The organism is Nonomuraea sp. NPDC049695 (assembly GCF_040674955.1).
Lineage (GTDB): Bacteria > Actinomycetota > Actinomycetes > Streptosporangiales > Streptosporangiaceae > Nonomuraea > Nonomuraea helvata.
In genome coordinates, this window is sequence record NZ_JBFANV010000079.1 from 1 (window position 1) to 47,303 (window position 47,303).

General features: G+C 70.7%; 41 protein-coding genes. 23 read left to right on the plus strand and 18 right to left on the minus strand.

The features are described 5' to 3' along the window. Positions 1–386: ATP-binding protein (locus AB0J64_RS43445; RefSeq protein WP_364041368.1), on the minus strand; the 386-nt coding region annotated here is incomplete at its 3' end. A gap of 138 nt (positions 387–524) precedes the next feature. On the opposite strand from AB0J64_RS43445, the gene AB0J64_RS43450 reads away from it, so the two are divergent. The 4 genes from AB0J64_RS43450 (at position 525) to AB0J64_RS43465 (ending at position 4,931) form a co-directional block, all read left to right on the plus strand. Continuing rightward, positions 525–614 carry an XdhC family protein gene (locus tag AB0J64_RS43450; RefSeq protein WP_364041370.1) on the plus strand — a complete coding sequence of 30 codons (90 nt, stop codon included), beginning with the start codon at positions 525–527 and terminating at the stop codon, positions 612–614. A gap of 84 nt (positions 615–698) precedes the next feature. Beyond that, on the plus strand, positions 699–1,484 hold the full coding sequence (locus AB0J64_RS43455; RefSeq protein ID WP_364041372.1) for an IclR family transcriptional regulator: 786 nt from the start codon (positions 699–701) through the stop codon (positions 1,482–1,484). A 248-nt stretch (positions 1,485–1,732) separates the two neighbouring features. After that, positions 1,733–2,875, plus strand: coding sequence for a cytochrome P450 (locus AB0J64_RS43460; RefSeq protein ID WP_364041374.1), 1,143 nt, complete (start codon positions 1,733–1,735; stop codon positions 2,873–2,875). Positions 2,876–3,014: 139 nt separating this feature from the next. Further along, the gene (locus AB0J64_RS43465; protein WP_364041376.1) at positions 3,015–4,931 is read left to right on the plus strand and encodes a protein kinase; all 1,917 of its coding nucleotides are present in this window, start codon (positions 3,015–3,017) and stop codon (positions 4,929–4,931) included. 108 nt (positions 4,932–5,039) lie between these two features. Here AB0J64_RS43465 and AB0J64_RS43470 read toward each other — a convergent pair whose 3' ends face one another. Continuing rightward, positions 5,040–5,945, minus strand: a complete 906-nt coding sequence (locus AB0J64_RS43470) for a D-isomer specific 2-hydroxyacid dehydrogenase family protein (protein WP_364041378.1) — start codon at positions 5,943–5,945, stop codon at positions 5,040–5,042. Between the two features lie 105 nt (positions 5,946–6,050). Here AB0J64_RS43470 and AB0J64_RS43475 point away from each other — a divergent pair, with 105 nt between their 5' ends. From AB0J64_RS43475 to AB0J64_RS43485, 3 genes are all read left to right on the plus strand, one after another. Next, on the plus strand, positions 6,051–7,361 hold the full coding sequence (locus AB0J64_RS43475; protein WP_364041380.1) for an acyltransferase: 1,311 nt from the start codon (positions 6,051–6,053) through the stop codon (positions 7,359–7,361). Positions 7,362–7,786: 425 nt separating this feature from the next. After that, the gene (locus tag AB0J64_RS43480; RefSeq protein ID WP_364041381.1) at positions 7,787–8,974 is read left to right on the plus strand and encodes a hypothetical protein; all 1,188 of its coding nucleotides are present in this window, start codon (positions 7,787–7,789) and stop codon (positions 8,972–8,974) included. A gap of 161 nt (positions 8,975–9,135) precedes the next feature. Continuing rightward, the gene (locus tag AB0J64_RS43485; protein WP_364041382.1) at positions 9,136–9,540 is read left to right on the plus strand and encodes a Uma2 family endonuclease; all 405 of its coding nucleotides are present in this window, start codon (positions 9,136–9,138) and stop codon (positions 9,538–9,540) included. A 10-nt stretch (positions 9,541–9,550) separates the two neighbouring features. Here the strand turns inward: AB0J64_RS43485 and AB0J64_RS43490 are convergent, their stop codons facing one another. Together AB0J64_RS43490 and AB0J64_RS43495 are read right to left on the minus strand one after the other, a co-directional pair. Next, a complete protein-coding gene (locus AB0J64_RS43490; RefSeq protein ID WP_364041383.1) occupies positions 9,551–10,174 on the minus strand; it encodes an NAD(P)H-dependent oxidoreductase in 624 nt (207 codons plus the stop codon). 132 nt (positions 10,175–10,306) lie between these two features. Then, complete coding sequence (locus AB0J64_RS43495) at positions 10,307–11,593, minus strand: ATP-binding cassette domain-containing protein (protein WP_364041384.1); 1,287 nt, start codon at positions 11,591–11,593, stop codon at positions 10,307–10,309. Positions 11,594–11,821: 228 nt separating this feature from the next. Between AB0J64_RS43495 and AB0J64_RS43500 the strand changes: the two genes are divergently transcribed. The 3 genes from AB0J64_RS43500 to AB0J64_RS43510 are packed head-to-tail and all read left to right on the plus strand — an operon-like array spanning position 11,822 to position 15,202. Further along, positions 11,822–13,291, plus strand: coding sequence for a glycoside hydrolase family 13 protein (locus AB0J64_RS43500; protein WP_364041386.1), 1,470 nt, complete (start codon positions 11,822–11,824; stop codon positions 13,289–13,291). Next, a complete protein-coding gene (locus AB0J64_RS43505; RefSeq protein WP_364041388.1) occupies positions 13,288–14,313 on the plus strand; it encodes a LacI family DNA-binding transcriptional regulator in 1,026 nt (341 codons plus the stop codon). Before AB0J64_RS43500 ends, AB0J64_RS43505 begins: the two co-directional genes overlap by 4 nt. 13 nt (positions 14,314–14,326) lie before the next feature. Then, positions 14,327–15,202, plus strand: coding sequence for a PfkB family carbohydrate kinase (locus AB0J64_RS43510; RefSeq protein WP_364041390.1), 876 nt, complete (start codon positions 14,327–14,329; stop codon positions 15,200–15,202). Here the strand turns inward: AB0J64_RS43510 and AB0J64_RS43515 are convergent. Both AB0J64_RS43515 and AB0J64_RS43520 read right to left on the minus strand, forming a co-directional pair. Continuing rightward, the gene (locus AB0J64_RS43515; protein WP_364041392.1) at positions 15,186–16,397 is read right to left on the minus strand and encodes an MFS transporter; all 1,212 of its coding nucleotides are present in this window, start codon (positions 16,395–16,397) and stop codon (positions 15,186–15,188) included. The two genes, AB0J64_RS43510 and AB0J64_RS43515, sit on opposite strands and share 17 nt — an antisense overlap. Positions 16,398–16,534: 137 nt before the next feature. Beyond that, positions 16,535–17,596, minus strand: a complete 1,062-nt coding sequence (locus AB0J64_RS43520) for a cation diffusion facilitator family transporter (RefSeq protein ID WP_364041394.1) — start codon at positions 17,594–17,596, stop codon at positions 16,535–16,537. Between the two features lie 49 nt (positions 17,597–17,645). Here AB0J64_RS43520 and AB0J64_RS43525 point away from each other — a divergent pair, with 49 nt between their 5' ends. Then, positions 17,646–18,002: a metalloregulator ArsR/SmtB family transcription factor gene (locus AB0J64_RS43525; protein ID WP_364041396.1), complete on the plus strand. Its 357-nt coding sequence runs from the start codon at positions 17,646–17,648 to the stop codon at positions 18,000–18,002. Positions 18,003–18,033: 31 nt separating this feature from the next. On the opposite strand, the gene AB0J64_RS43530 is transcribed toward AB0J64_RS43525, so the two are convergent. Both AB0J64_RS43530 and AB0J64_RS43535 read right to left on the minus strand, forming a co-directional pair. Continuing rightward, on the minus strand, positions 18,034–18,651 hold the full coding sequence (locus AB0J64_RS43530; RefSeq protein WP_364041398.1) for an ACT domain-containing protein: 618 nt from the start codon (positions 18,649–18,651) through the stop codon (positions 18,034–18,036). Positions 18,652–18,845: 194 nt separating this feature from the next. Beyond that, the gene (locus AB0J64_RS43535; protein WP_364041400.1) at positions 18,846–21,944 is read right to left on the minus strand and encodes a cytochrome P450; all 3,099 of its coding nucleotides are present in this window, start codon (positions 21,942–21,944) and stop codon (positions 18,846–18,848) included. A 61-nt stretch (positions 21,945–22,005) separates the two neighbouring features. Here AB0J64_RS43535 and AB0J64_RS43540 point away from each other — a divergent pair, with 61 nt between their 5' ends. The 3 genes from AB0J64_RS43540 (at position 22,006) to AB0J64_RS43550 (ending at position 24,517) form a co-directional block, all read left to right on the plus strand. Beyond that, positions 22,006–22,563, plus strand: coding sequence for a TetR/AcrR family transcriptional regulator (locus tag AB0J64_RS43540; protein WP_364041402.1), 558 nt, complete (start codon positions 22,006–22,008; stop codon positions 22,561–22,563). A gap of 75 nt (positions 22,564–22,638) precedes the next feature. Next, a complete protein-coding gene (locus AB0J64_RS43545) occupies positions 22,639–23,796 on the plus strand; it encodes a thiolase family protein (protein WP_364041404.1) in 1,158 nt (385 codons plus the stop codon). A gap of 19 nt (positions 23,797–23,815) precedes the next feature. After that, positions 23,816–24,517, plus strand: coding sequence for an SDR family oxidoreductase (locus tag AB0J64_RS43550; RefSeq protein WP_364041406.1), 702 nt, complete (start codon positions 23,816–23,818; stop codon positions 24,515–24,517). Between the two features lie 7 nt (positions 24,518–24,524). Here the strand turns inward: AB0J64_RS43550 and AB0J64_RS43555 are convergent, their stop codons facing one another. From AB0J64_RS43555 to AB0J64_RS43580, 6 genes are read right to left on the minus strand one after another with little or no spacing between them, the layout of a single operon-like run. Further along, positions 24,525–24,830 carry a hypothetical protein gene (locus tag AB0J64_RS43555; protein ID WP_364041408.1) on the minus strand — a complete coding sequence of 102 codons (306 nt, stop codon included), beginning with the start codon at positions 24,828–24,830 and terminating at the stop codon, positions 24,525–24,527. A 9-nt stretch (positions 24,831–24,839) separates the two neighbouring features. Continuing rightward, a complete protein-coding gene (locus AB0J64_RS43560) occupies positions 24,840–25,451 on the minus strand; it encodes a TetR family transcriptional regulator (protein WP_364041410.1) in 612 nt (203 codons plus the stop codon). A gap of 51 nt (positions 25,452–25,502) precedes the next feature. After that, on the minus strand, positions 25,503–27,281 hold the full coding sequence (locus tag AB0J64_RS43565) for a glycoside hydrolase family 13 protein (RefSeq protein WP_364041412.1): 1,779 nt from the start codon (positions 27,279–27,281) through the stop codon (positions 25,503–25,505). Positions 27,282–27,286: 5 nt separating this feature from the next. Beyond that, positions 27,287–28,126 (minus strand): sugar ABC transporter permease, encoded by an 840-nt coding sequence (locus AB0J64_RS43570; RefSeq protein ID WP_364041414.1) that lies wholly within the window; start codon positions 28,124–28,126, stop codon positions 27,287–27,289. After that, positions 28,123–29,691: an ABC transporter permease subunit gene (locus AB0J64_RS43575; RefSeq protein WP_364041416.1), complete on the minus strand. Its 1,569-nt coding sequence runs from the start codon at positions 29,689–29,691 to the stop codon at positions 28,123–28,125. Before AB0J64_RS43575 ends, AB0J64_RS43570 begins: the two co-directional genes overlap by 4 nt. Before the next feature lie 2 nt (positions 29,692–29,693). Then, complete coding sequence (locus AB0J64_RS43580; protein WP_364041418.1) at positions 29,694–30,971, minus strand: maltose ABC transporter substrate-binding protein; 1,278 nt, start codon at positions 30,969–30,971, stop codon at positions 29,694–29,696. 296 nt (positions 30,972–31,267) lie between these two features. Between AB0J64_RS43580 and AB0J64_RS43585 the strand changes: the two genes are divergently transcribed. The 3 genes from AB0J64_RS43585 (at position 31,268) to AB0J64_RS43595 (ending at position 35,046) form a co-directional block, all read left to right on the plus strand. Next, entirely contained in the window at positions 31,268–32,761 is a 1,494-nt protein-coding gene (locus AB0J64_RS43585; protein ID WP_364041420.1) for a glycoside hydrolase family 13 protein, read from the plus strand. A gap of 67 nt (positions 32,762–32,828) precedes the next feature. Then, complete coding sequence (locus AB0J64_RS43590) at positions 32,829–34,172, plus strand: HAMP domain-containing sensor histidine kinase (RefSeq protein WP_364041422.1); 1,344 nt, start codon at positions 32,829–32,831, stop codon at positions 34,170–34,172. A gap of 46 nt (positions 34,173–34,218) precedes the next feature. Further along, positions 34,219–35,046: an SAM-dependent methyltransferase gene (locus AB0J64_RS43595; protein ID WP_364041424.1), complete on the plus strand. Its 828-nt coding sequence runs from the start codon at positions 34,219–34,221 to the stop codon at positions 35,044–35,046. Here AB0J64_RS43595 and AB0J64_RS43600 read toward each other — a convergent pair. Continuing rightward, complete coding sequence (locus AB0J64_RS43600; RefSeq protein WP_364041426.1) at positions 35,043–36,383, minus strand: cation:dicarboxylase symporter family transporter; 1,341 nt, start codon at positions 36,381–36,383, stop codon at positions 35,043–35,045. The two genes, AB0J64_RS43595 and AB0J64_RS43600, sit on opposite strands and share 4 nt — an antisense overlap. Before the next feature lie 108 nt (positions 36,384–36,491). Here AB0J64_RS43600 and AB0J64_RS43605 point away from each other — a divergent pair, with 108 nt between their 5' ends. The 5 genes from AB0J64_RS43605 to AB0J64_RS43625 all read left to right on the plus strand — a co-directional run bounded on the left by AB0J64_RS43605 (position 36,492) and on the right by AB0J64_RS43625 (position 43,025). Next, entirely contained in the window at positions 36,492–37,985 is a 1,494-nt protein-coding gene (locus tag AB0J64_RS43605) for a sensor histidine kinase (protein ID WP_364041428.1), read from the plus strand. Further along, positions 37,982–38,671 (plus strand): response regulator, encoded by a 690-nt coding sequence (locus tag AB0J64_RS43610; RefSeq protein WP_364041430.1) that lies wholly within the window; start codon positions 37,982–37,984, stop codon positions 38,669–38,671. The genes AB0J64_RS43605 and AB0J64_RS43610 overlap by 4 nt, the downstream gene beginning before the upstream one ends. Before the next feature lie 73 nt (positions 38,672–38,744). Next, positions 38,745–40,781: an N-acetylneuraminate synthase family protein gene (locus AB0J64_RS43615; protein WP_364041432.1), complete on the plus strand. Its 2,037-nt coding sequence runs from the start codon at positions 38,745–38,747 to the stop codon at positions 40,779–40,781. 28 nt (positions 40,782–40,809) lie between these two features. Beyond that, positions 40,810–41,790, plus strand: a complete 981-nt coding sequence (locus AB0J64_RS43620) for a glycosyltransferase family 2 protein (protein WP_364041434.1) — start codon at positions 40,810–40,812, stop codon at positions 41,788–41,790. Next, a complete protein-coding gene (locus AB0J64_RS43625; RefSeq protein ID WP_364041436.1) occupies positions 41,790–43,025 on the plus strand; it encodes an alpha-2,8-polysialyltransferase family protein in 1,236 nt (411 codons plus the stop codon). Before AB0J64_RS43620 ends, AB0J64_RS43625 begins: the two co-directional genes overlap by 1 nt. Here the strand turns inward: AB0J64_RS43625 and AB0J64_RS43630 are convergent. Beyond that, positions 42,932–44,224, minus strand: coding sequence for an IS5 family transposase (locus AB0J64_RS43630; RefSeq protein ID WP_364041438.1), 1,293 nt, complete (start codon positions 44,222–44,224; stop codon positions 42,932–42,934). The two genes, AB0J64_RS43625 and AB0J64_RS43630, sit on opposite strands and share 94 nt — an antisense overlap. Before the next feature lie 46 nt (positions 44,225–44,270). Here AB0J64_RS43630 and AB0J64_RS43635 point away from each other — a divergent pair, with 46 nt between their 5' ends. Then, the gene (locus AB0J64_RS43635) at positions 44,271–44,393 is read left to right on the plus strand and encodes a hypothetical protein (RefSeq protein WP_357962497.1); all 123 of its coding nucleotides are present in this window, start codon (positions 44,271–44,273) and stop codon (positions 44,391–44,393) included. Positions 44,394–44,417: 24 nt separating this feature from the next. Here AB0J64_RS43635 and AB0J64_RS43640 read toward each other — a convergent pair whose 3' ends face one another. Together AB0J64_RS43640 and AB0J64_RS43645 are read right to left on the minus strand one after the other, a co-directional pair. After that, complete coding sequence (locus tag AB0J64_RS43640; RefSeq protein WP_357962495.1) at positions 44,418–45,527, minus strand: serine hydrolase domain-containing protein; 1,110 nt, start codon at positions 45,525–45,527, stop codon at positions 44,418–44,420. Between the two features lie 397 nt (positions 45,528–45,924). Next, entirely contained in the window at positions 45,925–47,058 is a 1,134-nt protein-coding gene (locus tag AB0J64_RS43645; protein ID WP_364041441.1) for a serine hydrolase domain-containing protein, read from the minus strand. Positions 47,059–47,303 lie beyond the last annotated feature (245 nt).

A 47,303-nucleotide genomic window follows, 5' to 3' on the forward strand; every position in this document is an offset into this window, starting at 1 on the left:
CGCGCGGACCGGGTGGTCACCCGCACCTCGTCGGCCACCAGGAAGCACGAAAGCAGCCCGATGCCGAACTGGCCGAGGAACTCGTGCCGCGCCAGCCCCAGATCGTCCCGCTTGGAACTACGCCCGATCGTCGCGAGCAACTCGTGCACCTCGGACTCCGACAGCCCGATGCCGCTGTCGTGCACCCGCAGTGTCCCGTCGCCGGTCACCTCGGACGGCTCGATCGACACCACGGCCGGCGCGTCCCCATCGACCGCCCGGCGCGCGGTGATGGCATCGACCGCGTTCTGCAGCAGCTCACGTACATACACCCGCGGACTGGCGTAGAGATGCCGGCTGAGCAGGTCGACGACCCCCCGTAGGTCAACCTGAAACGCTCGCTCCACGCCCCTGCCTTTGCCCCTGCCGCTGAATACGATCACAAATGCTACTCGTCCAGTGCATTTCCGCTGCGCAGAGCCGGCAATTTCCGCTCCAGACCGGCACGTGGATCGGCGGGTGGAAGCGGCTGCGCGGGATGCAGGGTGCACGTTCCGGCAGGTCTGGACATAAGGGCCAGAACACCCGGTGAAGTGGCGGTTTCCGTCTACGCGGAGATCATCAGCCTGCGTTGAACGCGCGGCGGCCGGGTACAGCTCAGGGGAAACCGCAGCCCCCGGGAAGCCCCTTCCGCTCCTCGGAGAGCGAAAGGGAGATGAATGCCGACGGAAACGGCCAGCCAAGTAGTGACGGACGGCCGCCCCGTGGCGCAGCCCGGCAGCCTGGAGCGGGGCATCGACATCCTGCTCGCCCTGAGCGCCGCCGCTCACCCGGTCAGCCTGTCGCAGCTGTGCCGCGCCACGGGCCTGCCCAAATCGACCGCGCACCGCATCCTGGGCGTGCTGTGCTCCCGCGAGCTGGCCAGGCGGGTGGGCAACGGCTACCTGCCGGGCGAGCTGCTGGAGACGACGACCGGCATCACCCGCCTGCACGTGCCGGGCACCCGCAAGGTGGTGCTGCCCTATCTGCTCTACCTGTACGAGACCACCAGGCAGACGGTGAACCTGGCCGTCCCCTCCGGCCTGGAGGCCCGCTACGTCGAGCGCCTGTACGGCCACAACCGGGTCGACTCCCGATCCGACGGCATGGACCGCGCGCCGCTCCACTGCACGGCGACCGGCAAGGCGCTGCTGGCCTTCGACCCGGCACTGCGCCGCGAACTGATCGCCCGCGGCTCGTTCGAGCGGATGACGCGCCGCACGATCACCACCCTGACCGGGCTCGAACGCGAGCTGGATCAGGTCCGCAGGCAGGGCGTGGCGTACGCGCAGGAGGAGTTCACCGAGGGGGTGTCGTGCGTGGCCGCGCCGGTGTTCGGCCCGGGCGGCCGGATCTGCATGTCGCTCGGGGTGGCGGCCCCCGCCGGCGCGGCGCCGCTGGCCAGGCTCGGCATCTCCGTACGCGGCGCCGCCCAGGCCATCTCGGCCGCGCTCCTCAGCGCGTAGGCGTTCCGGTCACTCGGCTGCGCTCCTCAGCGCGTAGGCGTTCCGGTCATCGGAACACCTCATCGGTGCGTGACCGGAAGTGTTCCGTTGGCCGAAACCGCTCATTGCGGCGCGGCGGCCCCGGCGTTCACATCGGCATATGGACTTCCATCCCGCTCCGGCCACCCAGGAGGCGCCCGCGGTCCGGGAGGTCCGCACCCGCATGGCCCCGGACCCGCGGGCGCCGGTCGGAACGCGGGAGGCCGCGCGTGCCTAGGGGCCTCCCCAGGGCCACTGTGCTGGAGAGCCTGCGCCTGGCTGCCACCGTCGTCCCGCCCGGCGCGCCGCACGCGATGCCCGGACGCGACCTGCTTCGCTCCCGCGCGCTCCTGGCCGAACTGGAGGCCAGGTACGGCGGCCGCCCCGTCCTGGTGCGCGGGCTGCGCGGCCCGGCGCTGCTGGTCATGTCCAAGCGCGACGCCCTGCGCGTACTGTCAGAGGGGGGCGAGTACGCGCAGGGCGTCGAACAACGCCCCTTCGGCCTGCCGACGGACGTGCTGCGCCCGGCGTTCATCGAGATCGCCAGGGCGGAGGCCAAGGAGCTGACCTCGGGGGTGGTGGACCATGACCGCCTCGACGCCCGCTGGCAGCGCGTGGCCAGACGCTGTGTCTACGGCGACGGCGCGGCCGACGACGAGGAGCTCACCAGACTGCTGGCGGGCCTCACGTGGGCCGGCAGGTGGCGCGCCAGGCGGCGCCAGGAGATCCTCTCGGGCCGGTACGACGCCCGCATCCTCGACCACCTGCGCCGTGCCGAACCCGGCAGCCTGGCCGGCCTGATCGCGGAGAACGCCGGCGAGGCCGAGTCGCGCGGGCTCATGCAGGCGGCGTTCTGGCTGATGGGGTTCGGCGCGATCTCCGCCGGGCTGACGCAGACGCTGGCGCTGCTCGCCGCCCACCCCGCCCAGCGCAAATCGGCCCGCACTGACCCCGACTACCTGCGGGCCTGCCTGCGCGAAGGGCTGCGCCTGTGGCCGCCGGTGCCCGCGCTCTCCCGCGTCACGACCACGCCGACCGACTGGTACGGCACCACCCTGCCCGCGGGCACCACCGTGCTCGTGCCGATCGCGGCGCACCAGCGCAGCCCGCGCCTGCCGTACGCGAACACGTTCGCGCCCGAGATCTGGCTGGACGGCAGCGCGGCGAACGAGTGGTGGGCCCGGCCCGGCTGCGACGGCGTGCACCTGACGCTCGCGGTCGGCACGGCCTTCCTCGCCGGCATCGTCCGCGCGGCCCGGCCCAAGCCGGTCGGCCGGCTGCTGTCACCCCACCGCCCGCTCCCCTACGCGCTCAACGTCTCCCGCCTCCGCGTCGCGATGCGCCCCCTGCGCATTCACCGCCTCACTCAGTGATGGCACCGCCCCCAGTCGCATGGGCGGGACCGGGCGTGCTGATGCGCATGCCTGCTCAGAACCAGTGGCCAACGGGTGCCCCCTTCCTCCGTTAGAGTCTTGGGTACAAAAGGCGTGCCTGGCGGAGGAACGGTTCGGGTTGAGACGGGATGACGACGGCGAGAGGACGGCGACGTTGGGGCGCTCCGCAGGCACTCCGCTGGAGCCGGAAGATCCGCCGGCGATCGGCCCCTACGAGCTGATCAGCCGTCTCGGCTCCGGTGGCATGGGTGTGGTCTACCTCGCCAAGGCGGCCGACGGGTCGCGGGTGGCACTCAAGGCGATCCGGCGCGACTACACGGCCGACCCGGTCTACCGGGCGCGTTTCCACGAAGAGGTGTCCAACGCGCGCAAGGTGGCCTCGTTCTGCACGGCGCGCGTGCTCGACCACGGCGAGGACCGCGGCGTCCTCTACCTCGTCACCGAGTACATCGACGGCATCTCGCTCGAGGACCACCTGATCGAGCACGGCGCCCTCTCGCCGTCCGTGCTGCACTCCGCGGCCGTCGGCGTGGCCGCCGCACTGACCGCCATCCACGCGGCGGGGCTGGTGCACCGCGACCTCAAGCCGGCCAACGTGATGCTGACGCTGGCCGGGCCCCGGGTGATCGACTTCGGGCTGGCGCGGTCGACGCACGTGGACTCCCGGCACACGAACGCCGGCATGGTGATGGGCACGCCCGGCTGGATCGCTCCGGAGCAGGTCTTCGAGGGGCGTACGAGCCCGGCGGGCGACGTGTTCGCGTGGGGGTCGCTCATCGCGTACGCGGGGCTGGGCGGGCATCCGTTCGGCGAGGGGGACGCGTACGTGATGGCGGCCCGGGCCCGTACGGCGCCGCCCGACCTGCGAGGGCTGCCCGCGCCGCTGGACCGGCTGGTGGCCGCGGCCATCCACCCCGACCCGACGCGCCGGCCCGCGGCCAGGCAACTGCTGCTGGAGCTGGTGGGCGCGGCCGACGAGCCCGCGGCGCAGCTGGCCGCCACCAAGCACCTGACCAACACGTGGAACCCATCGGACTTCCCGCTGATGCCGCAGCCGCCGCACCGGATGCCGCCCGACCGCACGGGCGCGGTGCCGGGCACCGGCCGGCCGCACCCGTCGCACGGCCCGTCCCAGAGTCCATCGCACGGTCCGTCCCACGGCCCGTCGCGCACTTCTTCGCAGCAGGGCCGCGGCGCGCACCCCGAGGCACCCGCGCGCGGCCCGCAGCCTCCGCCACCCGCGGAGCGCACCGGTCCCACGCCGGGAGCGGGCCCGGTCCCGCCTGCCGAGCGCACCGGACCCACACCGGGGACGGCCCGGGGGCCACAGCAGCCACCGCCTGCCGAACGCACCGGGCCCACGCCTGGAATGGGTCGCGGGCCGCAGCAGCCGCCACCCGCCGAACGCACCGGGCCCGTCCCTCCTGCTCCCCATCCGGAGCGCACCGGCCCCGTGCCGAGCACCGGCCGGGGGCCGCTGGGGCCGCTCCCCCACCAGCAGAGTCCGCTGCCCCACCACTCGACCACCGGTCAGGGGCCGCTGCCGGGCTACCCGCCCGCCAAGCGCAAGCGGGGCGTGCTGACGGGCTGCCTGACCGCCCTGGTCGTCGCGGTCGTGCTGCTGGTGGCGCTGATCGTGCTGCTGGCGTGGGTGTTCCGCTCCCCGGCGGTCGGCGAGGACGGGCCGGTGCAGGACGGCAAGCTGCGCTTCGCCGTGACGAGCACGAAGTGCCCCAAGCCGACGAGATCGGCGGCCAAGCGCACGTGCCAGGTCGGGGTGACGGTCAGCAACGTCGGGCAGGAGGCCAGGGTGCTCTACCCGGGCCAGCAGAAGCTGATCGACGAGAACGACGAGCTGCACGGTGGCACCAAGCTGCTCGACCAGGACGGCAAGGAGATCACGCCGATCCGCATCGAGGCCGGTCGGTCGTTCACCGGCGCGCTGGTGTTCGAGCTGCCGAAGGGCCTCGACCCGGCCGGGCTCGAGGTGCACGACTCGGGGCTGAGCAACGGAGCCCGGCTCAACCTGGGCTGACCCGTACCGCGCGACCGGGAGCAGGGCCGCCCCACGGGCCCCGCACCCACTCAGCCGCAGCGGCGGGGTTGCACCGCACCATGGCCCCGTCGTACGGGCGGGCGCGCCTCAGAAGCCCCGGGACGGCGAGACCACGCCCTCCAGCGGAGCCCCGTCCTTGAAGCGCCGCACGTTGGAGGTGACGCGCTCGGCCAGGCCGCGCCAGTAGGAGGAGCGCGGGTTCGCGCAGTGCGGCGTGATGAGCGCGTTGTCCAGGCTCCACAGCGGGTGGCCGTCGGGCAGAGGCTCGGGGTCGGTCACGTCGATGGCCGCGCCGCCGATGCGACCCGCGCGCAGCGCGTCCACCAGCTCGTCGGTGTCGACGAGAGAGCCCCTGGCGACGTTCACCAGCCAGGCGTCCTCGCGCATGAGCTCGAACTCCCGCTTCCCGAACATCCCCCTCGTCTCCGGCGTGGCCGGCGCCGAGACGACGACGTAATCGGCCTCGGGCAGCGTCTCGCGGTAGCGGGCGCGCGGGAGCACGAGGTCGGCGCCGGGCGCCTCGCCGCTGTCGGTGACCGCCAGGACGCGGCAGCCGAACGGCTCCAGCATCCGGATGAGCGCCCGTCCGATGCCGCCGAAGCCGACGATCGCGACCGTGGAGCCGGCGAACTCCCTGGACTCGTTGCGTCCCCACTTCGTGGCCCTGGCCGCCCGGTGCAGGCCGCGCGCGGCCGCCAGCATCAGGCCCAGCGCGTGCTCCGCCACCGGCACGCCGTAGGAGCCGGTGGCGGCGGTGAAGACCGGGTGCTCGGAGACGACTCCGGCGTCCGCGAACCGCTCGATGCCCGCGCTGGGCAGCTGCACCCAGCGGATGCCGTCGTGGAGCATCGACCGCAGCTCCTCGGGGCCGCCGCTGCCGTAGTAGACGATCGCCTCCGCGTCCTCCAGCGGCACGACCTCACCGCCCGCCCGGCGTACGGCATCGATGAGCACGGGCACCGGCTCAGGTCCGACGTGGACGGCGACGGTCATGCTGCGTCTCCTTCTCGCATGGGGCCACCAGCGTACCGATGGCGTATGAGCACGGCGTTTCCGGGTGCCAGCATCTCTTCAGGGAGCGTGGGTATGTTGTGCCGGGTGTCCGCCGCCATCGCCCTGCCTGACTCCTCCGGGCCCAGCCCCTCCAGATTGGCGTGGCTGGACGCGCTGCGCGGGATCGGCGCGGTGGCCGTGGTGGCCGAGCACCTCCTGCCGTGGTTCCTCCCCCAGCTCAGGCCGTACTGGTTCAACCTCGGCATTTACGGCATCCTGGTGTTCTTCCTGGTCAGCGGCTACATCATCCCCACTTCGCTGGAGCGCCACGGCGATGTGCGCGCGTTCTGGATCAGCCGGATCTTCCGCCTCTACCCGCTCTACCTCAGCGTGATCGTCGTCATGCTGGCTCTGGCCTGGTGGGTGCCGCTGCGCGCGGAGGTGCCGCGGGACGGGAGCGCGGTGGCGGCGCACGCGACCATGCTGCTCGACGTCGTGAGCGTGGGCGGCGTGGCCGACACGATGTGGACGCTTTCGTACGAGATGGTGTTCTACCTCCTGGTCACGGCGCTGTTCCTGGTCAGAGGGCATGGCCGCAGCGGACTGCTGTCGATGGTGTTCGCGGCGGGCGCCGTGGCGGTAGGGCTCGTGGTGTCGGGAGCACTGGTGGCGGGCGGATGGCCCGCCTACGTCTCCGCCGCGGTGTTCCTGGTGGGGCTGGCGTGCGTGATGTCGGGGCGCCTCCGCACGGCCTCGGCCTGCGTGCTCGGCCTGATGGCGCTGGCGCTGCTGCTGCTGAGCAGCCGGGTGCCGTGGCTGGGGACGGCGGTGCTCGCGGTGATGTTCGCGGGCACGGCCATCCACCGGTGGGAGCGGGGCGGCGGGCGGCTGTGGCCGGTGGCGGTCACGGCGGCCCTGGTGGCGCTCGCGCCCCTGTGGGCGATCGAGGGCGGATGGTGGTGGGTGCGGGCGGACGTGTGGCTGACGACGATCGCGCTCGCCGGTGCCACCTTCGCGGCGGGGATGGCGCTGCGCGGGCGGCGGCTGCCCAGGGTGCTCACCTGGCTCGGCCTGATCAGCTACTCGCTCTACCTGGTGCATCATCCGCTGCTGAAGTACTTCGTGGAGATCACCGGTGACCTGCGGCGGGCGGAGCTGCCGTACCAGCTCATGATGACGGCGCTGGCCGTGGCCGTCGTGCTGGCCGTGAGCGCGCTGTCCTTCAGATACGTCGAACGGCCCATGCAGGCGCTGGGCCGCCGCCTGTCACGCCGGAGCGCCCGCCGGCTCCAGCGCGCGGGCGATCTCCGGATGCCCGGACAGGGCACGCGCCACGACGGGGTCCTCGGCCATGAGGAACGCCAGGTGCCTGACCGCGTGCGCGACCACGTTGGCCAGGGCGACGCGGTCGGGTGACGGCGTCGCGGGAGTCTCGCCCCTGGCGATCTCCAGCGCGGGCACCTCGACCGCGGGCAGCCACGGCGCCGGATCCGGGCAGACCGCATATGTCAGCACGATCCCGCCGTCCGGCTCATGGCGCCAGCTCGTGGAGTGCACGACGGTGCCGGGATCTCCCGCCGCGACCCCGCTGAGCCGGCGCGCGCACTCGTCCGGGCTTTCGCCGGGCGCGGGCTGGGTGATGGCATGGCGGTAGGACCAGCGACTGTCGGTGCCCATCCGTAGCATGAGCGTCTCAACCGAGACCACGTGTCTTCCCGTCACCGTCAACAACTTACTGCCAATGATATGCAAGTACGTCCTATGCGCATGATGTTCTCGCTCTTGAACACGGCGGCGGGCCCGGCTGTAGTCGATGGCGTGCGAGAGAGAGGCCGACAGCGATGCCCGGTTTGCTGGTGCTGATGGGGTCGGGCGAGACGAGCCCGACCATGGTCGAGATCCACCGCGCGGCGGCGCGGACGCTGCGCGCGGGCGCGCGGGCCGTGCTGCTCGACACCCCCTACGCCTTCCAGGAGAACGCCGCCGACATCTCCGCCCGCGCCCGCCGCTATTTCGCCCACAGCGTCGGCCTGGATGTCGAGGTGGCGGCCGGGATCACGGGAGCCGACTGGGTCTTCTCCGGTCCCGGCAGCCCCACCTACGCGCTCGACCGGTGGACCGGCTCGGGCATCGCCGGCGACCTGCGTGCCCGGATCCGCGCGCGCGAGGGGGTGACGGTGCTGGCCTCGGCGGCCGCCTGCACGGCGGGCCTGGCCACGGTGCCGGTCTACGAGATCTACAAGGTGGGCGCGGAGCCCCATTGGCGCGAGGGCATCGACCTGCTGGAGCCGCTGGGCCTGCAGGCCGTGCTGATCCCCCACTTCGACAACGCCGAGGGCGGCACCCACGACACGCGATACTGCTACCTCGGCGAGCGCCGGCTGTCGCGCATGGAGCGCGAGCTGCCGCCCGGCACCGCCGTCCTCGGCCTCGACGAGCACACGGCGCTGGTGATCGATCTGCAGGCCGAGTCCGTACGGGTGACGGGCCGCGGCGGCCTCACCGTCCGCCGCCCCGGCTCCCAGACCGTCCTGCCCACCGGCACCCGCACCGACCTCGCCGAGCTCCGCCGCCTGGCCGAGGGCGCCACCGGTTCGGCCACGATCCCGCCGCCCCCGGCTGAGCCCGCTCCCGCGGAGGTCACGCTGGAGGAGACCGTCCACACGTGCGAGGAGCTGTTCAAGGCGGCGGTGGGCAAGCCCGACCTGGTGGCGGCGGCCCAGACCGTCCTCGACCTCGAGGCGGAGATCGTCAAATGGGCCGCCGACACGGAGGAGGACTCCGGCGGGGTCGAGCAGGCCAGGGAGCTGATGCGGCTGCTGATCGCCCGGCTCGGCGAGCTCGCCTCGGCCGCCGCCGTCGGCTCCCGTGGCCTGCGCTCGCTGGTCGAGTCCCTGCTGGCGCTCCGGGGTCGGTTGCGTGAGGAGGGACAGTACGACGTGGCGGATGCGCTGCGCACGGCGATGCTGGAGGGCGGCATTGCGGTGGAGGACACACCTGACGGGCCCCGCTGGACCTACACTCCTTGACGTGACGGACGACTGTCGCCACGGAAGCCACACCGTCGAAGACCGGCTCGAGCTGCCCGAGACCGGCGAGCGGATCGAGCTGATCGACGGGAGCCTCATTGCGAGCCCCATACCCGCATATGTCCACGCCATCGCGACGAGCCGGCTGATCCGCGCGTTGGATGACGATCTCCCCCCGAAGCCTCGAAATGGTGGCGGCGGGAAATGTCATCGTCGGAGATGACGGGCTCATTCCCGACGTCGTCGTAGGGCACGCCAAGGCCATACTCAAAGGCCCTGTCGCGCTCGCCGCCTCCGACGTCCTGTGCGTGGCTGAAGTCGTCAGCCCTGGCAAGGTGAATCGAGACCGCGACTACACGATCAAACCGCCCAAATACGCCGCAGCAGGCATCCCGGTTTTCATCAGGGTCGAGCTCCAGGGCGTGCCTCGTGTCGAGGTCTTCCATCTGGGCGAGCAGGGCTACGAGCTGGTCGCGGAGGCGGAGGCGGGCACCATGCTCACGCTCGACCAGCCCTTCCCCGTCTCCTTCGATCCAGCGGCGTTGACCGGGCCGCGATCTCGATGAGACCTCGCCGCTAGAAGGTCCTGGCGATCTGGCGCGCGCGTTCGTCGGCCTGCTTGCGTTCGTCCTCGTACGAGCCCGTGAGCGTCGGATGGTGGCGGATCTCCTGGATGTCGCTGATGCCGGTCCAGCGCAGCCAGCCGTTGAAGAACGTCGACTGGAAGTCGCTCCCGAACGCCGGCCCCAGCTCCGGACCCCAGACCGCGCTGGTGTAGACGACGGCGGCGCGCTTGCCGGCCAGGAGCGAGCGGTAGCCGGTCTCCGGGTGCACGTCGAAGATCATCGCGGGCTGGCTGACGACGTCGATGAACTGCTTCAGCTTGTACGGCACGCCCGAGTTCCACATCGGCACGCTGAAGAGATAACGGTCGTAGGAGTCGAAGCGCTCGAACGTGCGCACGGCGGCCGCCCACGCCTCCGCCTGCTCGCCCTCGGGAGTGCCGCCCCCGAACACGGTCATCTTCGCCCCAGCGGCGGCGGGCCCGAACTCGGGCAGCGTCCCGTCCCACAGGTCGAAGTGGTCGACCGTCGCGCCTGGACGGGCCGCCAGGTACTCCTCGACGAAGGCCTGCGCGATCCCCAGCGAGATCGACTCCCCGCCCCGAGGAGAGGCGGAAATGTGCAGCAGTCTGCTCATGAGTTCATGTCCTTTCCGGACTTCGGTCCGATTAGCACTCATGAAAATACGGACTGAGGTCCGGTTAGTCAACATGCAGATGCGCGCAGACGATCGATCGTGCGGATGGCGCGTTCGGCAGGCGGAGAGAAACTACCGGCGGGGAGGGTCGATCCGGGCGCCGTCCAGGGTGAAGATCATCAACCGGGAGAGATCCACGGCCACCTTGGCCGCGTCGCCGGCGCGCCAGACGGGGCGGTTGCCCAGGCGGACGATGATGTCGGAGCGGCGGTGGATGCCGCTGTTCGGGTGCTGGCCCACCCTCTCCTGCTCCTGGTGCTCCTCCTCGCGCGACGACGAGAACATCCGCCGCACCAGCCCCGACAGCTTCCCGGACCCGTTCTTCTGACCGTTGATCCGCTGGCGCGGGTCCGGCGGCTCGGGCACCGGCACGGCGGGCATCCCGCACTCGATGTAGGCCAGCCACTCGTGCCCGTGGTACTCCAGCGCTCGCACCCGCCCGAAGAAGGACGGCCCCTCGTACGACTCCGGCACCGGGGCCAGCCCGTCGGGCCGCAGGCCCACGAGCACCTGCCCGCCCGTGTGCTGGGAGATCGCGTACGCCCTCGGATCGCTCCACGGCAGCGTGAGCCGGTGCGGACCGAAGTCGAGCATGACGTACTGGTTCTGCGGCGTCCTGACGCCCGCCGCCAACAGGTTCAGCTGCTGGGAGTTGAGGAACGCGGCGACGAAGGCGGTGGCTGGATCGTTGTAAATCTGGGCCGGTGTGCCGACGTCCTGCAGGACTCCCCTGTTCATTATGGCGATCCTGTCGGCGAGCGTCAGGGCCTCCACCTGGTCGTGCGTGACGTAGATCGTGGTCACGCCGAGCGACCTGACCAGCGCCGAGATCTCCATGCGCAGCTCGGTACGCATGCCGGCGTCCAGGTTCGACAGCGGCTCGTCCATCAGGAACAGCTTGGGCTGCCGGACGATCGCCCGGCCCATCGCCACGCGCTGCCGCTGACCGCCCGAGAGCGTGCCGGGGCGGCGGTCCAGGGTCTCGTCGATGTGCAGAGCCTTCGACAGCTCCGTCACGCGCTCCCGCACCATCGCCGGGTCCGACTTGGCGATCTCCAGTGGGAAGGCGATGTTCCCGCGCACGGTCCTGTGCGGATAGAGGGCGCCGTTCTGGAACACCATGGCCACGTCCCGATCGCGCGGAGCCAGGTGGTTGGCGATCTGCCCGTCCAGCCAGAGGTCGCCCTCCGTGATCTCCTCCAGTCCCGCGATCATGCGGAGCAGCGTGGACTTGCCACATCCGGAGGGACCGAGGAGGACGAGGAACTCGCCGGCCTCCGCCCGAAGGCTCAGCCGGTCGACTGCGAGGTAGTCGCCCGGATACACCTTGGTCACTTTGTCGAGAACGACCGAGCTCATGGGCCTACACCTTGCGCGCGTGTCACCTGTGACGAGGCTGATTGAAGAGGTAGTACATCGCGCCTTAACGGTACATGTCCACCCTTGACATAAAGAATCTGCTTCAAAGGGGTTTCGGTCGCGCGTTTTGGGGAGCCATAAGCCTTAATTTCCGTATTCGAGTGGTATGTAAGGACTTGCGTAAACTTGCGGCAAGGGATTTCATAGTCGGGACCTTCAGGGGGGACTATGACGGCATGGTGGCGGGACGCCGCGATCTACCAGGTGTACGTGCGTAGCTTCGCGGACGGCGACGGCGACGGGATCGGCGACCTGATCGGCGTTCGCGATCGCCTCCCGTACCTGGCAGGTCTGGGCGTGGACGCCGTCTGGCTGACGCCGTTCTACCCCTCCCCCATGGCCGATTTCGGGTACGACGTCGCCGACCACAGGGACGTCGACCCGCTCTTCGGCACACTCGCCGACGCCAAGGCCCTCATCGAGGACGCGCACGCCCTCGGGCTGCGGGTGATCGTGGACATCGTCCCCAACCACACCTCCTCGGCCCACCCCTGGTTCCAGCAGGCGTTACGCGGCGAGCAGCGCGATCGCTACATCTTCCGCGACCAGCCGAACGACTGGGAGTCGATCTTCGGCGGGCCGGCGTGGACGCAGGTGGAGGACGGGCAGTGGTACCTGCACCTGTTCGACCCCGCGCAGCCCGACCTCAACTGGGACAACGACGAGGTGCGCGGCGAGTTCGAGTCGATCCTGCGATTCTGGCTCGACCTGGGCGTCGACGGCTTCCGCGTGGACGTGGCGCACGGCATGGTCAAGCCGCGCGGCCTGCCGGACATCGGCCGCCCGGACCAGGCCAGGCTGGTCGGCAAGGAGCCGGTGCCGTACTTCGACAACGACGGCGTGCACGACATCCACCGCTCGTGGCGGCGCCTGCTCGACTCCTACCCCGGTGAGCGCATCGGCGTGGCCGAGGCGTGGGCGCCCACGGCCGAGCGGCTGGCGATGTACGTCCGCCCGGACGAGTTGCACCAGGCGTTCAACTTCCACTACCTGTTCGCCCCGTGGGACGCGGCCGAGCTGAGGACGGCGATCGACTCCTCGCTCGCCACCGCCGCCTCGGTGGGCGCCCCGACCACCTGGGTGCTGTCGAACCACGACGTCAAGCGGCACGTCACCCGCTACGGCAGCCTGGCCAGAGCCCGCGCCGCCGCGCTGCTGACACTCGCGCTGCCCGGCTCGGTCTACGTCTACCAGGGCGAGGAGCTGGGCCTGCCGGAGGTGCTCGACCTGCCGGCCGAGGTGTGCCAGGACCCGCAGCGCCTGCGCGACGCCGACAGCGGCCGCGACGGCTGCCGCGTGCCGCTGCCCTGGACCCGTGAGCACGGCTGGCGGAACCCGTGGCTGCCGATCCCGGCGGACTGGGCCGAGCTGAGCGTCGAGGCCCAGGAAGGGGTGACCGGCTCGACGCTGGAGCTGTATCGGGCGGCGCTGCGGCTCCGGAGCGCGTTCAGCGGAGACCTGACCTGGCACGAGTCGCCGGAGGGCACGCTCGTGTTCTCCAGGGGCAGCGTGGTCTGTGCCGTCAACCTCACCGGGACACCCGTGGACTTCGGGGTCGACGGGGAGCTCCTGCTGGCCTCGGATGTCCCTGGAGCAGGGGATTCGGCCGCGTGGTGGAAAGTAAAGTGTCAGGCATGAACGGTCACGCTCGCCTAGCCGACATCGCCGCCCAGGCCGGGGTGAGTGAGGCCACGGTCAGCAGGGTGCTCAACGGCAAGCCCGGCGTCTCGGCCGCCACCCGCCAGTCGGTGATGGCCGCGCTCGACCTCATGGGCTACGAGCGCCCGCCCCGGCTGCGGCAGCGCAGCAACGGGCTGGTCGGCCTGGTGACGCCGGAGCTGGACAACCCGATCTTCCCCGCGTTCGCGCAGGCCATCGAGAAGGCGCTGACCCAGCACGGCTACACGCCCGTGCTCTGCACCCAGCTGCCGGGCGGCGCGCCGGAGGACGAGTTCACGGAGCTGCTGGTCGATCGCGGCGTGAGCGGCATCGTGTTCGTCTCGGGCCTGCACGCCGACACGACCGCGCGCATGGACCGCTACACCCGGCTGACCGACCGCGGGCTGCCGATCGTGCTCGTCGACGGCTACAGCGAGCACATCGACGCGCCGTTCATCTCGCCCGACGACCGCCTGGCCGCCCGGCTGTCCGTGCAGCACCTGGTCGATCTCGGCCATGAGCGCATCGGGCTCGCGCAGGGGCCGCGCAGGTTCGTGCCGGTGATCAGGAAGATCGAGGGCTACAAGCAGGCCATGGCGCAGCTGCTCGGCGCCACCGACGTCGACGAGCTGATCGCCCACTCGCTGTTCTCCGTCGAGGGCGGGCAGGCGGCCGCCGCGCAGCTGCTGGCCCGGGGCTGCACCGGCATCGTGTGCGCGAGCGACCTGATGGCGCTGGGCGCGATCCGCGCCTGCAGGGAGAAGGGGCTGTCCGTGCCGGGAGACGTGTCCGTGGTCGGTTTCGACGACTCGCCGCTGATCGCGTTCACCGACCCGCCGCTGACCACCGTACGCAAGCCGATCGGCGCCATGGCCTCGGCGGCCGTGCAGACGCTGCTCGAAGAGGTGAACGGCGCCCCCGCCAAGCACGTCGAGCTGATCTTCCAGCCGGAGCTGGTCGTCCGCGGCTCCACCGGCTCCGGCCCCCTGGTCAACCGGTGAAGGGGTGGAGGCCATGAACACGCTCGACGTCCTGGTCCTCGGCGGTTCTGGGGTGGACACGACGGTGTACGTGCCGGAGCTGCCGCTGCCGTACCAGGACACCTACCACGTGCCGCCGGTCGTCGACCGGATCGGCAACACCGGCGCGGGCGTCGCGCTGGGCTGCCACGCCCTCGGGCTGGGCGTCGCCTTCGCCGACCTGATCGGCGACGACCCGCAGGGCGCGCTCGTCCGCCACGCACTGCGCGAGATCGACTGCTCCTGGGGGCCGGCCGCGGCGGGCACCCGGCGCAGCGTCCTGCTCGTCGGCCCCGACGGCCGCCGCACCTCGCTCCACGACCCGAAGGACACGCCCGGCGAGCGCATGCCGCGCGAGCTGTACGCGAACGTGCGCGCCAGGCACGTCCACGTGTCGATCATGGATTTCTGCCGCCACGTCTTCCCCGACCTCGACGGCATCCCGGTCTCCACCGACCTGCACGACTGGGACGGCCTCAACGACTACCACAAGGACTTCGCGTACCAGTCGGACGTGGTGTTCCTGTCGGCGACCGCCCTCGCGGACCCCGAGGCGACGATGAGCGACATCCTCGCGCGCGGCCGGGCCCACACGGTCGTGTGCATGCGCGGGGCCGACGGCTGTATCGTCCTGACGCGCGACTCCGAGCCGCGCGCGTTCCCGGCCGTGCCGCTGCCCGGCCCGGTGGCCGACAGCAACGGCGCGGGCGACGCGTTCGTCTCCGGCTTCCTGTACGGCACGGTGCGGGGCCGATCGCTGGAGGAGTGCGTACGGCTGGGGTCCATCGCGGGGGCGCACGCGTGCACGGTCGCCGGCACCCACGAGTCCCCGATCACCGAGTCGCTGCTGCTGGCTAGGTTTTCGCGGTAGACGGCTGGTCCAGCTCCCGCCAGGCCCGGCAGACGAACGGCGGGATGGACGCGATCAGATAGACGCTGGTGAAGGCGTACAGGGTGGTCGTGAGGCCGGTCAGTTCGGTGAGCGAGCCGGCCAGCAGGCCGCCGAGCGGCATGGCCGCGTAGGCGGCGGCCGTCATGGCGCTGAGCGCCCGTGCCCTCAGGCGCGCGGGGATGCGGTCGAACTGGATCACGCCGAGAATGGGGTTGATCGCGCCGGCCGCGAATCCGGAGAGAGCGGCCACGCCGAGCGCCACGGGGAACGGCGCGCCGAGGGCCAGCACCAGCACGCGCGGCACGCCGGCAATGAGGAAGCACCAGCCGTAGGTCAGCCGCGTGGGTAATCGGCCGCCGGCCGCGCCGTAGACGATGGTCCCGGCCACCGCCCCCGCCCCGAGCCCGCCGGTGAGCAGGCCGAACGCGCGGGGGTCGCCTGCCACGTCGCGGGCGTACAGCGCCAGCAGCACCTGCGTCACGCCCGTGTCGAGCATGTTGACGACCACGATCATCCCGGTGGCGCTCAGCTGCAGCCGGTCGCGCCAGAGGAATGTCAGCCCGTCGCGCAGGTCGCGCAGGTAGCCGCCGGATTCGCGTTCTCCCGTGTCGATGTGCGGGACCCCGGCGGAGATGAGCAGCGCGGACAGGAGGAAGGTGACGCCGTCGACGATGAGGAGCGTGCTGGGCCCCGCCCAGAGGATGAGGATCCCGGCGAGCGGGGCGCCCACCATCGTCGCGCCGCGGTTGACGCCGTCGTACGCCGCCGTCGCCCGGCTGATGCGCACGCGCCCGAGCGCCGACAGGTCGGGCAGCATGGCCTTGCGCGCGGTCTCTCCCGGGGTGGCCGCCAGCCACCGTACGAACAGGAGCAGCAGCAGGATCGGATAGGAGAGCCCGGTCGTCAGCGACAGCGCGGGAATGGCGAGCACGACGAGGCCGCTCGTCAGGTCGGACAGCACGCTCGCCCAGCGGAACCCCAGCAGATCCACCAGCGTGCCGCCGAACGCGGCGGATATGACGATCGGGAAGGTGGTGGCGAAGGCGGCCAGCCCTGTGAGGCCGGCGCTTCCCGTGCTCTCCAGGACGAACCACGGGACGGCGAGCATGGAGAGCACGTTTCCGGTGACGGAAAGGGCGTTGGCGGCCAGCAAGGTGATGAATGGACGCCTCACGCGCAATAGCCCCCGCAACGTCTCCCGCTTCAGCGTTCCTCACGGTCGGCCCGCGGTCAAGGGAGAAGGGTGGCGCTTCTGGAGCGGCGCGTAGCGGGCGCGGGCGCGGCGGCGGCTGTCGGCGGCGGCTGTCGGGTTCAGCGGGTGCGGTGGGCGGACAGGGTGGCGTGGTGGTCGGCGCCGTCCGGGCCGTACGGGTCGGTGTGGACGGTGGCGGCCTTCAGCCGTGGCAGGTCGTGGATGAGGCGGTGCTCGGCCTCCACCGCCACCGCGTGCGCGTCCACCACCGACATGCCGTGGTCCACGAGGATCTCCACCTCGGCGTGCAGGGCGTGGCCGATCCAGCGCAGCCGTACGGAGCCGACCCGCCGCACCCCGTCCACCGCGACCAGGATGCGTTCTGCGGTGTCCACGAGGGCGGGGTCCACGGCGTCCATGAGCCGGTGGTAGATCTCGCGGGCGGCGTCGCGCAGCACGAAGCAGATGGCGAACGTGATCAGCAGTCCCACGATCGGGTCGGCCAGCGGGAAGCCGAGCGCGGCGCCGCCCGCGCCCAGGAGGACGGCCAGGGAGGTGAAGCCGTCTGTCCTGGCGTGCAGGCCGTCGGCCACCAGCGCGGCCGAGCCGATCTCCCTGCCCACCTTGATCCGGTACCGGGCCACCCACTCGTTGCCCGCGAACCCGACCACAGCCGCCCCCGCCACCCAGCCCACGGCTCTGACGTCCTGGGGGTTCAGCAGCCGCATGACGGCCTCGTACCCGGCGAAGGCCGCCGAGGCGGCGATCAGCAGGACGATGGCGATGCCCGCGAGGTCCTCGGCCCTGCCGTACCCGTAGGTGAAGCGGCGGGTGGCGGCGCGGCGGCCGAGGGAGAACGCGATCGCCAGCGGGACGGCGGTGAGGGCGTCGGCCAGGTTGTGCAGGGTGTCGCCGAGCAGCGCGACCGAGCCGGAGGCCACGACGATCACCGCCTGGACGGCGGCGGTGGCCATCAGGACGGCGAACGAGATGGCCAGCACACGCATGCCACGGCTGCTGGACTCCAGGGCGGCGTCGGTCTTGTCGGCGCTGTCGTGACTGTGCGTCCTGAACAGGCCGTGGGCCAGGCGCGCGAATCTCCCCGCCGACCCCTGATGCCCGTGCCCGTGTCCATGGCCGTGCCCGTGTCCGTGCCCTCGAAGGTCTCGCTGGTCAGCCATGGCATCCCTCGCTTGCGCTCTTCGTCCGTTCTGACCATGATATGTAGTCATGTACGCACGCGACAACGTCTCAGGTGCCAACCGGTCGCAGGAGCAACCCACTCCCGCCCAGGTGAACGCGGCCGTGGACGCGTTCCGCATGCTCAGCGACGGCACCCGGCTGCGGCTGATGTGGTTGCTGTCGTCAGACGAGCAGGATGTGAACTCGCTTGCCCAGGCGGTCGGCGTGCCGCGGCCGTCGGTGTCGCAGCACCTGGCCAAGCTCAGGCTGGCGGGGCTGGTGGACACCCGCAGGGAGGGGCGGCGCGTGCTCTACCGGGCACGCGACTCCCACGTACGGGCGCTCATCGCCGAGGCGCTGTTCCACGCCGACCATGAGGTGTCCGGCCAGCCCCGCCACGACTGAGCACGCTCCACGGGCACGCACCCGAGCAGGGTCAGCGGGATGAGGCCCGGGCGGCCAGCTTGGCGACCACGTCCACGATGCGGGCGGCACGTTCGAGCTCGGCGCGGTGGAACACCGGCCCGTCCGCCCTGGCCACGACCAGATGCAGCCCCTGGGCCACCACCGGCAGCAGCATCAGTCGCAGCTTGTCGGCGTCCATGGTGGCGGCCCGGGGCGGCGGCTCCGGCAGATCAAGTTCGAACTTCTTGGGAGCGGCCAGCGAGGCGTGCCGCACGGCCCCGTCGGCCAGCGCCACCGACCACTCCGCGCCGCACAACCCCGGCAGCGCGTCCACCAGCGTGGCGAAGCCACGCGCGGGCTCGGACACCACGTGCATGAGCAGGTCGTAGTCCAGCGCCGAGCCAGGCACCTCCTTGGTCGCCCAGACGCCCTCCACCCGTACACCCGGCACGGCGGACAGCCGCTCGCGGGCCTCGGACGTGGTCACCGGCCCCGGCCAGGAGACAGTGAAGTCGTCCACGGCCCGACCGCGCTCGCGTTCGAGCACGGTGACCTGCAGGATGTCCGCGCCGAGCGCACCCAGGGCCCTGGCGACCTGGCCAAGGCCGCCCGGCCGGTCCGGCAGCGACACCCTCAGTCGCAGCAGCATTGCCGCCCCCTTTCCAGAGGCTCCCACAGTGCCGTAGAAAGATTTCGAGAATATTCCACGGATATGTCGCACATGCTGCGGTTATATCCCAGCATGCAGTGTTAAGTCCGGATTGTCGATAAAGGGCTGGCGCAGGTTTCCGCAGGTCATGGTACGCCCCCTCCCCCCAGGCGGACCTGGGAGGAGGGGAGCGGTCAGGCGAACACGTCCTGCTGGTAGCGTCCCGCCGCCTCCAGCCCGGCCAGCCACTCGGCGCCGTCCTTCCCGGTCCGCTCCCGGTAGAGGTCCAGCAGCACCTGCCGCACCGCCGGCGCCATCCGCAGCCCGTCGCCGCACACGTACACGTGCGCGCCCTGCGAGAGCAGATCCCACACCTCGTCGGCGTGCGCGGCGATGGCGTCCTGGACGTACCGGTACGGATGCCCCGGCACGGCGGAGTACGCGACGTGCGCGGAGACGCCCCAGCGGGCGAGGTCGCCGGCGTACAGCTGGTCGTGCTGAGGGTGGCGGCACCCGGTGAAGATCGCGGCCCGGCCGGAGGCGCCGGTCAGGACGCGTTCCTCGAGGAAGCCGCGGAGCGGGGCGAAGCCGGTGCCGGGGCCGACGAGGATCACCGGCGTGGCCGGGTCCTCCGGCAGCCGGAACGGCGGCGCGGGCACGCGGACGTAGCCGTAGAACACCTCGCCCTCCTTCAGCCCGGCGAGGTAGGCCGAGCACATGCCCTGGTACGTGCCGGTGCCCGACCACGCGGGCCCCTCCACCAGGCCGACGGTGAGGCGCACGAGCGAAGGGTCGGCCAGCGGCGAGGAGGAGACCGAGTAGTAGCGCGGCTTGATGGGCCCGGCCATCTCCAGGAACACCGGCAGCGGCAGCGTGATCGCCGGGAAGCGCTCGAGCAGCGCCAGCGCGGAGACGCGCTTGGCCAGGATCTCGTCGGCGTAGTTCTCGGTCAGCTCGGCGAGCTGACCGCGGGTCCACGGGCATGCGGTGTGCGCGGCCAGCGCCTCGATGTCGGCCCTGGTGGCCACGTCCTGCAGCTCGGCGAACTCGGTCAGCAGCAGGCCCGCCGTGACCGGCGTGTCCACGGGCAGGTGGGTGGATCCGGCGGCGCGCAGCCGTACCACCTGCTCGCGGGGGACGCGCAGGCAGCGCAGCGCCCACTCCACCAGCTCCGGGTCGTTCTTGGCGAAGACGGCCACGTGGTCGCCCGCCGAGTACGTGACGCCCTCGGGCAGCCTGGCCACGATCGAGCGCACGCCGGGACGCGGCGCCTCGATCGAGAAGTCCCAGAGCCCGGTGGGGTCGCCGGTCAGCTCCTCGTTGGAGACGACGGTCAGCGGGAAGGCGCGCGAGGAGACGACCGAGGGCCTGACCTCCGCCTCGCTCAGCACCTCCATCTCGTAGCGCGGACCGGCGGTCTCGGTGGCGGCGCTGTACTCCTCGGCCAGCGCGGCCCAGAGCTTGGCCGTCCACGCGGACACGTCGCCGTCGAAGTCGCCGTCCGCGTCGGCCTCGCCGCGCTCGATCAGCGGCACCGCCCCCGCGGCCGTCAGCTTCTCGTACGCGCGCTTCGGGAAGTCCTGGTACGTGGGCCACTGCGTGTTCCCGCAGCCCAGCACGGCCAGCCGCACGCCGGACAGATCGGGCAGCGTCTCCAGGGCGTCGAAGCGCTGGGCGTTGTCGGGGGCCTTGCCGTTGTAGGAGGAGGCGACCACGATCAGCAGGCCCTCGCTCGGCGGCGTCATGTCGTCGAGCGTGGTCAGCGTGCCGGCGAAGCCCGCGCGACCGGCCCGCTCGGCCAGGCGCTCGGCGATGTCGGAGCTGGTGCCGAGGTTGGAGCCGTACGCGACGGTGAGCGGCACGCCGGTGACGGCGATCTCCTGCTGCTCGCTCTCCTCGACCACCTGGGGCGCGACGGCCGCCCGCTCGTGCGCGCGCCGCTCGCGGACCCTGAGCGTGAACCCGTCGGGCTTGATGGTGAGCGTCTGCTTGATCTTCATGCGGTAGACGTTCGGATCGGAGATCGCGAAGCGCCGCAGGATCATCGCCAGCGCCAGCCTGGCCTCGGTGAGCGCGAACTGGCGGCCGATGCAGGCCCGCTCGCCGTTGCCGAACGGCTTGTAGGCCGCGCGGTGATGGCTCTTCTTGTTCTCCGGCAGCCACCGGTCGATGTCGAACTCGTCGGGCCGCTCCCACGCCTTGGGGTTGCGGTGCAGCACCGGCAGGAGCACGACGACACCCTGGTCCTTGGCGATGGGGTAGCCGCCGATCGTGGTGTCCTCGACCGCGCTGACGTTGAACGCCGGGATCGGCGACCAGTGGCGCAGCGTCTCCTCCAGGATGCGCGGGATCACGTCGAGCTTCATGATCGTCTCGTACGTGGGCGGCTCGTCGCCGGGCAGCAGCCGGTCCACCTCGTCGTAGGCGCGCGCCAGGGTGTGCGGCTCGCGCAGCAGGTTGTACAGCGCGAACGAGAGCAGCCCGCTGGTGGTCTCGTGGCCGGCGATGAGGAAGGTGAGGACCTGGTTGCGGATGTTCTCGTCGGACAGGCGGGCGCCGGTCTGCGGGTCGGACGCCTCCAGCATCAGGCCCAGCAGGTCCTTGGAGCCGGTGCCGCCCTCGGCGCGGCGCTGCCTGATCACGTCGTCGACGAGCTCCTGCATGGTGGCGATGTCGCGCCGGTAGGCCTCCTCGTGCGAGCGCTTGAGCTTGGTGACGAACGGCAGCTGCTGGTTGCGCAGCATGGCCTCGGTCAACGCGCCGCCCATGGCCTGGAGGAACGGGTGCAGCTCGGGCGAGTCGAACGAGCGGAACCGGTAGTCGAACCCGGTGAGCGAGATCGTGTCCAGGGTGAGCCTGGTCATGTCGTCGGCGACGGGCAGGTCCTCCCCCTGGCGACCTGCCCACGACTCGACGAGCTGCTCGGCGATCTCGAGCATCTGCGGGTAGTACGCCTTCATCGAGCGCTGGCTGAAGGCGGGCATCAGGATGCGATGCGCGTGCCCCCACACCGGCTCGTCGTGGTCGGCCGTGAACAGCCCGTCGCCGCCGAAGTCGCGCACGATCGTCAGCGGCGGGCGGATGCGCTTGACGAACCGGCTCTCGTCGCACACCTCCGCGACCATCTCCGGGTCGTACACCAGCACGATCGTGCGACCGGCGACCTCCAGCCGGAAGATGCCCTCCTCGTACCGGGAGGCGACCTGGACAAAGTGCTCCACCGGCGAGTGAGAGGGAATCTGCAGCGTGTTGCCCAGGATGGGCAGGCCCTGGGGTGCGGGAATCTGCGCCATGAATGCTCCCTTTCGAGTAGCCATACACCGTATGGCTCACGCTACCATACGGTGTATGGCGGTGAGCGCACGCAGGGGTACGCCTCTGACAATCGAAGAGATCTGCTCCACGGCGGTACGCCTGATCGACGAGAGCGGCGTGGAGGGGCTGTCCATGCGCAAGCTGGCGGCCGAGCTGGACGTCAACCCCATGTCGCTCTACCACCACGTGGAGAGCAAGGAGGCGCTGCTCGGGCTGGTCTGCGCCACCGCGGCCGAGCGCATGCACATGCCGCCGGACGACGGATCCCCCTGGCAGGAGCAGCTCAAGGCGCTGGGACTGGCCTACCACCGGCACGCCCTGGAACATCCGGCCCTGTGGGGATATCTCCACACCCATCCGCAGCTCATCTCCGACCATCGGCTGGCGATCTGGCAGACGCTCTACCGCATCCTGCGACTGGCGGGCGTGCCCGAGTCAGAGCTTCCGCGGACGAGCGAGATCCTCAACGCTTTCGTCGCGGGCGTCATCGTGGCCGAGACCCAGGGGCGCCTGTCGGACGACCCCGAGGAGATCGACCGCACCTTCGACCTGGCCGTCCACCTGATCATCAACGGCATGGTGAGCTTCTCCGCCTGATCAGGAGGTGCGTTGGAAAATCCAACTCGCTCGCGCTAGGGTGGGTTCAGTTTTCCAACCCACAGGGAGGGCGCGATGCGTGACGCGGTCATCGTGCAGGCCGTACGCACTCCGATCGGCAAGGGCAAGCCCGGCGGCGGCCTGACCGGGACCCACCCGGTGGACCTGCTGGCCCACACCCTGCGCGCGCTGATCGAGCGCGGCGGAGTGGATCCGTCGCTGGTGGACGACGTGATCGGTGGCTGCGTCGACCAGGTGGGCGAGCAGGCCATGAACACCACGCGCAACGCCTGGCTGGCGGCCGGCCTGCCGGAGTCGGTGCCCGCGGTCACCGTGGACCGGCAGTGCGGCTCGTCCCAGCAGGCCGTGCACTTCGCCGCGCAGGGAGTCATGGCCGGCGCGTACGACCTGGTGGTGGCGTGCGGCGTGGAGTCGATGAGCCGCGTGCCGATGTGGTCCAACGTGCCTGCCGGCACCGACCCGTTCGGCCCCGCGATGGCCGCGCGCTTCCCCGAGGGGCTGGTGCCGCAGGGCATCAGCGCCGAGCTGATCGCCGCCAAGTGGTCGCTCAGCCGCGAGCAGCAGGACGCGTTCTCCGCCGACTCCCACCGCAAGGCCGCCGCCGCGTCCTTCGCCGACGAGCTCGTGCCCGTCGCCGGGCTCGACCGGGACGAGTCGGTACGCCCCGCCACGACGCCGGAGATCCTGGCCGGCCTGAAGCCCGCCTTCGCGGATCCGGGCTACGCCGAGCGGTTCCCGCAGATCGACTGGTCGGTCACCGCCGGCAACAGCAGCCCGATCAACGACGGGGCGGCGGCCGTGCTGATCACCAGCTCGGAGACGGCGGCCCGGCTGGGCCTGCGCCCGCTGGCCCGCCTGCACAGCTTCGCCGTCGCGGGCGCGGATCCGATCCTCATGCTCACGGCCGTCATCCCCGCCACGGAGAAGGTGCTGCGCCGCGCGGGGCTGAATCTCGCCGACATCGACCTGTTCGAGGTCAACGAGGCGTTCGCGAGCGTCGTGCTGGCCTGGCTGCAGGAGACCGGCGCCGACCCGGCCAGGGTCAACGTCAAGGGCGGCGCCATCGCGCTCGGGCATCCGCTGGGCGCGAGCGGCGCCCGCATCGCCACGACGCTGGTGCACGCGATGCGCGAGCGCGGCGCCCGCTACGCCCTGCAGACCATGTGCGAGGCCGGTGGCCTCGCCAACGCCCTGATTCTCGAACGCCTCTAACGACAACCGAAGGAACAAGATGAACATCTCCGGCAGCGTCGCCCTCGTCACGGGCGCCAACCGCGGCCTGGGCGCCGCCTTCGCCCAGGCCCTCCTGGACCGGGGCGCCCGCACGGTCTACGCGGCGGCCAGGAACCCCGCCACGGTCACCGGCGCGGGCCTGACCCCGATCGAGCTCGACGTCACGGACCCGGCCGCCGTCGCGGCCGCGGCCGAGCGCTGCGCCGACGTGGACCTGCTGATCAACAACGCCGGCATCGCCCGCCTGGGGGCGGGCGACCTGGACTCGGCCCGCGCCGAGATGGAGACCAACTACTTCGGCACCCTGTCCATGAGCCGCGCCTTCGCCCCCGTCCTGGCGCGCAACGGCGGCGGCGCGCTGGTCAACGTGCTGTCGGTGCTGTCGTTGGTGTCGTTCCCGCAGGTGAGCACGTACGCCGCGTCGAAGGCGGCGGCGTGGTCGCTGACCAACGCCCTGCGGGTGGAGCTGAAGGAGCAGGGCACCCACGTCGTCGGGGTGCACGCGGGCTACATCGACACGGACATGGCCGCCGGCGTCACCGGCCCGAAGATCTCCCCGGCGGAGGTCGTCGCCCAGACCCTCGACGCCGTCGAGTCAGGAGCGTACGAGGTCCTGGCGGACACGCTCAGCAAGGAGACCAGGGCCGCCCTCTCGGGCGACCTCGCGCTCCTCTACCCGGCGCTGGCCACCGACCGCTGAGCCCGGCTCAGCCGGCGCTCGCCTCCCAGACGGCCTCGAACGCCGGCTCCGTGATCTCGGTCAGCTCCCAGACCTCCAGCGGCTGGTCGGCCAGGAAGCCGTACTCGTCCTGCAGGTGGCGCCACCAGTAGCGGCGGGCGGCCCGGTCGGGGCCCACCAGCACCTGCCGGACCGCCCACTGCTCGCGGCCGTCGCCCTCGACGCTCTCGAAGAGCCAGGCACGCCCGTCCTCGTCGCCCATGTGCCAGTAGCGGCGAGGCGCGTCGGACTCGGCGAGCTGCCTCACCAGCGGCTGGCGAAGATCTGGAAGCACCCGCCCACTCTAGAACGAGCGCAGCCCGCGCAGGGCGATCTCGACGCTGCGGTCCATGGACGCCACGATCTCCTCCTCCGACTGGCCGAGCTCGCGCGCGACATTGCCCGCGGACTGGACCCCGCCCATGAACACCCCGACCACCGCGGCGGCGCTGACCGGGTCGAGCCGGTCAGGGAAGGCCTCCTCCAGTTGCCCGGCCAGCTTGCGCTGCAGGCCGGACATCAGGTGCAGGGCCCTGGCCTGTACGGCGGGCACGGTCAGGAGGACCTGCTCGTAGACCTGCGCCAGCTCGCGGTCGCCAGCCATCGGGCCCGCGGTCAGGTAGTGGGTGATGACCTGTTTGTACGCCTTGAGCAGCACCTCGGCGACGCCGTCCTCCGGCGCACGCCGCGCGACCACGTCGGCCGCCATGTCCATGTACTGCTCGGCCTGGGCGAACAGCACGTCTTCCTTGGTCGGGAAGTAGTTGAAGAACGTCTTGGTGGCGACGTCGGCCGCGGCGGCGATCTGCGCGACGGTCGTCTGCTCGTAGCCCTGCTCGGCGAAGAGCCGGAGCGCCGTGCTGACGAGCAGCTGCCTGGTCTGTCGCTTCTTGCGCTCGCGCCGTGACTCCTCCACGGCCGACAAGCTTACACCGGATGTATCTTTACACGCCGGGGCGCCGTCCGGTCAGCGCGTGAGGCGCCAGACGCGGAGCGAAGGCCCGTCGCCGGGCAGCACGTCCCCGTCCTCGGCGTTGTAGACACCCAGGGCCCGTACGCCCAGGTGGAGCGGCGCGCCCGGCGCCCGCCGCACGCACACCAGGATCGACTCCTCGTACGTCTCGCGCGCGAAGACCAGGCAGTCCGCGTCGGCGTGCAGCCAGCGCAGTCCGCCGTGGCGCAGCGCGGGCTCGGCGCGGCGCAGCCCGAGCAGCTCGCGGTAGGCCGTCAGCGTCGCAAGGTCCTGGTCCGCGGGCCGGTTCCAGGGCATCGGGGTGCGGGAGTGCTCGCCGTTCACGCCGGTCAGGCCGAACTCGCTGCCCGCGAACACCATCGGTGTGCCCGGCAGCGTGGCCTGGAGCCCGAGCGCGAGCAGGTGGCGCTCGCGCGAGCCGGTGACGGTGCGGATGCGGGGCGAGTCGTGCGAGTCGAGCAGCTGCCAGGAGTGCACGAGCGAGCGCCACGACATGTGGGACGCGAACGATCTGAACGTGGCGAGCGTGGCCAGCCCGTCGCGTGCCGGCACGCCGCCCGGCGCGCCGAGGAAGTGGTCCAGGTCCAGCTCGGGCCCGCGCAGCCAGGTCCACACGGGACGGGTGAAGCCGCCGTAGTTCATGGTGCCGTGCCAGCCGTCGCGGTCGAGGTCGCTCGAGGCGTCGTGGTTGTGCTCGGCGATGAACGCGGCGTCGGGGCCGAGCTCGGCCCGCAGCATGGCGGCGACCTCGTGGGTGCGGTCCTCGGCGCCGCGCCTGCCGGTCATGTTGGCCACGTCCACGCGCCAGCCGTCGAGCGGCCCCAGCCACTTCTTCAGCACCGCCCGCATGCTCGAGCGGACGAGCTCGCTGCCCCAGTTGAGCTTGGGCAGCGTCTTGACGCCCCACCAGGACTCGTAGTCGCCGGTGTCGGGGTCGAAGTAGAACATCTCGCGCTCGACCGCGTTCACGTCGGACACGGCCGCGGTGAACCATTCGTGCGTGTCGCCGCAATGGTTGGTGGTGATGTCGCCGAGCAGCCGCATGCCGCGCGCGTGCAGCGCGCCCGACAGCCGGTGCAGGGCCTCGTCACCGCCGAGCAGCGGGTCGACGTGCTCGAACGTGGAGGCGTTGTAGCGGTGGTTGGAGCGGGCGGGGAAGATCGGCGTCAGGTACACGGTGTCGGCGCCGAGACCCTGGATGTGGTCGAGCCGCCGGGCGATGCCGTCGAGGTCGCCGCCGTAGAACTGCTCGGAGGTGCCCGGCCCGCTGGGGATGACCGGGTCGCGGTCCCAGTCACGCGGCAGCGCCCAGTCGGGCGGATCGGGCGTGAGCCCGGAGCGGTCGAAGCGGTCGGGGAAGATCTGATAGACGACCGCGTCGGACATCCACGAGGGCGGCGCCTGGTGGCACACGAGCCGGAAGTCGCCCGCGTCGGTCACGTCGTGCGTGACGAGCCCGGCCGCGGTCAGCCACGCCTGGCCGCCCTCGCTGTGGAGCAGGAATCGGTACGGGGTGACCGGGTTGACCGCGGTGATCTCGGCCCGCCACCAGACGTCGGTGCCGCCGTATCCGCCGGCGTCCCGCCGCGACGGGTCCGGCGCCGCCTCGGCGTAGCGCGGCTCCCCGTCGTGCACGGTACGTACGTGCACGCCCGTGACCCCGGCGGCGAGCGGCGCCCGCAGCCACAGCGTCACCCGCGAGCCCACGGCGGGTTCCTGGTCGGAGACGTACAGAGCTGAGCCGTCGTGATGCGGCTCCCCGATGAAACGCAATGAACCTATCCCTTGACAGCCCCGGCGGTGAGCCCGGAGACGATGTACTTCTGCAACCAGAGGAACACACCCACCGTGGGAATGGCGGTAAGCAACGTGCCCGCGGCGAACATGCCGAAGTTCGCGTTGCGGTGGTCGCCGGCGATCATGCCCCACATGCCGACGGCGAGGGTCTTGCTCTCGGTGTCGCGCAGGAACACGTTGGCCATGAGGAACTCGCTCATCGTGCCGATGAACGCCAGCAGCGCGGTGACCGCGAGGATCGGCGTGACCAGCGGCATGATGACCCGCCAGAAGATCTGCGCGTGCGTGGCGCCGTCCACGGTGGCCGCCTCGTCCAGCTCCTTCGGCACGGTGTCGAGGAAGCCCTTCATCAGCCAGGTGTTCACGCCGAGCGCGCCGCCGAGGTAGAGCAGCATGAGGCCCCACACGGTGTTGAAGCCGAAGGCCGGATACAGCTCGGTCACCCTGGTGAAGATCATGAAGATCGTCACGATGGCCAGGAACTGCGGGAACATCTGGATGAGCAGCAGCGCCAGCAGCCCGACCCGGCGGCCCCCGAAGCGCATGCGGCTGAAGGCGTACGCGGCGAACATCGACAGCAGCAGGCTCGCGAACGACGACATCAGCGCGATGGACACGGAGTTGAAGAACCACCGGCCGAACGGGTAGCTGTCGGAGCTCAGCAGGTTGGCGAAGTTGGCCAGGCTGGCGCCGGTCGGCAGCAGGTTGGTGGAGGCCAGCGTGCCCAGGGGGTTGATCGCGGCCGAGACCACGAACAGGATCGGGAAGAGCGCGAACGCGCACACGACCAGCACGAAGACATGCCTGAGGGCGAGTTTCACGCGTAGACCTCCTCCTGCTTGCGGGTGCGGCGGAACGCCACGGCCGAGATGAGGGCCACGATCGCGAAGATGAACACCGAGATCGCCGCCGCGAAGCCGAACTGCGCGCCGCCCGCCCCGAACGCCAGCCGGAACGTGTAGGTGATCAGCAGGTCGGTGGCGCCCACCTGTGGACTGTCCGCCGGGAACGGCCCGCCGTCGGTGGTGAGCGCGATCGCGTTGAAGTTGTTGAAGTTGAAGGCGAACGACGAGATCAGCAGGGGCGTGAGCGCGACCAGCAGCAGCGGCAGCGTCACCCGGCGGAACGCCTTCCACGGCGTGGCCCCGTCGATGGCCGCCGCCTCGGTCAGCTCGCGCGGGATGGCCTGCAGCGCGCCGGTGGTGACCAGGAACATGTACGGGAAGCCGAGCCACACGTTGACCAGGATCACGCCGAACCTGGCGGTGCCGGGCTCGCCCAGCCAGTCGATGTTGGCCCCGAGGAGCTGGTTGATCAGGCCGAAGTCACGGTTGAACATGTCGCGCCACACCAGCAGCATGGCGAAGGCGGGCATCGCGTACGGCAGGATCAGCGCGATCCGGTAGAACCGGGTGCCGCGCATCCGCGGATGGTGCAGCGCCAGCGCCACCGACATGCCGAGCGCGAACGTGCCGAGCACGGAGGCCAGCGCGAAGACCAGGTTCCAGCCCAGCACTCCGGCGAAATAGCCCGAAATAGTGGGATTTGTCAGCACACGGGCGAAGTTGCCGAGTCCGACGCCGACCTGCCAGCCCTGCGCCAGGTGCTCGCCCTTGGCGTTGACGAAGTACCCCTGCCCCTCGTCGGCCTTCCAGGTGTCGCCGTTGCCGCGTACGCAGTCGCAGCCGGCGTCGTACACGAGCGCCGCCTTGCCCTCGACGGCCCGGCTGAGCCCGTTCGCCTTGATCACGCCGTCGGCGGTGGGCACGGCCAGCGCGGAGATCTCCTTGCCGCGGGCGGCGGCCTCGGGCGCCTTGAGCACGGTCAGCCCGGGCGCGCTCAGCACCTTGCCGGTGACGCCGACCTGGGCGCCCGCCAGCGGCGACAGCCCTTTCGCGTCGCCCAGGCGCACCTGCTTGGTCTTCGGGTCGACCAGCAGGAACACCAGCTCCTCACCGCGCAGCGCTGTGGTCATGGAGTACTCGGGCGAGCCGGGGGCCTGCCGCACGGAGCCGGTCTCGATGGCGGTGACGGCGGCGTCCTTGTCGCCGCGGTGGCCGTCGCCGAAGTTCGTGAACGCGGTGGTGACCGTGTAGGCGACGGGGAACACCTGGAACGCGATGAGGAAGACGGTGCCAGGGACGAGGTACTTGGCCGGGACGAAGCGGCGGGTCAGGTAGAGGAAGGCGATGGCCGCGCCGGCGGCGCACAGCAGCGCCAGCGAGACCCAGGACCCGGCGGCCACCAGCGGCGGCACGGCGTAGAGCAGGATCGCGGCGGTCACGGCGAGCACCGCGACCCTGCTCACCACGAACGCCGTGGTGATCTCCCGGCGGGGCCGTGGAGACGTCGTGGCCTCCACGGCTTTGCGCACGTCGAGCGCCATGATCAGTGCTTGAGCGAGCCGTCGATGGCCTTCTGCGCGGCCGCGGCGGCCTTGGCCGCGTCGCCGCCCTTGACGACGGCGTTCTCGGCGATGCCGAACGGCTCCCAGATCGCCGCCATCTCGGGGATGGCCGGCATCGGGATGCCGTCCTTGCCGGCGTCCATGAACTTGACGGCGTCCGGGTCGCTCGACTGGACCTCCTGGAGGGCGGCGGTCAGCGCCGGGGGCCGCGGGTCGGCCTCGTACAGCGCCTTCGCGACGTCCTTGTTGGTCACGTAGTTGGCCACGAACTCCTGGGCCAGGGCCTTGTTCTTGCCCTTGGAGGCCACGAAGAACGTCTGCACGCCGACGAACGGGGTGGCGGGCTTGCCGTCCTTGAACGCCGGGACGGCCGAGATGTCGTACGCGATGCCGCCCTTCTTGACCTCGCTCATCGCCCACGGGCCGGAGATCAGGTAGGCGCACTTGCCGGCGGCGAAGTTCACGATGTAGTTCTCGTTCGTGATGGACGTGCGCAGCGCGCCGTCGCCCTTCTCGCCCAGGTCCTTGAGCTTGCCGAACGCCCTGACCGAATCGGGCGAGCCGACCAGCACCTTCTTGGCGTCGGGGTCACCGCTGGAGGTGGTGCCGAACAGCGCGCCTCCGGCGGAGGCGAAGATCGGGTAGACGTGGAAGGCGTCGCCCTTCTGGCCGACCGGGATGCAGAGCACCTCCTTGACCTTGCCGGCCGCCTTGAGCGCCTTGCCCTTGGCGATCATGTCCTCGATCGTGGCGGGCGCCTCGGGGGCGAGCTTGGTGTTGCGGATCAGCGCGATGTTCTCCACCGCGTACGGGGCGCCGTAGATCTGGCCGTTGAACGTCACGGCCTGGATCGCCTTGGCCGAGAAGGCGGCCTTCTGCTCGTCGGTCAGCGTGACCGGGTCGATGGCGCCGTTCTGCACGAGGTTGCCGATCCAGTCGTGCGCGCCGATCATGATGTCGGGGCCGCTGCCCTGCTCGGAGGCGGTGAGGAAGGTCGTCTGGTTGTCCTTGCTGATCTCCTTCACCTCGACGGTCACGCCGTTCTCGGCGCCGAACTGGTCGGCGAACGGCTTGAGCGGCTTGACCCGGCTGGGGTCCGCCCAGATCACGAGCGTGCCGCCGCTCTTCGCCGAGGTGGAGGCGGACGCACTGGGTGCCGCCGAAGAAGCCGGCTCGGAAGCCGGCTGGGAACCGCCGCACGCTGTCGCGGCGAACGCGAGGGCCGCGAGAGCGGCCACACCCAGAGCCCGCATGCGCATGGGACCTCCTGAGGTCACGGAGGAACGGCGACGCCACGCGAGCGCCGCCGTGATGAGAAAGCCGAACGTTTCCGGGACGTTAGCGGCTCTTTGCAAGAATTGGAAGAACTTGCGAAAGAGCGTTACACGATCCTCACCGCGGACACCACCGCCGGGGCTGCACGCTCTCCGCGAACACCGCGACCGAACGGCTTGAGGTGACTTCTGCAACTTTCCGCAAGTTGCACTTGACCGTCGCAAACCATCGCGACATCCTTCACCAGAACATCACCGACATCTCACGCAAAGGGACAGCCATGCTCGGCAACGACGACTGGTGGCGTGACGCCGTCGTGTACCAGGTCTACCCCCGCAGCTTCGCCGACGCCGACGGCGACGGCACAGGAGACCTCGCAGGCGTGCGCGACCGCCTCGGGTATCTCGCCGACCTGGGCGTGGACGCCATCTGGCTGAGCCCCTTCTACACCTCCCCCATGGCCGACGGCGGCTACGACGTGGCCGACTACCGGGACGTGGACCCCATGTTCGGCACGCTCGCCGACTTCGACGCGCTCATCGCCGACGCCCACGACAAGGGCATCAGGGTCATCGTGGACCTGGTGCCCAACCACTCCTCCGACCAGCACCCGTGGTTCAAGGCGGGGCTGCGCGAGCGCTACATGTTCCGCGACCAGCCCAACGACTGGGAGTCGATCTTCGGTGGCCCCGCCTGGACGCAGGTGGCGGACGGGCAGTGGTATCTGCACCTGTTCGCCCCCGAGCAGCCGGACCTCAACTGGGACAACCCCGACGTGCGCGCCGAGTTCCGCGACATCCTGCGCTTCTGGCTCGACCGGGGCGTGGACGGCTTCCGGATCGACGTGGCGCACGGCATGATCAAGGCCGAGGGGCTGCCCGACGTGGGGCCGAAGGAGGGCCGCCAGGCCGAGATGCTCGGTGACGAGCAGCTGCCCTACTTCGACCAGGACGGCGTGCACGAGATCTACCGCGAGTGGCGGCCGATCCTCGACTCCTATCCCGGCGGCCGGATGGCGGTGGCCGAGGCGTGGGTGTCCTCCCCCGAGCGGCTGGCCCGCTACGTCGGGCCCGAGGAGCTGCACCAGGCGTTCAACTTCGAGTTCATGATGGCCGACTTCCACGCCAAGTCGTTCCGTACGGTCATCGAGAAGTCGCTCAAGGAGGCGGAGCTGGTCGGCGCGCCCACCACGTGGGTGCTGTCCAACCACGACAAGCCGCGCCACGTCACCCGCCACGGCAGCCTGGCCCGCGCCAGGGCGGCCACGCTGCTCATGCTGGCCCTGCCCGGCTCGGCCTACCTCTACAACGGCGAGGAGCTGGGCCTGCCCGAGGTGCTCGACCTGCCGGACGAGCTGCGCCAGGACCCGGCGTTCCTGCGGACCGGCGAGAGCCGCGACGGCTGCCGCGTGCCGATCCCGTGGACGGCCTCCGACGGCTTCGGCTGGCGTGACCCGTGGCTGCCGATCCCCGGCTCCTGGGGGCCCCTGTCGGCCGAGGCCCAGGAGCACGACCCCGGCTCCACCCTGAACCTCTACCGGGCCGCGCTGAGGCTCCGCAGGGAGCACCCGGCGCTCGGCGGCGGCACGCTGACCTGGCTCGACTCCCCCAAGGACGTGCTGGCCATCGAGCGCGACCCCGGGCTGGTCGTGGTGCTCAACACGGGCGAGGAGCCCGTCCGGCTCGACCTGGGCGGCGAGGTCCTGCTGTCCAGCGGCCCGCTCGCCGACGACGGGGCGATCCCGCCGGACACCACCATTTGGCTCCAGCACTGACAGGGGTTGGTGGAATCTTTCCACTAACGCGGCATATGCCGGTAATCACGCTCGGTAGCCTGCCAGGGTGGCACCCTGGTGGGCCCGATCTCTTCGTGGCCGCGTAACCCTCATCGCGACGGCCGTAGCCGCCCTCGTGCTGATTCCGGCAGCCGTCGGCGGGGTGATCGTGACCAGATCGCTGATGTCGGCCAGCGTGTTCCGCGACACCAGGGACACGGCCGAGCGGATCGCGTACGAGATGCGCGGCGGCGCGCTGCCCATGGGGGCCTCCATCCCGGTGCCCAACCCGTCGGTCCCGCTGATCCAGGTGGTCGGCCCCAACGGGCAGATCCTCGCCAGCAGCGACGCGGCCAGGAACCTGCCGCCGCTCAGCGACCTGCGCCCCACGGCCGAGAACCGGCTGATCAACATGACGAACTGCCTGCCGACCGAGTGCATCCACCTCACGGCCGTCAGGGTCAGCATCTTCGCCGACTCCCCCGTCGTCTACGCGGGCCGCAGCACGCCCGACCTGCTCACCAGCCGCACCCTGGAAGTCGTCGTGTTCACCCAGGTCGGGATCCTGATCGCGCTGGCGTCGTGGGCCACGTGGCTGGTCACGGGGCGGGCGTTGCGGCCGGTGGCGACCATGCGGGCCGAGCTGGACGCCGTGCACGCGGGCGACCTGAGCCGCCGGGTCACGCAGCCGCCGGGGCAGGACGAGGTGGCCCTGCTCGCCAGGTCCGTCAACGGCACCCTGGCCCGGCTGGAACGCTCCGCCGAGCAGCAGCGCCAGTTCGCCTCCGACGCCTCGCACGAGCTGCGCACCCCGATCGCCGGGCTGCGCGCCCAGCTCGAGAGCGCCCAGCTCTACCCGGAGGACACCGACATCGAGGCGCTGGTGGAGAGCTCGCTGCGCGACACCGACCGCCTGGAGGCGATCATCACCGACCTGCTGCTGCTGGCCAGGATCGGCTCCCGGGTGGACGTGGTCAAGGAGCGGGTGGACCTCGCCGAACTGGTCCGCCAGGAGCTGGCCGTGCGCTGCGACAAGGTGCCCGTGCAGGTGGACCTGGACAAGGGGGTCGTGGTCGAGGGCGTACGGCTCCAGCTGGCCAGGGTCCTGACGAACCTGCTGGACAACGCCCAGCGGCACGCCGAGCACCGGGTCCGGGTCCAGGTGCACAAGGAGGGGAACGCCACGGCGGTCCTGGCGGTCGAGAACGACGGCATGGAGATCGCCGAAGAGGACCGCCAGCGCATCTTCGAGCGCTTCACCCGGCTGGACGCCGCCCGCAGCCGCGACGCCGGCGGCACGGGGCTGGGCCTGGCCATCGCGCGGGACGTGGCCATGGCCCATCGCGGTCAGATCACCGTCGAGGACTGCAAAGGTGGTGCCAGGTTCGTGGTGAGACTTCCGGCTGTTTGACCGGTTCTCGTAGATTTCCGGTGGTCATGTCATAGATCATGGTGCCATGAAGGAAGAAGCGCCGCAGGGCGTCGACCCGCACACCCCTAACGTGGCGCGCATGTACGACTACTTCCTGGGTGGCAAGGACAACTTCAAGGCGGACCGGGATCTCGCCGACCAAGTGCTCAGTGTGATCCCGGAGACCCGCGACGGCACCAGGGAGAACCGCGCGCTCATGGGCCGGTTCGTGCGTTACCTGTGCGAGCAGGGCATCACGCAGTTCCTCGACCTCGGCTCCGGCCTGCCGGCGCAGGAGAACGTGCACGAGGTGGCCCTCAGGCACTCCCCTGACGCGCGCGTGGTGTACGTGGACAACGACCCGGTGGTGGCCACGCACGGCAGGGCGCTGCTGGCCGACCCCGACCGGGTGGCCATGGTGCTGGGCGACGTGCGCCGGCCGCAGGAGATCCTGTCGAACCCGGAGGTGCGCGGGCTGCTGGACCTGGACCGGCCGGTGGCCCTGCTGATGATGTTCCTCCTGCACCTGATCCCCGACGAGGACGACCCGCGGGGCTTCGTGGCCGCCTACCGCGACGCGCTGGCGCCGGGCAGCTATCTGGCCATCTCGCACGTGGGCGGCGACTCCCACTCCTCGCTGACGGACCGGGTGAGCCAGTTCTACGAGAGGGCCAACATGCCCTTCAGGCCGCGGCCCGGCGAGGAGATCTCCGCCTTCTTCGGCGACTTCGAGTTCATCCCGCCGGGCCATCTGGTCAACGGTGTGGGGCCGGACCTCGAATGGCCTTACGTCGACCCCCACACCCCCATCTTCCTGGACCCGGAGCTGTCCCTCATGGGTTACGCGGCCATCGCCCGCAAACCCTGGAACTAGACCTTCGTGAGCTCCCGGTCGCCCGACTCGTCGGGCTCCGGCGGCTCCTCGCCCTCGTTCTCGTCCAGCAGCGTCGCCTCGTCGAACGGCGCCTGCCCCGCCAGCACCATCGCGGCGCGCTCCCGGTCGAACTCGCCGGTCCAGTGGGCGACGAGCACGGTGGCGACAGAGTTGCCGGCGAAGTTCGTCAGCGCCCTGGCCTCCGACATGAAGCGGTCGATGCCCACGATGAGGCCGACCCCGTCGACCAGCGCCGGGCGGTGCGCCTGCAGTCCTCCGGCCAGCGTGGCCAGCCCGGCCCCGGTCACGCCCGCGGCGCCCTTGGAGGCGATCATCATGAACAGCAGCAGCGCGAGCTGCTCGCCGAACCGCAGCGGCGCGCCGGTGGCCTCGGCGATGAACAGCGTGGCCATGGTCAGGTAAATGGCGGTGCCGTCGAGGTTGAAGGAGTAGCCGGTAGGCACGGTGATGCCGGCCACGGTCCTGCTGACGCCCATGTGCTCCATCTTGGCGATGAGCCGCGGCAGGGCCGTCTCGGAGGACGAGGTGGACAGGATCAGCAGGAACTCGCGGCCCAGGTACTTCAGCAGCGACCACAGGTTGATCCGGGCGACCAGCCACAGGATCGAGCCCAGGACGACGCCGACGAACAGCAGGCAGGTGATGTAGAAGGCGACCATGATGATCGCCAGGCTCTTGAGCGCCTCGATCCCCGTCTCGCCCACCACGGCGGCCATCGCGCCGAACGCGCCGACGGGCGCGGCCCACATGACCATGGCGAGGATGCGGAAGACCAGCCGCTGGAAGTGCTCGATGCCGCGCAGGATCGGCGTGCCCTTGTCACCCATGGCCTGCAGCGCGAACCCGGTCAGCAGCGCGACGAGCAGGGCCTGCAGCACCGAGCCGCCGGTCAGCGCCGACACCAGCGTCTTGGGGATGATGCCGAGCAGGAAGTCGACCGTGCTGGCCTCACCGCCCTTGGCCGCCTGCGCCTCCGCGGCCTGCTTGGCGGCGTCGCTCAGGTGCAGCCCCGAGCCCGGGTCGATGACGTTGCCGACCACCAGGCCGATGAGCAGGGCTACCGTGGACATGACGATGAAGTAGCCGAGCGCGAGACCGCCGACCTTGCCGACCTTGGCGGCCTGGCGCACCGAGCCGATGCCGAGCACGATCGTGCAGAAGATGATCGGCCCGATCACCATCTGAATGAGCGCCACAAAACCGGTGCCCAGCGGTTTGAGCTCCTTGCCCACGTCCGGCCAGACGAACCCGACCAGGATTCCCAGCAGGACGGCGCCGATGACGGCGAGGTAGAGATACCGAGTGCGATCACGCATGGGGGGTTCTCCAGCAGTGATGGAATTTCCTTCTAGCTTTCTGAGTATGGCGCTCACAGTGACGTAGGTCACCATTGAGTAAGTTTCGTTCACGGGGGAGGTGGCAAAATGCGGCGCTGGAGCCTGGCGGGACAGATGTTGGTCCTGCAGCTCCTCGTGGTCGCCGTCACGGTGGCGGGCCTGGCGGTGCTCGCCGTCGTGCAGACGCGTGAGCTCGTGACCGACGAGGCGAGCGGCAAGGCCAGGGCCGTCGCGGTGAGCGTGGCGGCCTCGCCCGACGTGCTGGAGGCGCTCGACGGCCCGAACCCGTCCGCGCGGCTGCAGCCGTACGCCGAGCACGTACGCCACCAGACGGGCGTCGACTTCATCACCATCATGAAGCCGGACGGCACCCGCTACACCCACCCGACCCCCGCCGAGATCGGCAAGCGTTACCTCGGCCACACCGAGCGGGCGCTGGCGGGCGAGACGTTCAGCGAGACCTACACCGGCACGCTCGGCGAGTCCACGCGGGTGGTGACCCCCGTCATGTCGGGCGGCCGGGCGCGGGCGCTGGTCAGCGCGGGCATCACGGTCGAGAAGATCAGCGCCAGGGTCCGCGACCAGCTCGCCTGGGGCGGCCTCGTCGTCGCGCTCGCGCTCTCGCTGGGCGCGGCCGGCACGTGGCTGGTCACCGCGCGGCTGCGCCGCCAGACGCACGGCCTGGGCCCGGTGGAGCTCGGCCGCATCCACGAACACCACGACGCGGTCCTGCACGCCGTCAGGGAGGGCCTGCTGCTGGTCGGCAAGGACGGCACGCTGACGCTCTGCAACGACGCCGCGCGTCACCTGCTCGGCCTGCCCGCCGACGCCGAAGGACGGCACGTGGACGAGCTGGGCCTGTCCGAGGTGCTGGCCGCCGACCAGGAGCGCGTCCATCTGGTCGGCGATCGGGTGCTGGCGGTCAACAGCGCCGCCAGCAGGCTCGGCACCGTGGTGACCGTGCGCGACCACACCGAGCTGCAGGCGCTGACCGGGCAGCTCGACGCCGAGCGCGGCTTCGCCGACTCGCTGCGCTCGGCCGCCCACGAGGCCGCCAACCGGCTGCACACGGTCATCACGCTGGTCGAGCTGGGCCGTACCGAACAGGCGGTGGCGCTGGGCACGGCGGAGCTGCGGGCCGCGCAGGAGCTCACCGACCGGGTGGTCGCCGCGGTCCGCGAGCCGGTCCTGGCGGCGCTGCTGCTGGGAAAGAGCGCCGAGGCGGCCGAGCGCGGCGTCGAGCTGGTGATCAGCCAGGACAGCGAGCTGGACGACCTGGGCCTCGACCCGCGCCAGATGGTCACGATCGTGGGCAACTTGATCGACAACGCCATCGACGCGGCCTCCCGGGTTGAGGTGCACCTGTGCGCCGACCGGGACGGCGTCGTCATCAGGGTGGCCGACAACGGCCCCGGGCTGGCCGACCCGCACGCCTTCGACAAGGGCTGGACCACCAAGGGCGACGGGCACGGGCTCGGGCTGGCCCTGGTGGGGCAGTCGGTGCGGCGGCTGGGCGGCACCATCGACGTGGAGGGCTCGGTGTTCACCGTGCGGCTGCCCGTGCCGGAGCGTGTGCCATGACGCTCCCGGCACCGGGCGGGACGATCTCCGTGCTCATCGTCGAGGACGAGGAGATCACCGCGGAGGCCAACCGCATCTACGTCGAGCGGATCCCGGGCTTCGAGGTGGCCGGCGTCGTCAGGACCGGCGGCGAGGCGCTGCGCTTCCTGCGCGGGAAGCCGGTCGACCTCGTCCTGCTCGACCTGCACCTGCCGGACATGCACGGGCTGGAGGTGTGCCGGGCGATCCGCGCGGGCGGGCTCATGTGCGACGTGATCGCCGTCACCTCGGCCCGTGACCTGGCCATGGTCCGCTCGGCCGTCTCGCTCGGTGTCTCCCAGTACCTGCTCAAGCCGTTCACCTACGCGACACTCGTCGAAAAGCTCACGCGTTACGCCAAGTTCAAGGACGAGGCGGGCGTCGCCGTCGGGCAGGGCGACGTGGACCGCGTGCTCGGCACCCTGCGAGGCAGCTCCGAGCTGCCCAAAGGCATGGCGCGCGACACGCTCGACACCGTCGCGGCCAAGCTGCGCGACAGCCCCGACGGCATGGCGGCGCAGGCCGTGGCCGACGCGATCGGAGTGTCTCGCGTGACGGCCCGCCGTTACCTGGAATACCTGGTGGAGCTGGGGATCGCGGCCCGCATGCCGCAGTACGGCGGGGTGGGCCGGCCAGAGTTGCTCTACCGGATCCCCATGGAAAGTTAATGACGGTGACGCTGGCCGTTCAATCCGGGCCTCTAGCTTCTGGGTGCAGTCCATTGCACTGAGGAGACTTACCTTGCGAGTCCTGGCCGTAGTTCCCGCCCGCGGAGGTTCGGCGGGCGTACCCCTGAAGAACCTCGCCCTGGTCGGCGGGGTCCCGCTGGTCACCCGCGCGGTGCGCGCCTGCCTGCGGGCTGAGCTCGTGGACCAGGTCGTGGTCAGCACCGACCACGCGGGCATCGCCGAGACCGCCAGGCAGGCGGGGGCGGTCGTCGTGGACCGGCCCGAGGAGCTGAGCGGCGCCACCGCCTCCAGCGAGTCGGCCGTGCTGCACGCGCTCGACGCCCTCGGCGCGGACCCCGAAGTCGTCGTGCTGGTGCAGTGCACGAGCGCGTTCATCGACCCCGACGACCTGTCCGCCGCGGTGCGCAAGGTGCTCGACGGCGAGGCCGACTCGGTGGTGTCCGGGCTGCCGACGCACGAGTTCCTGTGGACGGCGGCCGGAGCCGGGATCAACCACGACCCGGCCGTCCGGCAGCGCCGGCAGGACCGCGACGCCCAGTTCCGCGAGAACGGCGCCTTCTACGTCATGCGCACCTCCGGCCTGCGCGAGCACGGCCACCGCTTCTTCGGCGAGGTCGCCGTCCAGCCGGTGCCGCCGCAGCACGCCATCGAGATCGACAACCCGGAGGATCTGGAGCTCGTGCGCGCGCTCGCCCCGTTCATCGACCAGCCCGAGCCGATCGACGTGGACGCCGTCATCACCGACTTCGACGGCGTGCACACCGACGACCGCGCCTACGTCGACTCCGACGGCCGCGAGATGGTGCTGGTCAGCCGCTCGGACGGGATGGGCGTCTCGCTGCTGAAGCGGTCCGGGGTGAAGGTGCTGGTCATGTCCACCGAGCACAACCCCGTGGTGGCCGCCCGCGCCCGCAAGCTGGGCGTGCCCGTGCTGCAGGGCCTGGCCGACAAGCGGACCGTGCTGCGCGACTGGCTCACCATCGAGGGCCTCGACCCGGCCCGCGTCGCCTACGTCGGCAACGACGTCAACGACCTGGGCCCGATGGCCGAGGTCGGCTGGCCCGTCGCCACCCCCGACGCGCACCCGCGCGTGCGTGCCGCCGCCAGGACCGTGCTGACCAGGCCTGGCGGGTCCGGAGCCGTGCGCGAGCTGTGCGACCGCGTCGTGGCCGCCCGGCCCGAGCTGCCGGTGGTCGAGGTCAAGGAGCGCCCCAGGCTGGGCCCTGTGGCGATCGGCGACGTGCTGGTCGGCGACGGCGAGCCCGTGTACGTGATCGGCGAGATCGGCATCAACCACAACGGCGACCTCGACATCGCCCGCCGCCTCATCGACGTGGCCGCAGACGCCGGCTGCCAGGCGGTCAAGTTCCAGAAGCGCACCCCCGCGATCTGCGTGCCCGAGGAGCAGAAGGGCCAGATCAGGCAGACGCCGTGGGGCGAGATGACGTACCTGGAGTACAAGGAGCGCACCGAGTTCGGCTACGACGAGTACCGGCAGATCGCGAAATACTGCGACGAGCGCGGCCTGCACTGGTTCGCCTCGCCGTGGGACGTGCCCTCCGTGCAGTTCCTGGAGGAGATGGACGTCCTCGTCCACAAGGTGGCCTCCGCCAGCGTCGCCGATCACGAGATGCTGCGCGTCCTGGCCGCCACCGGCAAGCCGATCATCCTGTCGACCGGCATGTCCACGCTGTCGGAGATCGACGCGGCCGTCGAGATCCTCGGCACCGACAAGCTGATCATGATGCACGCGACGTCCACGTACCCGCTGCCGCCGGAAGAGGCGAACCTGCGCACGATCACCACGCTCAAGGAGCGCTACGGCGTGCCCGTCGGCTACTCCGGCCACGAGCGCGGCCTGCAGATCTCGCTCGCCGCGGTCACGCTCGGCGCGGTCTGCGTGGAGCGGCACATCACGCTCGACCGCACCATGTGGGGCTCCGACCACGCCGCCTCGCTGGAGCCGGCCGGCCTCGAGCACCTGGTACGCGACATCCGCATCATCGAGCAGGCCATGGGCGACGGCGTCAAGCGCGTCTTCCCCGGCGAGGAGGCCCCCAAGGCCCGCCTGCGCCGGGTGACCGTCTGACCTCGTCCGCGCTCTGGAGAGACAACCCTTGATCACACTCTCGGTCGTCGTGCCGGTACGGGACGGCGAGCGCTTCATCGCCGACGCGCTCACCTCGCTCTGCCGCAACGCCCGGCACGACTTCGAGTTCATCGTCGTGGACGACGGCTCCGTGGACGCCACCGGGGCCATCGTCGACGACTTCGCCCACGACCTGCCGGGGCTGTCCGTGCTGCGCAACCCCGCGCCCGTGGGGCTGGCCGACGCCCGCAACACGGGCCTTTCAGCCGCCTCCGGCCGGTACGTGACGTTCATGGACGGCGACGACTGGCTCGCCCCCGGCTACCTGGCGCAGCTCGTCGAGGCCATCGACGGGCTCGGCTGCGACTTCGTCCGCGCCGACCACGTACAGGCCGAGGGCCGCAAACGGGTCGTGCACCGTGCCCCGCTGGCGCGGCGGGGCGCGGTGCTCAACCCCCGGGACGCGATCCTGCCGGCGGGCGTGCGGACCATGGTCGACTACCCGTACGCGTGGGCCGGGATCTACCGGCGCTCCCTGCGCGACCTGCTGCACTTCCCCGGCTCCCTGCACACCGCCGAGGACCGGCCGTGGATCTGGCGCCTGCACAGGGAGGCCGCCACGTTCGCGGTGGTGTCGCTGGCCGGCGTGTTCTACCGGCGCATGGTGTCCGGGTCGCTGACGCAGGTGGGCGACGAGCGCCAGCTGCACTTCTTCGACGCGTTCGACCTGGTCTTCAAGGACCTGGAGCCGGAGTTCCTGCCCAAGGCGGTGCGGAACTTCTGCGCGCTGCTCGCCCACCACCTGGAGATCGCCGACCGGTTCACGCCGGCGCTGCGGGCCCGCTTCGAGGAGCGCGGCGCGCACATGGTGCGCGCGCTGCCCGCCGACGTGGTGTCCGAGTCGGTCGCGCGGATGTCCGCCGAACGCGAGGCCACGCTGCGGGCCCTGGTGCCCGACCTGCCGCCCAGCCCGCACATCCGGGTCCGCCGCGACCGGGAGGAGACATAGTGAAGGTCTTCTACGCCTCGACGCTGTTCGGCGCGATGTCGCTGGCCGCCGCCATCGACGACGGCCGCTTCGGCGACGGCCGCCGCGTCCTCGTCGTGTCGAGCAACGCGGCCATCCCCGAGGTGGCCACGCCGCTCGACAGGACGCCCGGCTTCGCCGTACTGCGCTCCCGCTTCGACGAGATCCACTCGTGGAACGAGCTCATCGCACCGCTGCACCCCTCCGACTGGAAGGCCCGCGTCATCGAGGTGCCCATGATGGAGCGCCTCATCCGCTCCCACTGGGGGCTGGACGGGGTGGAACACCTGGTGCTGGAGTCGATCGCGGTGCCCCCGGCCCGCACGATCGCGGGGCTGGTGCGCGACTGCCCGATCACCGTCTACTCCGACGGGCTCATGAGCTACGGCCCAACCCGCGACCCGCTGCCCGCCGAGATCTTCCGCCGCATCGAGCGGCTGCTCCATCTGGACCTGGTGCCGGGGCTCACTCCGCTGCTGCTCAGCGAGTACGGCGTCGCGCCGTCGATCCTGCCGGACGAGCGGTTCCTGTCGATCGTCGACCAGGTCACCGCCACCGCGCCCGACATGCTGCACGGGCAGGCGATGATCCTCGGCCAGTACCTGTCGGCGCTGGAGATCGTCACGCCGGAGGAGGAGGCGGCCCTGCACGAGACCATGCTGCGGGCCCTGGTCGCCCGCGGCCACACCGACGTCGTCTTCAAGCCGCACCCGGCCGCCGGGCGGCGCCACGCCCAGCTCCTGCGGGCCGCGGCCGAGCCCCTGGGCGTGCGGCTGTCGGTGGCGCCGGAGAGCGTGCCCGCCGAGGTCTGCTTCGCCGCGCTGCGGCCCGAGCTCGTCGTGGGGTGCTTCTCGACGGGCCTGCTGACGGCGCAGCGCTACTTCGGGCTGCCCGTCGCCTCGTACGGCACCGACCTGGTGCTCGACCGGCTGGCTCCCTACGAGAACAGCAACCGGATCCCGGTCACGATCGTGGACGCGCTGCTGCCCCGGCTGTCGGCCGACGGGACCGTCACCCCGCCGCCCGTGGTGGATCTGCGCGCGCTGGTGCGGGCCGTGGGGTACTGCATGCAGGCCGAGACATACCCGGAGCTGCGGCCCGCCGGCATCGGGTTCGACGCGCGTTACTTCAAGCGCAAGCGCCTGGAGACGCTGGGCCTGGCGGCCCGGCCGACCGCGCTCACCCGGCTGCGCAGGAAGATCCGCTCGGCGATCTGAGCCCACGGCCGCGACCCGGCCGGCGCGAGAACCTCCTCCGCCGGCCGGGTCGCGGTCTTTCGATTGGACCAGGGTCTAAGAGCCTGCTGACGAAGTCTTAAGTGCTCGTGGGCATGGCCATAGAGGGCTGGTCCGATCTTGTTGATGTAACCCTGGTGGGACCACTGGGACAGCTGGACGCGGAAGCTGTCGACGTTCTCGATCCCGAGGACGGCGGCCAGCTCAGCCCCTCTCCAGGCCCGCCACGGCTGGGCGGCCAGGAGTTCCAAAACCTTGCCGCGCCGGTCGGGACTGGACAGCTCCGGAAGCGGCGGCGGCTCGCTCCAGCGGCCATGAGGCGGTTGGCCTGCCAGTTCGCGGGTCAGGCGACGGGTCATCTGATGCACGGTGGCCCACCAGATCATGGCTTCGTGGTGTTCGGGCTTGCGCTCGTAGATCCGCACCAGCCGGCGGCAACGAGTCAGCCAGGCGAATGTTCGTTCTGCCACCCACCTACGCGGCAACACGACGAAACCGCGCAGGTCATCAGAGCGCTTGATGATCGTGACGGTCAAGTGGAGCACGTCGCGTGCCCAGGCGAGCAGGCGTCCGGCGTAACCGCCGTCCGCCCACACCAGCGCAATGGTGGAGAACTTCTCCCGCAGCCGGGCCAGCAACGGGTGCGCGCCGTCACGGTCTTGAACCGACGCGGCGGTGACGACCACGCACAACAGCAGCCCGAGCGTGTCCACCGCGATATGCCGCTTCTGCCCCTTCAACTTCTTGCCTGCGTCAAAACCGCAGGCCGCAGCCCCGACGGTCTCAGCCGCCTTGACAGTCTGGGAGTCGATGCACGCGGCCGTCGGCAACTCGCTGCGTCCGGCCATGACCCGCAGACGGCCGCGCAACCGCCCGGCGAGCCGTGCGGGCAGACCACGCCCAGACCAGCGTAGGAAGAAGGCGTACACCGCCTCGTGTGGGGGTAAGTCGACCGGCAGGGCCCGCCACTCGATCCCGTACCTGATCACGTAGTTGATCGCGTCCAGCACCGCCCGCAGGTCATGGACCATCGGCCTGCCCGTGGCCGCGACCAGCTCGGCCATCACCGCCCGCGCCTCGCCTTCCAGCACCGCCCACTCTGCATCGGTCAGATCCGACGGATAGGACGGCTTTCGGCCACGACATTGGCACCCCGGTGAAGCACAACCGCTGGCGCCCACGGACGTGAACGTGTAAACAGACAACCACGGGCTCCTGGCCGCCGAGATGCGTAGACAACACCTCAGCTACCAGGAGCGGGATGCGGGCGCTGCGGGCGGCTTCCCAGACCTGGCCGACGAGTTGGCGTCGGTGCTGCGCGACGCCCACCAGACCGGACGTGCCGAGTAGGGCTGCAAACCGTAGGGTAGGACTTCACGCCGCCGGGCAGAGGACGGCTTCGACGGTTTTGATCATCGCGGGGGCGATGGCGTTATCGTCGGCGGTGCTCCGCGTGACGGAGATGGCGAACTGCTGCCGGCCGTCGGTCGAGGCGAAGGTCAGTGTGGAGAGGCCGGGCGCCGAGCCGCCGAGCATCTGGCCTTTCAGCTTGCCTCCGCACATGCCTGTGCCCTGCTGTGCGCTGCCACCGGTGAGGACCTCCTGCAGCAACGGCGGCAGCAGCTTGCCCTGGTTGAAGGCCCGCCGGAAGGTGCCGAGGTCATGCGTGGTCGAGACGACGCCGCCGGCGCCGTTGCCCCAGCTGGCGTTGAAGCGGTGCACGTCGCGCAGGGTGCCGGTGGAGTCGGGGTAGTAGCCGTGCCCGTGCGGGCCCTTGATGCCCTCCGGGGGCTGGGTTGTCTGGTAGGTCTTGGTCATGCCGAGCGGGCGGAAGAGACGCCGGTCGAGTTCGCGGGCCAGGGTGTGCCCGGTCGCCTTCTCGATGATCATGCCTATGAGGGTGTAGTTGGTGTTGGAGTAGGTATACATCTCGCCCGGCTCCCCGGTGCGCGGCCTGCCCCGCGTCATCTTCACGATGTCGATGGGCCGGTAGTAGGTGGTGAAGTCGAAGACGTCGAACGCCGGTTCGGTCGAGCCGCTCTGGTGGAACCAGTCGGGGATGCCGGAGGTGTGCTGGAGCAGTTGCTGGACGGTGATCTCACCGGCTCGTTCCACCAGCCCGTCGGCGGCCACCTCGGGCAGTAGGTCGGCGAGTTTGTCGTCCAGGCTGAGACTGCCCGCCTCGACGAGTTGGAGGAGCACGGTGGCCACCATCGTCTTGGATTGCGAGCCGATGCGGAAGCGGGAGTCCGCCGGGATCGTGCCGCCCCTGCCGTTGAGCAGCCGCGACCCCGCGCTGCCGCGGCCGGCGGCCTTGCCGTCTACGTAGGCGCCGCCGATCGCGCCCACGACGCCGGGCGTCTTGGCCAGGTTCTCCATGGCCTGCTGGACGTCGCCGATCGCGGTGGCGCGGGCGGTTGCGGGCGAGGCAGTGGCCAGCATCAGGGCTGCCGTGCTTACGGCGGCAAGGGACGTGTACTTCAACGACGACAACTCCTTCGAATGGACGAACAAGGGTCAACAATGTGCGCGGGCGGGTCACGTGATGATCCGTCGTGCCGTCGGCGAGAGACCGTCGGTGATATCGGCCCGAGGGCCGCGCGGCTGAGTGGCGTACAAGCGTGCGGTCATCGGGGCGGCCGTCAGCTGCGTTTCACTCAACCGGCGCCGCCATGTCCTCGCTGGCTGAGCCAATCGTTTCGCAGATCACCACGGATCTCGGAGTCGCTTCGTTCGCTGACTCGCGCGAAGACGCCACTTGGTCATCCGGCGTCACAGAGTCATGGCCCCGGCATGTGCCGGGCGCCGCGCACAGGTTCGCGAACCTCCAGCCGCACTTGGCGATCACGCCGCTCACGCTCGCCATGTGCGGCTGGAGTGCTCACTTCGCAGGGCAGAACAGCGATTTGAGGGCGTTGGTGATGCGCGGCGGCACGGTGCCGCGCTCGGCGTCGTCCATGGCCAAAGTCAGCGACACGGCGAACTGCAGGCGGCCGTCGGAGGAGGTGATCGTCGCGGCGGTGAAGCCGGGAGCGCTGCCTCCGCCCCCGGCGGCGAACTCGGGGGCGCCGGAGCACGGGCCGCCCGCAGGCGGCGCCGGCTGGCCGGGAGGCGGGTCGGTGATCACCTTGCTCAGGGACGCCGGCAACAGCTTGCCCTGGCGGAAGGCGCGCTGGAAGGCGCTCATCTCGCGCGCGGTGGAGATCACACCGCCGGCGCCGAGCATGCTGGTGGCGTTCATCGTCTTGTCGACATCGCGCATCGTGCCCGATTCGTCCGGGGCGTAGCCGTGCCCGTGCGGGCCCTTGACGCCTTCGCCCGCCTTCGTGGGCAGGTAGGTGTCGCGCATGCCGAGCGGGGCGAAGAGCCGGCGGTCGAGTTCGGCCGCCAGCGACCTTCGGGACAGTTTCTCGATGATCATGCCGAGCAGGATGTAGTTGGTGTTGGAGTAGTTGAAGGTCCCGGTCTCCACGGGCCGGGACCTCTTGCGGGAGGCCGCCAGCAGGTCGATCGGGCGATAGTCACGCGTGGGGTCGGAGGTGTCCGGGCCGATGTAGTCGGGGATGCCCGAGGTCAGCTGGATCAGATCGCGTACCGTGATCTCCTCGGCCCGCTCCACCAGGTCCTTTTTCACCACTTCCGGCAGAACCTCGCTGAGCTTGCCGTCCAGGCTCAGCTTGCCTTCCTTGACCAGTTGCAGGACCGCGACGGCGGTCATGGTCTTGGTCTGCGAGCCGATCCAGTAGCGGGCGCTCGCCGGGATCGCGCCGCCCTTGCCGTCGAGCAGGCGGGACCCGGCCGATCCCTTCCCGACCCGCTTGCCGTCCACGTACACCTCCCCGATGGCGCCCACCACGTGTCCCGTCTTCACCAGGCTTTCCATTGCCTTCTGCACGTCCCCGACCTTGATGTGGGCGGCAGCTGTCGAGGCGGTGGCGCGCGGGGCCGCACTCAAGACCAGCGCCGCGCACGCCAGCGAAGCTGCGCCAGTGAGCGTCGCTCGACGCAGAATCATGAAGTCTCCCTCTTCCGGGTCCGAATACTCGGCTGTCGAGCCACAAGTTCTAACGAGGGTGGTGTTTCCTCGGCGTTAACCTCAAGGCGCAACTCCGCCGCGCCGGTACGTGGAGCCTCAGCGACCAAACCCCTTTGTCAGCAGGCTCTAAGCTTGAGGTTTAACCTTTGAGCTGCACATTTGCCGCGATCGGCAACAGAGGTGATTGATCCGACATAGCGGATTGTGTCCTCTGTGATACGGCG

Coding starts and splice junctions, on each gene's coding strand:
- AB0J64_RS43485 (WP_364041382.1), top strand. CDS start 9,136: ATGACGATCTCCCCCCGAAGCCTCGAAATGGTGGCGGCGGGAAATGTC.
- AB0J64_RS43585 (WP_364041420.1), top strand. CDS start 31,268: ATGCTCGGCAACGACGACTGGTGGCGTGACGCCGTCGTGTACCAGGTC.
- AB0J64_RS43490 (WP_364041383.1), bottom strand. CDS start 10,174: ATGAGCAGACTGCTGCACATTTCCGCCTCTCCTCGGGGCGGGGAGTCG.
- AB0J64_RS43545 (WP_364041404.1), top strand. CDS start 22,639: ATGCGTGACGCGGTCATCGTGCAGGCCGTACGCACTCCGATCGGCAAG.
- AB0J64_RS43605 (WP_364041428.1), top strand. CDS start 36,492: ATGCGGCGCTGGAGCCTGGCGGGACAGATGTTGGTCCTGCAGCTCCTC.
- AB0J64_RS43525 (WP_364041396.1), top strand. CDS start 17,646: ATGTACGCACGCGACAACGTCTCAGGTGCCAACCGGTCGCAGGAGCAA.
- AB0J64_RS43600 (WP_364041426.1), bottom strand. CDS start 36,383: ATGCGTGATCGCACTCGGTATCTCTACCTCGCCGTCATCGGCGCCGTC.
- AB0J64_RS43500 (WP_364041386.1), top strand. CDS start 11,822: ATGACGGCATGGTGGCGGGACGCCGCGATCTACCAGGTGTACGTGCGT.
- AB0J64_RS43580 (WP_364041418.1), bottom strand. CDS start 30,971: ATGCGCATGCGGGCTCTGGGTGTGGCCGCTCTCGCGGCCCTCGCGTTC.
- AB0J64_RS43470 (WP_364041378.1), bottom strand. CDS start 5,945: ATGACCGTCGCCGTCCACGTCGGACCTGAGCCGGTGCCCGTGCTCATC.
- AB0J64_RS43595 (WP_364041424.1), top strand. CDS start 34,219: ATGAAGGAAGAAGCGCCGCAGGGCGTCGACCCGCACACCCCTAACGTG.
- AB0J64_RS43645 (WP_364041441.1), bottom strand. CDS start 47,058: ATGATTCTGCGTCGAGCGACGCTCACTGGCGCAGCTTCGCTGGCGTGC.
- AB0J64_RS43480 (WP_364041381.1), top strand. CDS start 7,787: ATGCCCGGTTTGCTGGTGCTGATGGGGTCGGGCGAGACGAGCCCGACC.
- AB0J64_RS43610 (WP_364041430.1), top strand. CDS start 37,982: ATGACGCTCCCGGCACCGGGCGGGACGATCTCCGTGCTCATCGTCGAG.
- AB0J64_RS43505 (WP_364041388.1), top strand. CDS start 13,288: ATGAACGGTCACGCTCGCCTAGCCGACATCGCCGCCCAGGCCGGGGTG.
- AB0J64_RS43495 (WP_364041384.1), bottom strand. CDS start 11,593: ATGAGCTCGGTCGTTCTCGACAAAGTGACCAAGGTGTATCCGGGCGAC.
- AB0J64_RS43550 (WP_364041406.1), top strand. CDS start 23,816: ATGAACATCTCCGGCAGCGTCGCCCTCGTCACGGGCGCCAACCGCGGC.
- AB0J64_RS43530 (WP_364041398.1), bottom strand. CDS start 18,651: ATGCTGCTGCGACTGAGGGTGTCGCTGCCGGACCGGCCGGGCGGCCTT.
- AB0J64_RS43520 (WP_364041394.1), bottom strand. CDS start 17,596: ATGGCTGACCAGCGAGACCTTCGAGGGCACGGACACGGGCACGGCCAT.
- AB0J64_RS43635 (WP_357962497.1), top strand. CDS start 44,271: ATGCGTAGACAACACCTCAGCTACCAGGAGCGGGATGCGGGCGCTGCG.
- AB0J64_RS43575 (WP_364041416.1), bottom strand. CDS start 29,691: ATGGCGCTCGACGTGCGCAAAGCCGTGGAGGCCACGACGTCTCCACGG.
- AB0J64_RS43535 (WP_364041400.1), bottom strand. CDS start 21,944: ATGGCGCAGATTCCCGCACCCCAGGGCCTGCCCATCCTGGGCAACACG.
- AB0J64_RS43510 (WP_364041390.1), top strand. CDS start 14,327: ATGAACACGCTCGACGTCCTGGTCCTCGGCGGTTCTGGGGTGGACACG.
- AB0J64_RS43455 (WP_364041372.1), top strand. CDS start 699: ATGCCGACGGAAACGGCCAGCCAAGTAGTGACGGACGGCCGCCCCGTG.